We start from the raw sequence: 56,316 nt of genomic DNA on the forward strand, positions 1-56,316 counted from the left end.
TATAATTAATAATATTGTAATATTACTATACAATATAACTAATTCTAAATAGTTAAATATAGTTATTTAGAATTGGTTGATATTTTTAAAAATTCAAAAATGGAGAATGAAAAGATGAAACTAAACTTATCCGTCAAACCGCTGTGTTTGGTGTTGTCCCTTGTTTTTGCAAATGTTTGTGTTGCAGAAGGTATTGCGACAGGAACGATGCACAAAAACGGTTCGGTCGCGTTGGGCAAAGACTCGAAGGCTGGGGAGAATGCGACCGCGTTGGGCGACAAAGCGGCTGCGGCGGGTTATAAGTCTGTTGCTGCCGGCTATGATTCAAACGCTTCAGGTTTGAGTGCGTCGGCGCTTGGCAGTGAGGCTAAGGCGGAAGCATTGCGGGCAGTTGCCGTCGGTTTCAGAGCGAATGCAAAGGGAACCAACGATATTGCCGTCGGCGGCGCATCGAAGGCTTCCGGCGGACAGTCGGTGGCGGTCGGTTTGATGTCGCAGGCAACGGGTTTGCGTTCTATTGCGGTTGGCGAAAGTGCGAAGGCTGCCGATATTGATGCGGTTGCGTTTGGACGCGGCAGTGAAGCCAATGCGCTCAGTTCCACTGCTGTCGGGGATAGGGCAAAAGCCAATGGTACGCAGGCGGTTGCGCTGGCATCTGCTGCCGAGGCAAACGGTTATCAAGCGGTTGCAGTCGGTACGCGCGCGGTTGCCGAGGAAACCAACAGCGTGGCATTGGGCGTAGAATCTTCGTCCACCGCGCTCAACGGTCTTGCCGCCGGTACGCGCGCACGGGTACGGAAATCGGGCGGAACGGCTTTGGGCGCAGGTGCTGCCGCATTTGAAGAAAAATCCGCTGCTTTGGGCTACAAAGCGGAAGCGCGTCAACAAAACTCCGTAGCGCTCGGTACGGACAGCGTTGCCGATACTGCGGCAGGCGTTGCAGGTCATGACTTTGCTACCGGCGCGGCAAGTACGGAAACAGGCAGAACATGGGTATCGACTTTAGGTGCGGTATCTGTCGGCAGCGAACAAAACAGCCGCCAGATTACTAATGTTGCTGCGGGTAAGGAGGATACGGACGCGGTCAACGTTGCCCAAGTGAAGAGCCTTGCCCGCCAAAGCCAAAGCAGCCTTGCCGCAGCCGAGAGCAATCACCAGACACAAATCGCCGCTTTGCGCAACGAGGCCAAAGTCCGTATGGATAAACTTGAAGAGCGTGCTGATTCAGGCTCCGCCGCTGCAATCGCGGTCGGCAGCCTCGGACAGGCATATCAGCCGGGACAAGGCGCGGTTTCCGTCGCAAGCGGTATCTGGCGCGGTAAAAGCGGTTACGCCGTAGGTATTTCCAAAGTATCCGCCAGCGGCAAATGGCTGGTTAAAGGCTCGGCAGTCGGCGCGGCGAAAGGCGGTGCGGGCGGCGGCGCCAGCGTAACCTACCTCTGGTAATCGTCGTTAGACGTATTGTCGAAAGGTCGTCTGAAAACATTCCGTTTCGTCGAAACCGTGTTTTTCAGACGACCTCGTTCTTGATAATTCCATATTTGTCCCAATTTTGTAGGAGTTATTAATTTTCGAAAGAACAAAATGAAACCCAAATATGCTCCGCTTTTCCAATCTTTCACACTCAACAACGGCGTAACCGTCAAAAACCGCCTCGCCGTTGCGCCCATGACCCATTTCGGTTCGCACGCCGATGGTTTAATCAGTGACCAAGAACGCACGTTTCTCGGCAATCGCGCAGGTGATATAGGTCTCTTTATCTCCGCCGCCACTTTGGTTCAAGAAGGCGGCAAAGCCTTTCGTGGACAGCCCGAAGCTACGGGTGAAAACTGCCTCGACAGCCTGAAAGAAACCGCCCAAATCATTCAAAAACAAGGTGCAAAAGCGATTTTGCAAATCCATCACGGCGGCTCCCAAGCGATGGTAGAACTCAACCACCGCGACAAAATCAGTGCGTCCGCCAGCGAAAAGGATGGAGCGCGTGAAGCGAGTGCCGCAGAAGTGGAAGAACTCATCGCCTCCTTCGCCCAAGCTGCCGATTTGGCACTTCGCGCAGGCTTTGACGGTGTGGAAATCCACGGCGCGAACGGCTATTTAATCCAACAGTTTTACTCCGCCCAAAGTAATCGCCGTAACGACCAATGGGGCGGCAGCTTGGAAAACAGAATGCGCTTCCCACTCGCCGTCGTCGATGCCGTTGCCGCAGTTCGTGAAAAACACCAACGCAACGACTTCATTATCGGCTACCGTTTCTCGCCCGAAGAAGCAGGCGAAGACGGGTTGACCATGACCGAAACCGGCGCACTGATTGACGCCTTGGTGCAAAAGCCGCTGCAATATCTGCACGTTTCCTTATGGGAATTCGACAAGAAAATCCGACGCGGCGGCGATACGGCGCAAACCCGTATGCAGTTTATCCACGACCGTATCAACGGCAAGCTGCCTCTTATCGGCGTGGGCAACCTGTTTACCGCTGATCAAATTTTGGCGGCGTTTGAAACCGGCTGGGCGGAATTTATCGCACTAGGCAAAACCGTCATGATCAATCCGCACATCGCCACACAAATCAGCGAAGGCCGCGAAGCCGAAATCGAAACGCAACTCGACCCGACGCGCGCCGACCATTACGGTTTGCCCGACATCCTGTGGGAATTTTCCGCCAGCGGTACCCAATCTTGGCTGCCGCCGGTAATGTTTGTTTGAACAATTCAGCCGCCTACCCATTTTTTGAGCGGGGTAGGGGATGAAATTACCGTTATAGCTAAAGAGGTCGTTTGAAAAACGTTTTCAGACGACCTCTTTCTTGTCCGACAAAACGCTATGTTTTTCAGTTACAATACGCGCTTACTATAATGATCGACAGTTTGAAGAGACGCGATGAAAGAACATAAGGCCCGGAAACGCTTCGGGCAGAATTTTTTGCAGGACACGCGCATTATTGCCGATATTGTCAACGCCGTGCGTCCGCAGGCGGATGATGTGGTGATTGAAATCGGACCGGGCTTAGCGGCGATTACCGAGCCTTTGGCGAAGAAGCTGAACCGTCTGCACGTTATCGAAATCGACCGCGACATCGTACGTCGTCTGAAAACGCTGCCGTTTGCGGATAAGCTCGTGATTCATGAAGGCGATGTATTGCAGTTTGATTTCAACAGCATCGCGGGCAAAAAGAAAATCGTCGGTAATCTGCCGTACAACATTTCCACGCCGCTTTTGTTCAAGCTGGCGGAAGTGGCAGACGATGTCGTCGATATGCACTTTATGCTGCAAAAAGAAGTGGTTGAACGCATGGTCGCCACGCCGAAAAGCAACGACTATGGTCGCTTGGGCGTAATGCTGCAATATTTTTTCGATATGGAGCTGTTGATTGACGTGCCGCCCGAATCGTTTGACCCTGCACCGAAAGTGGATTCGGCAGTGGTGCGCATGATTCCGTTGAAACACCGCATCGGCAAGGCGGACGATTTCGAGCATTTCGCCAAACTGGTGAAACTCGCCTTCCACCAACGCCGCAAAACCATACGCAACAATTTGAAAGAACTTGCCGGCGACGAGGATTTACAGGCAGTCGGCATCAGCCCACAAGACCGCGCCGAACATATCGCGCCGGAGAAATATGTGGAACTGAGCAATTATCTCGTCCGTAAGGTCGTCTGAAAACATCTGGAAACAACATGATTAAATTCAAAAACGTACATAAACATTTCAAAGACCTGCACGTCATCAACGGCGTCAATCTGGAAGTGAAGCAGGGTGAAGTGGTGGTAGTTTGCGGACCTTCGGGCAGCGGCAAATCGACGCTTATCCGTACCGTTAACCAGCTTGAAAGCATTGAGAGTGGCGAGATTTGGGTGGACGGTATCAATGTTGCCGATCCGCAAACGGATTTGAACAAGGTGCGCGAGGAAGTGGGTTTTGTGTTTCAAGGCTTCAATCTGTATCCGCATCTGACCGTATTGGAAAACATCATCCTGTCGCCGATGAAGGTGAAAAAACAAAGCCGCGAACAGGCTGAGGAAAAGGCGATGGAGCTGTTGGAACGCGTGGGTTTGGCGCATAAAAAAGATGCATTCCCCAGCCAGCTTTCCGGCGGGCAGCAGCAGCGCGTGGCGATTGCGCGCGGGCTGGCGATGGAACCGCGCGTGATGTTGTTTGACGAACCGACTTCCGCGCTCGACCCGGAAATGGTCGGTGAAGTGTTGAAAGTGATGCAGGACTTGGCGGAAAGCGGCATGACCATGATGTGTGTCACGCATGAAATGGGCTTTGCGCGCGAAGTGGCAGACCGCATTATTTTCGTGGATAAAGGACAGATTTTGGAAAACGAAACGCCTGAAGAGTTTTTTACCAATCCGAAACACGAACGCGCCAAACAGTTCTTGCAGCAAGTGATGACGCATTAACAGCTTGTCAAAAGGTCGTCTGAAAGACAGATTTGGGTTTTCAGATGACCTTTGGCGAATATAGTGTATTAAATTTAAACCAGTACGGCGTTGTCTCGCCTTGCCGTACTATTTGTACTGTCTGCGGCTTCGTCGCCTTGTCCTGATTTAAATTTAATCCACTATACAACCGATAGATATAGACGGCGAAGAGGCCATTTCCGATTTTGCCGTTTCAAAGGAAAACCATGTATTTTGTTGACCGTACCGCCGTCGTGCTTAAGCCGACCGCCCGCTTTTTGGAATGGCTGAAATCCGCCGATGAAAATATGCCCGACCTGACCATCGAGCAAATCCGTGCCAACTGCTCCGTATTCCTCGTGCCGCAGTTTGACGAGCCGGAAGAAGTGATCTCCTATTTCGACGAACGCTACCAACAGATTTTCGAGGCGGAACTCGCAGGCTGGGACATCGATAAAAGTAAGTGGCCGCAAGACATGAGCCTGAAGGCGTTTTGGGAATTTTTCGATACCGAAATTCACGATATGGTTTTGGACATGGAAGAAGCGGAATTGAGCATTACGCCCGTGTTCGACAATATGATGTAAGGCGATGCGCGCTTTTCAGACGCCCTTGAAGCCGTCGCGTTCTTTAAAAGCCTTGTCCGTCTTGTTGCATTTGTCCGCAGTTGCCGTGTGCCTGATATGGTTTTACGGCTGGATGATGTGGTTCGGGCTGGCGGCGTTGGCGGGCAGTTTTGTCCACGCTTGGCGCGTGGTGAATTTGCGGACGGTGGGTGCGGTAAAGAAAATTGCCATCGACCGCCATGCGCGCGCTTCCGTATTTTGCGGAGACGGAGAAGGGCAGGGCGCGGTGTTGGACGGTGCGACGATGCTGACCCCTTACGCTTTGTTTTTGCAGTGGAACGCCGATGGCAAAACGATACGGCAATGCGTCACGCCCGATATGGCGGATAAGGAATCTTACCGTCGTCTGAAAGTTTGGGCGCGCTGGTGTCAGGCTCAGGATGACGCGAATCCGATTTAATCTCAGCAAGGCGGTTTCTCGTCTTGTCCTATACAAATTAAACCCAATATAAAAATAATCCACGCAAGCAGCAGTAACCGTCTAAATTATTCCGAAACGACGGTTTCAGACGACCTTTTGAAAAACGAAACACACATGAAAACATTACAAGACTGGCTCTCGCATTTGGAAACCGCCCACAGCGGCGGCTTAATCGACATGGGCTTGGAACGCACGGGCGAAGTGAAAAAACGCATGAAGCTCGAGCCGCAATGCCCCGTCGTCGTTGTCGCGGGAACAAACGGTAAAGGTTCGGTCTGCGCCTATCTGACGCAGATTTACAAACAGGCGGGTTTCAAAGTCGGTACGCTGACCAGCCCGCATTTATTGCGTTACAACGAACGCATCGCCGTCAACGCCGAGCCGGTTTCAGACGACCTCATCACCGCTTCCTTCGAGCGCATCGAAGCGGCACGCGGCGAAATATCGCTGACCTATTTTGAATTCAATGCCTTGGCGGCGGTCGATATCTTCATACGCGAACAAGTCGATGTGATGATATTGGAAGTCGGCTTGGGCGGACGTTTGGACGCAGTCAATGTGTTCGACTGCGATTGCGCGGTGGTTACCAGCGTGGATTTGGACCATCAGGCGTTTTTGGGCGATACGGTCGAACAGGTCGGCTTTGAAAAAGCAGGCGTGTTCCGCAGCGGCAAACCCGCAATCTGCGGGCAAAACCCCGCACCCGAATCGTTGGTCGCACACGCCGAAGCCATAGGCGCGAAACTGCTGATGGTGCAGCGCGATTTCGATTTCTCCTCATTGGAAAACATCCAATGGAACTACCGCTTTCATCCGCAGCATTCAGACGACCCCGCGCGCAACCGCAATTCCCTGCCATTCCCCGCATTGCGCGGCGCATACCAGCTTTCCAACGCAGCCTGCGCGTTGACCGTGTTGGAATGTTTGAACGAAAAATTGCCGGTGGACATCGGCGCCATCAAGCGCGGATTGCTGCTGGTTGAAAACCCCGGACGTTTCCAAGTTCTGCCCGGTCGTCCGCTGACCGTTTTGGATGTCGGACACAATCCCCACGCCGCCCGCGCCCTGCGCCGCAGCCTGATTAATTTGGCGTTTGCGCAAAAACGCACCGCCGTATTCAGCATGCTGTCCGACAAAGACATAGACGGCGTGTTGGAAATCGTTAAAGACCAGTTTGACGAATGGTATATCGCGCCTTTGGACGTGCCGCGCGGCATGACGACGGACGCCTTGCAGGCGAAACTGGAAGCACAAAATATCGAAAATATACAAACTTTTACCTCCGTTCGCGAGGCGTACCGCGCCGCTTTGGCTAAGGCGGGCGAAAATGATAGAATCGTTGTTTTCGGCTCATTTCATACCGTTGCCGACGTGATGGCGGCGTTGTAAAAGGAAATCTCCATGTCTGACAATAAGCAAAATGAAGTTCTGACCGGTTACGAACAGCTCAAACGCCGCAACCGCCGCCGCTTGGTTATGGCATCGGGGTTGGTGGCGGCATCGACCGTTTTATTGGGCGTCGCCCTGTCAACCGGACCGGAAAACAAGCAAGAAGAAAACGCCCAAACTACAACCATCCAACAGAATAATGCCAACGCAGAACCTGCCAACTTGGCGGACGCGACCGTGTTGGAACCTTCTACCAAAGAAGATTTGGAAGCAGCGGCAGAAGCGGCTAAAAATGCCGATGCCGAAGTAGCGGAAGCAGCGGACAAGCCTCAGGAAATCGGCACACCGGAGCGAAATGCCCAAGCGCAGCCCGAACCGCAACCTGAAGCGCCGCCTGCTGCGCCCGAAGATTTAGGCCCGCCTTTGGTGCTGATTAACGATACGCTGTCAGACAGCGACATCAAAGGTTTGGAAGAATCCGAGAAAATCCAAAAAGCCGAAGCTGCCAAACGCGAAGCAGCCGCACGCCGCGCGGAAGAGCGTCGCCGTAATCGCGAAGAACAGCGTAAAGCGCAGCAGCTCCAAGCACAAGAAGCAGCGGAACGCGAAGCCAATGCCGCCGCACGCAAACGCGCCCTTCAAGCCGCTAAAGCCGAGAAGGCGGAACGCGCTGCCGCAGCCGAACGCAACAAGCTGGCGCAATTGGAAAAAGCTGAAAAAGCCGTTGCCGAACGTAAGGCGTTAAAAACCAAAGAAGAAGCGGCAGCGAAACACAAAGCGGCAGCGGAAAAAGCCAAAGAAGCCGTTACAGCATCCGCGTCCGAACCTAAAGAAAGAATTCGGGTAGATGCTTCCAAATACGAAAAAATTGAAACGGCTAACAAAAAAGCTTCCGCGGTAAGGGAAGCCGAAGCGAAAGTTGCCAAAGCCAAAACCGAGCCGACAGCAAAAGCAGAGAAAACCGCTGCTGCCGAAAGGTCGTCTGAAAAAGCAAAAACCAAAACCGCCGAAGTCAAATCAGGTAAAAAAGCCGCGATTCAGGCAGGTTATGCTGAAAAAGAACGCGCCTTGAGCCTGCAACGCAAAATGAAAGCGGCAGGTATCGACTCGACTATTACCGAAGTGATGACGGATAAAGGCAAGGTTTACCGCGTCAAATCGGGCGCATACAAAAACGCCTACGACGCCGAACGCGACTTGAACAAATTGCGCGTACACGGCATTGCCGGACAGGTAACCAATGAATGATATTCCGTTAGCCGACATACTCGCCTTCGGCGTGATTGCGGCGTGTATCGTGATGTCGATGATACGCGGCGTCATTGCCGAAGCGGGTTCGCTGTTTGCGTGGGTGATTTCCTTCTTGTTGGCTAAAACGTTTGCCGTGCCGTTTTCAGAAGTGGCGTTCAAATCGATTCAACCGCATGCCTTGGGCGTTGCCATTTCGTTTGTCGTGATTTTCTTTTTGGCGCGTTTTTTACAGCAGTTTTTGCGTACCATACTGACCAACGCAGCGTCATCGATGGGGCTGGGAAGTGTCAACAGGGTATTGGGCGGCGTGTTCGGCGCAGTCAAAGGCGTGTTGCTGGTAACTTTGGCGGTCATGGTCTGCGCTTATACCGATTTGCCGGAAACGGAAGATTGGCAAAGTTCGTACAGTATTCCTTATTTCCAATCATTGTCTGAAGTCATCATGCCTTATCTGCCCGGTCAGAAGGACAAGGCGGAAGATAAGGCGGAATCGTAAATCTACCGGTTTCAGACGACCCCGATTGCATCGAAGGTCGTTTGAAACCGGTTTTTATTGGGATATATTGTTGTATAGAGAGTTAAGTTTAAACACCTGCACAGCTTTACTTTACTCTGGTTTGAAAAGAATAATTTTTTATTGAGTTATCAGGGTAATAAGTGAAATAGTTTTATACATTTTGCTGTCGGCAACCTCATTGCCTTGCTCTGATTTAAGTTTAACCCAATATTTTTTAGATCAAATTTCTGCGAAGATCCGTTATAAGAATTGCAAAATAAAAATCCCCACTGAAAAGTGGGGATTTTGCTTTGCAATTCTTTTGCTTAACCTTTGCGGGCAGGCAATTTTTCTTTAATGCGGGCCGCTTTACCAGTCAGACCACGCAAGTAGTACAGTTTGGCGCGACGAACGTCACCGCGGCGTTTTACTTCGATTTTTTCTACGGTAGGGGAGTAGAGTTGGAAAGTACGCTCAACGCCTTCGCCACTGGAAATTTTGCGAACGATGAAGTTGCTGTTCAAGCCGCGGTTACGACGGGCGATAACAACGCCTTCGTAAGCTTGCAGACGGCTGCGTGAACCCTCTACTACGCGTACGGAAACGACTACGGTGTCGCCCGGTGCGAATTCGGGGATATCTTTGTTCAGGCGAGCAATTTCTTCTTGCTCTAATTGTTGAATCAGGTTCATTGTTTTTCCTAAATTATGATTGGATTTCCTGTTGCTCTTGCAAGATTTCTTTTAAGAGGCGGGATTCCTTTGGGATTAAACTGCGCTTTTCCAGTAGGTCTGGTCTGCGCTCCAGGGTGCGCCGCAGCGATTGTTTCAACCGCCATTCGGCTATCAAGCCATGATTGCCCGAACGCAATACGTCGGGAACAGTCATGCCTTGGAATTCTAAAGGTTTGGTGTAATGAGGGCAGTCTAGTAGGTCGTCTGAAAACGAATCCTGTTCGGCTGACTGTATGTCGCCCAATACGCCGGGTATCAGTCTGAGTACGGCATCCATCAGCATCATGGCGGGCAGCTCTCCGCCGGAAACGACAAAGTCGCCTATGCTGATTTCTTCATCTACGCTGCTTTGCAGCAGGCGTTCGTCAATTCCTTCGTATCGTCCACAAAGCAGTATGAGATGCGGAGATTTTGCAAGTTCTACGGCTTTTTTGTGGGTTAGCGGTTGACCTTGCGGACTAAGGTAGATGACTTTTGCAGGCGCTGAAGATATTTGTTTGGCTTCTTCTATCGCTGCTTGCAGCGGCGGCGCCATCATAATCATTCCTGGACCTCCGCCAAAGGGGCGGTCGTCAATATAGCCGAGTTTGTTGTCGGCGAATTTGCGGGGATTGATGGCTTGGAATTGCCAAAGGTTTTGTTTTTTTGCGCGACCGGTTACGCCGTATTCGGTAATGCTGTCGAACATTTCGGGGAAGATGGTGATGGCTTGTATCAACATCAGTAGTCTAAGCCCCAGTCGGCGGTAATGGTTTTGCCTTCAGTATCGACGGTTTCGATGTAGTTGGATACGAACGGGATCAGGATTTGGCCATGTTCCCCATTAATCATCAAAACATCGTTGGCGCCGGTTTCCATCAGGTTTGTGACTTTGCCGAGCACGATATTGTCTTTGTTGACAACGGTCATGCCGACTAAATCTGCCCAATAATATTCGTCTTCCTCGGTAGGAGCGAATTCTTCTCGGGGAATTTCGATGGTATAGCCACGCAGGGCAAAAGCCTGATCGCGATCATCTATGCCTTCAAATTTAACCTGAAGCTCTCCGCTGACGATTTTGCCGGCTTCGAGTGTAACGTTCAGGGTTTTACCGTCTTTGCTTAACTGCCACTCAGGGTAGTCCAGGAGGCTGTCGGCGTATTCTGTATTGGCGGCTATTTTGAGCCAACCTTTGATGCCGAATACGCCTTTGATGTAGCCCATGGCTACCCGTTGTCGAGTGTCGGTCATAGCAAGATTAGCCGGTGATTAAGCAGCAGCTTTTTGTTCTTTGATCAGTTTTGCAACTGCGTCGCTGACTTGTGCGCCTTGGGCGATCCAGTGGTTCAGGCGGTCGGCTTGGAGGCGTACGCGCTCTTGTTTTTCATTGGCAACAGGGTTGTAGAAGCCAACGCGCTCAATGAAGCGGCCGTCGCGACGGTTGTGGGAGTCGGCAACGACTACGTGGAAGAAGGGACGGTGTTTAGAACCACCGCGAGCCAAACGGATAACTACCATTTTGAGTCCTTTTGAGAAAATCGGATAGATAAGAAACCGCTAATTTTAGGATATTTTGCGTTGTTCATGCAAGTTTTTATTTGTTTTTGTTGCTGTTTTGCGGAGTGGTCAGGCTTAGGCGTGCTTGGCACAAAGTGTTGTCTTCTTCGGAGGGGGTAATGGTAAAGCCTGATTTTTCAGCAAGTTTAAGCATAGGGGTGTTGGATTTGAGTATTTGGGCACTCATGACGCGGTAGCCTTGTTGTGTTGCCGATTGGATAATCAGCTTCATCATTTCCGCTGCCAACCCTTTGCCGCGTACGTTTTCAGCAAGCGTGATGCCGAATTCGCATTCGTTGCGGTTGATACGGCTGAAGCGGCTGACGGCGACGATGAGGTCGTCTGAATTGCGTGCCGTCCATGCGGCTTCGCTGTGGTAGTCGAGTTTGCTGAAGCGCGCGAGGGTGGGGATGGGCAATTCGTTGGTGTGGGTCATGAAGCGGGTGTAGCGCGCTTGCGGAGAAAGGCTGCGGACGAATTGCTGCTTGGCTTCCGCGTCTTCGGGGGTGAAGGGGCGGATGGTTACGGTTTCGCCGTTTTTGAGGGTAAGCGTGGCAAGATGCTCGGTCGGGTAGGGGGCGAGCACGTTTTGGATGGGGGCTTCGCTTTCGGTTTTTGCGCCCAAAAGTTCGGCAGCGGCTTCGCCGGTATTACGGAGGAACTCGGCGGCGGCAGGGTTTTTGCTGCGCAGGTATTCTGCTGCGGTCTGTACTTTGGCGGCGGCTTGTTCGAGCTTGAGGGTGGCTATATTGGTTGATTTGTTTTTCGGGGAGGGGCGTTCGTCAGCCTGCAAGATAAAGTCGCTGCTGTATTGGTCGCCATTAAGGTTGAGCAGGATTTCGCCGATGTATTGTTGCCGTTGGCTGAGTGTGTTTAAGGTGTGCAAGAGTTGGTTGAGGATATGCGTGTTTTCAAGTTGGGCGAAATGGGCGATGTGTTCAATGTCCAGTGTAGAAAACGGCGGGAGCGCGGCAGTGGTTTTGCCTTGATGGTATACGGTCAGGATGTCGCCATAGACGGTATGGCGTTGAAAACGGAATTGCACCGCGTTATGCACGGTGTGCTGATAGGCAGGCAGGCACAGGGCTTCGGCAAGCAAGGGCAGGTCTTTTGAAGCGAGGGCTTTGGTAATGTTTCTTGCTTGCGGGGTTTTCAGACGACCTTTTTTAGGCGTGGCGATGCGTAACTGCTCTTTTTGGAGTTGGTCGGCAATGTTTCGGAACGATACGGCTTGCAGGGCTTGTTCAGGACGGTCGAAATGTAGGAGGTCTTCTGAAAAGCGGCTGCTGACAAGTAAGGGTTTGGCAGTGTGTTTCGCCAGCACGCTCAGGGTGCGGGTCAGATTTTTTTCGTCGGGACTGTCGGTCGGGGCAACGATGGCGAGCAGGGCTTCGGTATGGGTATTTTGAAGGTGTTGGCTGGCGATGCTGTGGTAATGGGCGGGCGTGGGTGTGCTGCCGATGTAGCCTTGGCGGATGTGCGGCTGCTTGGTGGGGAATTGGAGTTTTAGGTTTGGGGGCGCACAGGTTTCCAGCCACTCGGCAGGGGTGTCGGACAGGATGTCGATGCTGTTCAGAGGGGGAAGGTCGGATAAACGCGCGTGCAGGGCGGCTTCGAGTTCGCTGCTGCTGAATGTGGCGAGGAAGTTGCAATGACGCGCAAGGCAGCGTAACACGGCTTTTTCGGTGTTGTCCGAACGGTGGGTAACGTGGAGGATAAGCGGTGTGTGGCGGGTGAAATGGCGGATGGCGCTGAACAGGTTGCGCTGGTTTTCGGCCGGGTTGTGTTCGATAACGGCAACTTTGGTGTGGCGGTTGTGGCCGAAACGGTTGAGCCAGTCGGCAGAGGTGGTGGGGCTGAGCGGATAGTTGAGGCTGATGTGGCGTGAAATGCCCTGTCCCATTTTTTGCAGCATGAGGTTGATTTCGCTGCTGACGGAGGCGTGTCCGGTCAAAAGGGCGGTGTAGCCTGCCGGATGGTCGGGTTGGGAACTGATGTTGATGCTTTGCGATGGAAGCTGCACGCCCGCGGGGCTGCACACGCTGATGTTGAGTTCGTTGCCGTGGTGTTTTTTGATGGCGGCTTCGGCGATGTGCCATTCGTCGTCGGACAGGCTTTCCCAGTCTTGGATGAGGATGATGTGGCCGAACTGTTTTTTGCGGCAGGATTTGAACAGGGCGTCGTAGCTGTCGGGCGGCGTTACGGCGATGACGAGGTCGGCGCTGCCGGGGATTTTGTTGAGGTTGGTGTAGGAGGTGAGTCCGGCAACCGTGCGGTGGCGGAGGTTGACGGGTGTGATTTGACCTTGAAACGGTGCGCTCAGGAGGTTGCTTAGGATGCGTTCGCCCAAGCTGTATGGGCGTTCGCTCGCGCCCACGAGGATGATGTGGTTGGGCATGAAGAAGTAGCCGGACATGGATTGGGCGGACATGGTGCCTCCTTTTCTGTATGTAGATGGTGCGTTTCAGACGACCTTTCGGGCGGTTTGGGTTGAAGGGTTGCCGTGTGTAAATGAACCGGATTCGGTGTTTATTGTTTGTTTTTGTTGTAAATGAAAAGTTTGTTTGTTGCTTGGAATGGCGAACATGCAAACTATAAATGATTTAATTATTTATATGGATTATATATGACAAATGGCATAAAAGGTCGTCTGAAAGGCGGGAACGTAAGGGTTTGTTCTTTTCAGACGACCTTTTATAGGCTTGGGGTGTGGCAATTTGTTTATAGTGGATTAACTTTAAACCAGTACGGCGTTACCTCGCCTTGCCGTACTATCTGTACTGTCTGCGGCTTTGTCGCCTTGTCCTGATTTAAATTTAATCCACTATACAAACCCCGATGGGTAATATTCATGGTCAAGAGTTTTTAGGATGCGGCTTTTCCGTTTTGCCGTTCACTTTCTTTTTGGGTAGGATAAAGTGCATTTTCAAACCATTCGGCTTGATGTTTTCAGCCATGATTTTGCCGTTGTGCTGCTCCATGATGTGTTGGGTCAGGGCAAGGCCTAAGCCGGTACCGGGTTTGCTGGCGCTGGAGTCGGCACGGTAAAAGGCGGTGAAAATGTGCGGCAGTTGCATTTCGTCCACGCCGGGACCGTTGTCGGTAACGTCCACAATCCAATGCTTGCTGTCTTGTCCGATATTGACGCGGATGGTGCTGCCTTCGGGGCTGTAATTGATGGCATTGCGGATAACGTTGTCAAACGCGCGGTACAAATAGCCTTCGTTGGCGCAGACCGTGGCATTTTCGGGGATTCTGGGTTCGACCGAAAGGGTAACGGTTTGTTTGTTCTGCTGGGCGATGCTTTGGTTGTCTTCCACGATGTTTTTCAGGAAGGGGACGAGCTTCAGGCTTTCTTTTTCCAGCGGGATGTTGGACGTTTCCAAACGGGAAAGCGTCAGCAATTCGCCAACCAAGGTATCCATGCGGGTCAATTCGCCTTCCAGCCTTTTCAGATATTGTTCCTGCTTTTGCGGCTGCGCCTGAATCAGTCCGACAATCGCCTGCATACGCGCCAAAGGCGAGCGCATTTCGTGGGAGACGTGGTGCAGCAGGTGGCGTTCTTTGGCAACGAGTTTTTCCAGTTTTTCCGCCATTTTGTCGAACTGGATGGCAAGGTGGGACAATTCGTCGTCGCGGTCGTCCACTTGCTGGGAAATACGGGTTTCAAGTTCGCCGTTTGCCACCCTGTCCATACCGCTGCCCAAAATTTTGATGGGCTTGGTAATGTTGCTGGCGAGGATGTACGCCATCAGCAGACCGACGACGATGATGAAGGACAGGATGATGAATTCGTGCCAAATCGGGGCGAGTGGCAGGCCCGGGATAAAGAGCGGGCTGGGCAGGCGTTGCGCCTGATGGCTGTCCCAACCTTTGATAAAGAAGAGGTATTCTTCGCCGAAACGGTCGTATTCGATGTGCGCCAAATCAGAATTGGGATTATTGATGGCAAACACGCGGGCGCGTTCGATGGTGTGGTTGTCGATGTTGCGGTCGAGGATGTCTTTTTTCTCGTCGCCCAAAATGACGTAAACGGAATTGGAGACGGGGCTGTCTTCCCATTCCGCCAAAATTTCGCGCGCACCGCTGTCCCCGCGCGCCCTAAAGGCGGAGAGGATGCTGTTCATCAAAGTGGTTTCGATGGTGCGGCGTTGGTTGAATTGGTTTTCGGCAAGGGTATTTTGCACCAGCCAAAAAGAAAAACTCGCCACAAAGATTGCGCAGACGATGACTGCGCAAAATGTGGCGAAGATGCGTTGAAACAGTTTCATTGATCTGTTTTATCTTTAGTTTTTAACAAACAGGTAGCCCAAGCCCCGTACGGTCTGAATCAGCGAGGCATCGCCCAGTTTGTGGCGGATGCTGGAGATGTGGACGTCGATGCTGCGGTCGAATTTTGCCAGTTTGCGGTCAAGCGCTTCGATGGACAAAGTTTCTTTGCTGACGACTTGTCCGGCATGGCGCATCAGGACTTCAAGCAGGTTGAACTCGGTGCTGGTCAGTTCGAGCGGAGTGTCTTTGATGGTCGCCTGACGTTTGGCAGGGTAGAGGACGACGTCGCTGACGGAAATGCTGTTTGGCGCGTTGTTCGGCTCGCCGCTTTGTTGCGCACGGCGCAGGATGGCATTGATGCGTGCCAACAGTTCGCGCGGGGTGCAAGGTTTCGGAACATAGTCGTCCGCACCCATTTCCAATCCGATGATGCGGTCGATGTCGTCGCCTTTGGCGGTCAGCATGATGATGGGAACGGTGCTTTGCGAGCGGACGTTTTTCAATACGTCCAAGCCGTTCATTTTCGGCATCATGGAGTCTAATACGACGACATCGTACTGGCCGGTCAGGATTTCGTGTACACCGGCTTCGCCGTCCGGAACGCTGTGGACATTCAATCCTTCGGCAGTAAGGTATTCGGTAAGCAATTCAGTCAGCAAAGCGTCGTCATCTACGAGTAATACGCGACTCATGGGATTTCCTTTTCGTGATTGTATGCGCTGCGCAAACCCGAAATAAACGGGTGCGGCGGATAGTGATGGCTAATCTTAACACGCATTTTGAGTTTTTTGATAGCTTGTTTTCCTATGCTTTTGCGCTTTTTTGCATTGCAGGGACGCTGTCTTTACATTTTCAGACGACCCCTGTACCAAATCCCCAAAATATACGCCGGATACGCGTCAAACGGACGGCAAAATAATGCCGGTAAAGGCTGTGTTCGAGAAAGGACGGAGGGATTCTATAGTGGATTAACTTTAAATCAGGACAAGGCGACGAAGCCGTAGACAGTACAGATAGTACGACAAGGCGAGGCAACGCCGTACTGGTTTAAAGTTAATCCACTATAAAACAGGTCGTCTGAAAACGTATTCAGCTTTCAGACGACCTGTTTGATGTTAGAATAATTGTTTATATTGATGAATGAATCACCAAGAGGCTTGTCGATATGTCCTTATCCATTGACGAACAGCTTTTGCCGCACCGCAATGCCATCGATGAAATCGATGCCGAGATTTTGCGCCTGTTGAACGAGCGCGCAGGCCATGCGCACGCCATCGGCGAATTGAAAGGAACGGGCGCGGTGTATCGTCCCGAGCGCGAAGTGGCAGTATTGAGGCGGATTCAGAGTTTGAACAAAGGCCCGCTGCCTGACGAGTCTATCGCAAGACTGTTTCGTGAAGTGATGAGCGAATGCTTGGCGTTGGAGCGTCCGCTGACGATTGCCTACCTCGGTCCGCAGGGAACGTTTACCCAGCAGGCAGCCATCAAACATTTCGGCCATGCCGCCCATACCGCCGCATTTCAAACCATAGACCAGTGTTTCCGACAAGTTGAAACGCGGCAGGCGGATTATTTGGTTGCGCCGGTTGAAAACTCGACCGAAGGCTCGGTCGGACGCACTTTGGATTTGCTGGCAGTAACCGCATTGAAAGCCTGTGGCGAAGTCATTGTCCGCATCCATCACAACCTCTTGCGTAAAGGCACGCATGAATTAGGCGGCATCACAAAAGTCTTCGCACATGCCCAAGCGCTGGCGCAATGCAACGACTGGCTCGGACGCAACCTGCCCAACGCCGAACGCATCGCCGTTTCCAGTAACGGAGAAGCGGCAAGACTGGTGGCAGAATCAGACGACCCAAGCATCGCCGCCATCGCAGGGCGTACCGCAGCCGATATTTACCATTTGAACTATGTCGCCGAGTGTATCGAAGACGAGCCGAACAACACCACGCGCTTTTTGGTTATGGGTCATCAAGATACAGGCAGCAGCGGCAAAGACAAAACCTCGCTGGCAGTCTCCGCACCCAACCGCGCCGGCGCCGTCGCCGCGCTGTTGCAGCCGTTTACCGAATCAGGCATTTCCATGACCAAGTTCGAAAGCCGCCCGAGCAAATCCGCGCTGTGGGAATACCTGTTCTTCATCGACATCGAAGGACATCAAAACGACGAAAAAGTCCAAAACGCACTGCGGCTCTTGAGCGAACGCGCATCATTTGTCAAAGTCATCGGCTCTTATCCGGCAGCCGTTTTGTAATGTAGCGGGAATGAAGAAGGTCGTCTGAAACTTTCAGACGACCTTCTTTATATCAAACCTGAGTCCATTATTTATCCACGACGATTTTGGCTGCCTGTTCGTCAGGCGAGGGTTCGTATTGTGTGGATTCGTCGCCGTAATACAGCACGCCGAGTTTGATGGGGATGCGGCCTTGCGATTTGCGGTGGGCGTTGGAGTCGCGCAGGGAGTAGGCGCAGCCGCAGTATTCTTGTTGGTAGAAGTGTTCGCGTTTGCTGATTTCGATCATGCGCGCGCTGCCGCCGCCTTTGCGCCAGTTGAAATCCCAATAGACGACATCGTCGTAGGGCGCGGCGGCGCGGTGGCCGCAGTCGTTGATTTGCGCCATGTTTTTCCAGCGGGAAATGCCCAGCGAGCTGGTGAAGACGGGGAAGCCGTTTTCGTGGGCGTATTGGGCGGCTTTTTCGAAACGCATGTCGAAACACATGGTGCAGCGGATGCCGCGTTCGGGTTCGAATTCCATGCCTTTGGCTTTGGCGAACCATTCTTTGCGGTCGTTTTCGTAGTCGTCGTCTTTGTCGATGAAGGGGATGCCGAATTTGTCGGCGAAGCGCATGTTTTCTTCTTTGCGCAACATGTATTCTTTGAGCGGGTGGATGTTGGGGTTGTAGAAGTAGATGGTATAGTCGATGCCGCTGGCGAGCATGGCTTCCATCACTTCGCCGCTGCACGGGGCGCAGCAGGAATGCAAGAGGACTTTTTTATTGCCGCCGGGCGGGACGAGGATGGGGCGGTTGATATCGGTAACGATGGGGCTGGTTTTGTCGTTCATGATTGGGGCGTTCCGTTTCGGTGTTTCAGACGACCTCTTGGGTTTTATGGGTCGTCTGAAAGGGTTGTGGTGTGTTTATTGGATGGGTTTGTTTTGTTTTTTGGCTGCTTTGCCGTCTTTGGGATCGGGTGGCGGCGGCTCGGCGAAGATGGTTTCGGGGTTGGGGTGTGCGGCAAATTCTTGCAGCAGTTTTTGGTAGTCTTGGGACTGTTTCATCAGCTCGGCTGCGGCGGTTCGCAGGTTGTCCACGTCTTCGGGCGGGAGGTAGAAGCTGGTGGGGATGTTCAACACTTTGTCGCGCAACGCGGACGGCGGCAGGTCTTTGAGGTTGAGGCTGACGAAGGAGAAGCTAATTCCGTCTCCGCTTTGTTGGTTGGCTTCGTTGCGTTGATCGACAAAGGCGCGGAAGCGGCGCAGGGATTCTTGGGTGTATTGGTCGATGGGGATGTTGATGATGGAGGTAACGACGTCGCGGAATCCGGGGACGGCGGCGGTTTTGTCCATATTGCTGCTGATTTGGTTTTGGGCGTTGACGCTGATGACGACGATGTGGCGCAGGTTGCGGCTGCGGATTTGTTGTTCCAACACTTTGTCGGGATAGATTTCGGTCATGTCCAAGAGGCTGCGCATGCCGAGGTTGTCGGTCAGTCCGCCGTCTATCAGGTGGATGTAAGGGCGGGTTTTGCTGTCGCTGTATTTGTTGAACCTGTTTTTAAACTCTTGATAAGTGGCGTTTTGCTGCTTTTGCGATTCGAGGCCGGTCATTTGCAGTTGCGGCGGCAGGGTGTAGCCGCAGTTGCCGCCGTTGTTGTTGAGGGTAATCGGGGCAAACACCATCGGCACTGCACTGGAAGCGGCGACGGCACGGGCAAGTCGCAAACCGCCCAAGTCGATACACATGGGATCGAAGTATTCTTGCGTGAAGTTCAGGCGTTCGCCTGCGCCCATGTCGGTGGCGGAAATGATGGCGAACGGGCCTTTGCCGTATTTTTCCAAATCGCGGAAGGTGGTTTTGCCGAAAAGGTGGTTTTCAAACTGCTCCTGTAAGAGGTCGCCGCGTCCGTATTCGGGCGAGGCAAGGCGGGGCAGGTTGGTCATGGAGAAGGCTTGTTTGACGACTTGGCGTTGGAAGTTTTGGTGAAGGAAAAGCTTGTAAAACATGGGGATGGTTTCTTCGCCTTTGAGCGCGAAATAGGCGGCGAGGACGGAGCCGCCGGATACGCCGACCACCAAATCGACATTGGACATCAGCGATTTGCTTTTGCCGCCGATGGTAACTTTTTGCTGCTGAAGCTGTTCCAACACGCCGTAGCCCAACGCCGCCGCGCGCGTGCCGCCGCCGGAGAGCATCAGGATGATGAAGGTGTCGTCTTCTTCGCGCTGAAACTGGCTGGTTTCAAAACGATAGCCTTGGTTCATATCAATTTTATTGATGGTGGCGACAGGCTGATACTTGACCAGCGAGCAGGCAGACAGCGCGGCTAAAGTAAAGGCGGTCAGGACGGTTTTGAACGGGCGTTTCGGCATGGAAGTTTGGCTGTGAAACGAAAGAGCTTGATTATAATGGATTAAATCGGTTTTTGATACCGTGCGGCAGGTTAAGCGATGCCACAGCGTAGATTGGAAGGTTTTCAGACGACCTTTGGTTCATTCCGCAATCGGACAGGTCGTCTGAAAAATAAAATCAGGATTTATCTGCCTTATCTCCGATTTTGCCTTCTTTGCCCTGAAGCAGGTTTTGGATATTGCTTTTATGACGGTACAACACCAGCACGGCGATGACGACGGTCGCCCAAGCCCAAGAAGGGTAGGGCATCAGCCAAAAGGCGACGAGCGGCGCGGCTACGGTGGCAGTCAACGCGGCAAGTGAGGACACTTTAAAGCCGAACGCCATCACCAGCCAAATCGCCGCGCAAACCAAAGCCGTTGCAGGAGAAAGCGCCAGCAGTACGCCCAACGCAGTCGCCACACCCTTGCCGCCTTTGAAGCCGAAAAACAGCGGCCACATATGTCCGACCAATGCGGCGACGGCAACCGCTGCTATGGTGATGTCCGACAGATTCAAAGCATCTTGCAGACAGCGTGCCAAAATCACCGCCACCAAACCTTTGAGCGCGTCGCCCAGCAAAGTCAACGCCGCTGCCTTTTTCTTGCCGCTGCGCAAAACATTGGTCGCTCCGGGGTTGCCCGAGCCGTAAGTGCGCGGATCGTCCATGCCGTAATATTTGGAAACAATGACGGCAAACGACAGCGAACCGATTAAATAAGCCGCGATAACGGCAGATACATTGAACATTTCAGATGCTTTACTTAAAATGGGACGCTCATTTTATCAAAAAAACAGGCAGGCAAATGGACAAAATCTTTTTACGCGGCATGAAGGCGGACACCCTGATCGGCGTGTACGACTGGGAACGCGAACGCCCCCAAACCCTGATTTTGGACTTGGACATCGGCATCCCCGAACAAAGCGGTCAGGACGACCACATCGGCAATACCGTCCACTACGGCGAAGTCTGCGAAGCCGTCAGGGCAAGCCTTGCCGAACAAAGCTTCCTCTTGCTCGAATCATTGGCGGAACACATCGCCAAGCTGATTCTCGAAAATTTCGGCGCGTTGAGTGTACGCGTCAGAATCATCAAGCCCGGCATCCTGCCCGATGTTAAAGAAGTCGGCATTGAAATCGAACGCAGCAGGGTTTAAAACAGCACAAACGTTTTAGCGAAACCCGCTTCGCTCCCTTTCAGACGAGCCTTTTCATGACTCAAGAGGTCGTCTGAAAGCTCGGCTCCAAAGAAGTTAAAACCCATTCCCGATTTTCAGACGACCCCGTATCAAACTTTACAAAGAGAACACGCAAATGGATTTGAAAGAAACCAAACTCAGCAGCGAGCCGATTTATCAAGGCTCATTTGTTACCATCAACCGCGACAAAGTCCGCCTGCCCAACGGCAACGAAAGCCAGCGCATCGTCATACGTCATCCCGGTGCGGCCTGCGTTTTAGCGGTTACCGAAGAGGGCAAAGCCGTACTCGTGCGCCAATGGCGTTACGCCGCAGACGCTGCCACGCTCGAGCTGCCCGCCGGCAAACTCGATGCAGGCGAAGACCCTGCCGAATGCGCCCTGCGCGAGCTGGCGGAAGAAACCCCGTACACCGCCGACCGCGTCAAACTCATCAGCAGCTTCTACACCGCCATCGGCTTCTGCGACGAAAAAATGTACTTCTACCAAGCAGAAGGCGTGCGCCTCGGCAGCACCCTGAGCAACGACGAAGACGAAATCACCGAAACCGTCCTGATGAGCAAGGAAGAAGCCTGCGCCGCTTTGGAACACAATGAAATCAAAGACGGCAAAACCTTAATTGGGTTGCAATATTGGCTGATGCAGGATTGATGTGAAGAGAATGTAAAAAGGTCGTCTGAAAGAATGTTTTCAGACGACCTTTTTGTTTAAAGTACCACTTATTTGGTGAAGTTTTTCAGTATGGCGGAGGCGATGTCGTCCAAGCCGAAACCGTCGGCTTCCTGCGCCGAGCCGTTGGGGGTGGCTTTATCAACGAGGTTGGGCAGGACTTGAGCCAGCAGGTCGCCCGCCTGGTTGGCATCGATGCCGAACTTTTGCGCCACTTGGCTGATGGTGTCGCTGCCCAGCGCGTTTTGCAAATCGCTGCCGGATATGGGCGCGTTGTCTTGTTGGTTGGAAACCCAGCTGTTCAATACGTCGCCCAATCCGCCTTGTTGCAACTGGTTGATCAGACTGCCCACGCCGCCTTGCTGACGTACCAAATCCATCGCCATATCGGTCAGAGAGTTTTGTGCGCCGCTACCGTCTTTACCGCCCAGTGCTTGTGCTGCCGCGTTCAGCAGGCTGTCTATTAATGCCATGATGTTTCCTTTGTGTGAAGTGTAAAATGCCGAGTGTAACAAAATTCCGTCATTTAATTCGCGGTTTAACTCAATTAAACCCGGCTTAGGGAGAATTGACGCGAAAACAAAAAAGGTCGTCTGAAAGCCTGTGTTGCACTTGAAATCCGAATCCAAGGCCCCTTTATTTCAAGCCGAGGCAGGGAGGTTTCCGCTATTCCCCGTCTTGGAAAATCACGTCGTTTTCAAACCGCGCCATATTGTGCAGCCCGTCGGTCAGGGCGATGCCTTTCATTTCGTGGCGGCGAACCAAGTCCAACACGGCTTCCTTGCCGGAAACGGGATGGCAGCCGGCGGGTCCCATATGTTGGAAACGGTCGGTGTAAAAGAGGTATAAATAACCGTCCCGCGCGTAAAACCCGCCGTCTTTGCGGTTTATCCCGACAAAAAGCGGCTGCTCCGCCAATTGGTTCCAAACGATATATTTCACGGATTTCGCCAAATCCGCCGAATATTTTTCCACCAGCCCGATCAGCAACACATTCTCCTGCGGCATGTTGCCGGCAAAAAAGTCCAGCAATTCGTCATCTTCGACATTCGTGAACTGCTTGAACAATTCCTCCGCCCGCGCGGATGTAACCTTATAGGGATTGGAAAAACCGACAATGGCTATCGGATGAAATTGCAGCGGCAGCTTGGCATCGGTGCCGATAGACAAAGCATCCATCTTCTCTCTGGAAGCCGCCATGCTGCCCGCACCGTTGACGCGCATCAACCAAGAAAGCGCGCATTCAAAATGCCCGCCGTCCTGCCCTCTGTATTCCATCAGTTGAATGCCCAACGAGTGCGCGACACGCAGGACATTACTCAAATTATTGAACTGGTCCGCTTTATCCAACGCACCGACCAAGCCGATGCCGTCTAAAGCGCCGTCCTGCCCGTCTGAAAAAGTCCGCGCGGCTTCATAGGTGTCAAACAGATACAAAACCGTCCGTCCGTCTTTCAGACGACCTATGTAAGGGATGCCCGTCCCTTCCGATACATCCGCCTGCATGGCAGACAGCGGCACATACACTTTATCTTTTGCATAAATCGCCCGCGCCGCGCCCTCGCTTTTTTCCTGCGCGGAAAGTTTGCGCGGCTCTTGTGCCGTTTCGTCGGACGGCTTGTTCCCAAAAATTTTCGACAAAATACTCATTCGGTTTTCCTTATGTATTGGTATGCGCCCGCTTGACTGCTTTTCTGCGCAACAGAACGGCGGTAAACCGGGCGCGCAAGATTTTATCACAGCCTTTTTCAGACGACTTGCATTACCCCTAAGATACCGTCCATAATAGCTTTATGCTTTAAGCTAGGAAAAACAATGACTATCCGAACCCCTACCTTATCCCTACTCACCCTGCTTATCCTCTTCCCGACGATGGCTGCAGCGAACGACGAACCGCCCGCCGACGGCGACACTTGGTTGGACCACCGCCACAAAGGAGTTTCCAAACGCTTGGACAAATGGTCCAACCGCATCGACGACTGGTTTGGCGAACCAAATCCCGACCATCCTGCCGACGCTAACCTGCGCCTTATGCTTGATACCGAATGGAACCCTGACGACAAGTTTACCGTGACGCCGCGCGTACGGGGTCGTCTGAAACTGCCGACCTTAGAGGAAAAAGTCCATGTGATTTTCGGTGACGACTCTTTGGACGACGAGTTGAAACACGAAGCCAACGCCTACCGCAACCGTACCAATACCAACGGCAGGATATTCGATGCATCCCAAAGCCGCGACAAAAATGCTTCCATTGCCGTACGCTGGTCTGAAGCATTCGCAAAACAGCACACCGATACCGACTTCGATATCGGTATCCGCTACGGCAGCGACCTGTTCGCCCGCGCCAAAAGCTCGAGCAATTGGCAACTGACCGACAACATCGACACCAGCTTGGAACAAATCTACCGTTACGGCATCAAGAGCAAACACCATGTCCGTACCAACTGGGAAACGCGTTACATCCCCAACGAAAAAAGCTTTATCGCCAATCAGGCACACCTGCAATACGAACACGATAAAACCGAAGACTGGACATGGGGCAACAGCCTCTTCCGCCAACACAACCTCGGCAAACACCGCCACGTCAACTACGGCGTGTACACCGGCGGCAATATCGAAAAACGCAAAGCCGCCCTCAATACCTACGGCCCGTTTACCACCTACCGCCAGCCGATTTGGCGCAACTGGCTGTTTACCCAAACCGAGCTCAACTACTACAACAACCGCAAGGAAAACCAAAAACACCGCGTCGGCGCGCTGTTAAGGATTGAAGCCTTGTTCTGATGCAAAAAGGTCGTCTGAAAGCCTGCTGCCGGATTCAACCCCGTCAATACAGCTTTCAGACGACCTTTTTTCTCAAAATTTTTTCAAACTCTCTCAATCGGATGATTCTTCCGAACCTTCTTCCCTGCCGTTGAAATACTCCGCCGCACCGCCATCGAAAAAGCCCTGCAAAATCGCTTGCGCCGCCACTTGGTCGAGTACCGCCTTTTGCTTGCGCCCGAACACCAGCGCCTCGGCAAGCAGGCTTTCCGCATATAGCGAAGACATACGTTCGTCCACCCAATATATGGGCAGGTTAAAACGCCCGTGCAGGCGGCGGCCGAATTTGCGGCTGAGGCGGGTCAACTCGTGTTCCGTGCCGTCGGCGTGGGTCGGCAGTCCGACGACCAGATGCTTGGGCTGCCATTCCCGTATCAGCTTGGCGATGGCGTTGAATTTCTCGTCATTGCTGTTGCCGGTAACCGTCGCCAAAGGATGCGACAAGCCAAGCTCCGCATCGCCCTGCGCCACACCGATACGCGCCTCGCCGAAATCAAACGCCAAAACCGTCCCTGTCGGCGCTTTATGCATGACCGGCTCCACAGACAAGCGCATCGGGCTGGATGCCCAGCTTGGCGAATGCAGCGGCGTAGCGGTGTTCATAAGGCATATCGAACAAAATATGTTCGTCCGCCTTCACCGTCAGCCAGACATTGTCCGCCAGCTCGCGTTCAAGCTGCCCTTTGCTCCAGCTCGAATAGCCTATGCTGATTAAAATTTTGTCCACCGCGCCTTCACGCGATAAGTTTTCAATCACATCGCGCGAAGAAGTCAGGGCAATGTCGTCTGAAACAATCATACTGTTTTGCCAGTTGCCCACGGGCGTATGCACGACATAGCCGCGGTCGATCTGTACCGGCCCGCCCATCATGACGTGTTCGTGTTGCATCCGTAAAGGAATATTGCGGTCGGACGCCGCAAAAATCATGTCCATCGTAATCGGCGACGGTTTGTTGATGATGATGCCCAACGCGCCCTCTTCGTTGTGTTCGCACACATAAATCACCGAATTTTCAAAAAACGGATCATCCATATCGGGCATGGCAATCAAGAAATGGTCGGTTAGGTTCATATCGCTTGTCTTTTATTTGGTCGGTACAGGCGCATCCACGACGCACGCACCGTAAATCTGTTTGCCTTCCGCACCGGCAATTTGCTGCACATCCGCTTTAGCACCGCTAAAGCAAGACACCGCGCTCAAAGAGTTCTTCGGCGAACCCTGAACGATTTTGTCGCTATAAACTAAATACGCAAACGCCTTACGTTTAGGATCGTAATAACGGATAATCTGCTGGCTCTTAAACGCCAAACTCGCACTGCGTTTAAACACTTCCCGCGGCTTGACGACAGCTTGCTCGTTGTAACGGATGACCTCCGCCGTCTGCACGCACGACACGGAAGCATCGCTCGCATCCTCCTCCAAATTCACCGTCTCTTTCAAACCGCCTTTCTTCGCATAAGAAATATAACAGGCAACCCCTTGCACATCAGGATCGTCAAAACCCTCAACTTCAATACGGTCATTTTTCCCCAGCATATGAAAAACCGTGCTGGCACGTCCGATTTTATCGGTATCGTTACCGCAGGAAGCAAGAAGCAGGGCGCAAAGCGCAGGCAGAATGATTTTATTCATGTAAATAAGAAACCTTTGAGGGTTGAAAATAAAGAAGCTAACACCGTAGCTCCTACTATATAAGACCGCTTGTTCAGATTGCAAGCGCAGAGGAAAGTATTGTCTGAACAAATATGGGCAGATGTTATTTTCAGACGACCCCGCTGACTATATAATTCCGCCTATTGCCTTTATTTTAACGATCCAGAACCAATCATGCGTTACAAACCTCTTTTACTCGCCCTGCTCATCGGTTTCGCTTCTCCCTCTTTTGCCGCCAAAGACGCGCCCAAGGAGAAGGCTGCGCCCGTCAAAAAAAGCGTCAAAGCCAAAAAGGACGCCGAATCTGCTAAAAAAGAAGCTGCCAAAGACAAAGCGAAACCTGCCGCGAAAAAGGAAACTGTCGAAGCGGCGAAAAACGAGCGTGCCAAAGAACGCAGAAACGACAAAGAAACCAAAAAACAAGATAAAGCCGACAAAACCAAAAAAGGCGAAGCCAAAGCGGAAGAGAAGGCAGGCAAAGCCGTTCCCGCAAAAACCGAGCCTGTAAAAGGCAAAGACAAAGCGGCAGACAAACCCGCAGCCAAAAATAATGTAAAGGCAAAAAAAGAAGCCGCCGAGTTGCCTAAAAAAGACGAAGCAGCGGCAAAACAGGACAGAAAAACCGTCGAGAAAAAAACGGACAAAGCCGATAAGAAAACCGCTGCCGCCGATTCAGACGACTTCAAAGCCGCAGTAACCGCCGCCGCCAATGATTTGGAAAGCAAAAAATCGCTGCGCAGCCGCAACGAAGGTTTCATCATCCACGTCAACACCACGTTGAAACAGTTGCAGCAAAGCCGTATCAACCTGTCCGCCATCAACCGCCAGCAGCGCGACGCATGGGACAAGTTCCAAAAGTTCAATGCTGATTTGAACCACCTGAAAACTCAGGTTTCCAACACGCGCGCGCAAATTTCCCGCTTTGTTTCGGGCAATTATAAAAACAGCCAGCCCAACGCCGTTGCCCTGTTCCTGAAAAATGCCGAGCCGGGTCAGAAAACCCGCTTTCTGCGTTACACCCGCTATATCAATACTGCCAACGAGCAAGTCATCAAAGACCTTGAGAAGCAGCAAAAAGAGCTGGCAGCGCAAGAGCAGAAAATCAACAACGAGCTGGCATACCTGAAAAAACTTCAGGTCAACGTCCAATCTTCGCTGCGCCGACACGGCGTAACCAACACCGCCGAACAAGCGGAAAGCCGCCGCCAAAATGCGCAAATGGCAAAAGATGCGCAGAAAAAAATCAACCACAAAGAAAACGAACAACGCCTGAACAACTTGTTGAAAGACTTGGACAAACACAAAGCCGAGCAACGCCGCCAGGAAGCCGAAGCGCGTAAAAAAGCCGCCGAAGCCCGTCTTGCCGCCGCTGAAAAAGCGCGTAAAGACCGCGCTGCCGCCGCGCAAAAAGCCGCCGACGAACGCGTCGCCATGTCCAACCTGACCGCCGAAGACATGAACATCCGCGCGCCTTCCTACGTCAGAATCAGCAATGCCAACAGTTTCAGCCGTATGCAGGGTCGTCTGAAAAAACCGGTCAGCGGCACGCTTGCCGGACTCTTCGGACAAGACCGCGGCGACGGTGAAGTTTGGAAAGGCGTGTTCTACCAAACGACTCCGGCAATCGTCAGCAGCATCGCTGGCGGTACGGTTACCTACGCCGATGAACTGGAAGGTTTCGGCAAAGTCATCGTCATCGATCACGGCGACGGCTATATCAGCATTTATTCAGGCTTGAGCGAAATCGAAGTCGCCAAAGGCTATGCCGTAGCCGCAGGCAACCGCCTAGGCATCAGCGGAACCCTGCCTTCGGGCATGGAAGGCCTGTATTTGGAAGTCCGCTACAACGGACAGGCAATGAACCCGCTCTCCTGGATAAGCTGACCTGCAAACAGGTTTGATATTTTCAGACGACCTTTTGCCGTATCATAGCGTCGTCTGAAATTTAATAACTGAACCCAACGGCCTTATATTCAAAAGCTTTTACACCCGCGCAGATATTTTTTACGCGAATCCGGTTGTTTATCAAGCGTAAATCGCATACAGTCTTGCGGACGTATATTCAGGTCGTCTGAAGCAATATTTCCCTACCCCGTTTCACAGTCATTACGGTCTGAAATGAAATAAGACAAAAAGAAAGCTATTCATAATGTCAACATCCACTTTGAAAAAAGTCGCACTCTACACACTCGGCGCATTCAGCGGTGTCGCCCTCAGCTTGAGCGTTCAAAGCTTTGCCGCCGAAAAAGACAAAAAAGACAACGAAACCCTGCCCGTACAATCCATCCGCAACATGGCGGAAGTTTACGGGCAAATCAAAGCCAATTATTACCAAGACAAATCCGATGCCGATCTCTTTGAAGGAGCGATGAAAGGCATGGTATCCGATCTCGACCCGCATTCCGAGTATTTGGATAAAAAAGGCTTTGCCGATATGAAAGAATCTACCAGCGGCGAATTCGGCGGCTTGGGTATGGAAATCGGGCAGGAAGACGGATTTATCAAAGTCGTTGCCCCGATTGAGGATACGCCCGCCGAGCGCGCAGGCGTGAAAAGCGGCGACTTCATCGTCAAAATCGACAACGTTTCCACACGCGGTCTGACCACCAGTGAAGCCGTGAAAAAAATGCGCGGCAAACCGGGTACTAAAATCACCCTGACCCTTTCGCGCAAAAATGCGGACAAACCCATCGTCGTCAACCTGACCCGCGCCATCATTAAAGTCAAAAGCGTCCGCCATCACCTGCTCGAACCGGGCTATGGCTACATCCGCGTGTCCCAATTCCAAGAGCGCACCGTGGCAGCCATCAATGAATCCGCCAAGGCATTGATTAAAGAAAATAAAGGCGCGCCGCTCAAAGGCCTCGTCCTCGATCTGCGCGATGACCCGGGTGGTCTGCTTGACGGCGCGGTCGGTGTGTCTGCTGCCTTCCTGCCTGCAGATGCAAAAGTCGTCAGCACCAAAGGACGCGACGGCAAAGAAAGCTCGGTATTGAAAGCCCGTCCCGAAGACTATATCCGCGTGAGCGGCAAAGACCCGCTGGCAGATCTGCCCGCCGAGTTGAAGACCATTCCGATGACCGTGTTGATCAACTCAGGCTCTGCCTCCGCTTCTGAAATCGTTGCAGGCGCGCTGCAAGACCATAAACGCGCCGTCGTCGTCGGTACGCAAAGTTTCGGCAAAGGCTCGGTACAAACGCTGATTCCGCTGTCCAACGGCAGCGCGGTTAAGCTGACTACCGCGCTGTACTACACGCCGAACGACCGCTCGATTCAAGCGCAAGGCATCGTTCCTGATGTCGAAGTCAAAGACAAAGACCGCGCTTTTGAAAGCCGCGAAGCCGACCTCGCCGGACACATCGGCAACCCGCTCGGCGGCGAAGACGTCAACAGCAGCAACGAAATCAGTGCGCCTGATTCAAACGAAGCTGCCAAAGCCGATGAAAACGCCAAGTCCAAAAAAGGCAAGGACAAAGAAAAAGACGAAGACATTTCCAGCCGTCGTATTCCTAATCCTGCCAAAGACGACCAACTCCGCAAGGCACTGGATTTAGTCAAAAATCCAGCCGAATGGCAGAAGTCTTTAGGTTTGGCGGCGAAAAAACCGGCTCCGAAAAAAGACAAGAAAGACGGTAAAGACGAAAGCAAATAAGCCCAGTCCGAATCCTTGAAAAAAGGTCGTCTGAAAACGCTATCAGTTTTCAGACGACCTTTTCACACTTCAAAAATCCCATAGGGAAAACATCATGGCAAAAGCCCCTAAAACCATCTACCAATGCACCGAATGCGGCGGCACTTCCCCGAAATGGCAAGGCAAATGCCCGCATTGCGGCGAGTGGAACACGCTTCAGGAAAGCCTTGCCGCTCCCGAACCGAAAAACGCCCGCTTCCAATCTTGGGCGGCGGACACATCGACCGTCCAATCCCTATCTGCTGTGACTGCCACCGAAGTGCCGCGCAATCCGACCGGTATGGGCGAACTTGACCGCGTATTGGGCGGCGGTTTGGTCGATGGCGCGGTCATCCTGCTCGGCGGCGACCCCGGCATCGGCAAATCCACGCTGCTGTTGCAAACCATCGCCAAAATGGCGCAAAGCCGCAAAGTGCTGTACGTTTCCGGCGAGGAATCCGCCCAACAGGTCGCCCTGCGCGCGCAACGTCTGGAACTGCCCACCGAAGGCGTGAACCTGCTTGCCGAAATCCGCATGGAAGCGATTCAAGCGGCGTTGAAACAGCATCAGCCCGAAGTCGTCGTCATCGACTCCATCCAAACCATGTATTCCGACCAAATCACTTCCGCTCCCGGCTCCGTGTCGCAGGTGCGTGAATGTGCCGCCCAACTGACGCGCATGGCGAAACAAATGGGCATCGCCATGATATTGGTCGGACACGTTACCAAAGACGGCGCGATTGCCGGTCCGCGCGTGCTGGAACACATGGTCGATACCGTGCTGTATTTCGAGGGCGACCAACATTCCAACTACCGCATGATACGCGCCATCAAAAACCGCTTCGGCGCAGCAAACGAATTGGGCGTATTCGCCATGACTGAAAACGGTTTGAAAGGCGTGTCCAACCCGTCCGCCATCTTCCTTGCCAGCTACCGCGACGACACGCCCGGTTCGTGCGTTTTGGTCACGCAGGAAGGCAGCCGCCCGCTTCTGGTCGAAATTCAGGCATTGGTTGATGACGCACACGGCTTCACCCCCAAACGCCTCACCGTCGGCCTCGAACAAAACCGCCTCGCCATGCTGCTCGCCGTCCTCAACCGCCACGGCGGTATCGCCTGTTTTGACCAAGACGTGTTCCTCAACGCCGTCGGCGGCGTCAAAATCGGCGAACCCGCCGCCGACCTCGCCGTCATCCTCGCCATGCTCTCCAGCTTCCGCAACCGCCCGCTGCCCGAAAAAATGGTCGCCTTCGGCGAAATCGGCCTAAGCGGCGAAGTCCGCCCCGTCGCACGAGGACAGGAGCGGCTCAAAGAAGCCGAAAAACTCGGCTTCAAACGCGCCATTGTCCCCAAAGCCAATATGCCGCGCAACGAAAAAGAGTTTCCGAATCTAAAAATCTTCGGCGTTTCCAGCCTTCAGGAAGCCATCGAAATCTGCCGCGATGCGGAAAATTGACAGACAGCAATCGGAAAGGTCGTCTGAAAACCTATTTCAAGTTTCAGACGACTTTCACCGAGGAGCGTGTGGTACATTTGATATGCCTCTTACGAAAATCAGTATGAAGCAAAATGCCAACCTATTCTTTTGCCTTTAAGAAGAAGGGAAGGGTGGTAGGCTGGGGATTTTTATTTCACCTTGCCATATTATACGAATGTGAGGTTAGGGTAGGCTGGTGTTTCCGATTTTAATTTGCCGTATAGAGCGGTATATGTTTAAAGATTGAAAAGCGGAAGAGGCTGGAAAATACAGTCGGTTTGAGAAGCAGTTCGCACTACCCCCGCATCCTGTTAAAATACCCGGTCTGAAAAGACAGAAGACAAGAATAGAATTATGAGTATTGCCAATAATAAAAAAGCCTTTCACGACTTCTTTATCGAAGACCAGCTCGAAGCCGGTTTGGTATTGGAGGGTTGGGAAGTCAAAGCCATCCGCGCCGCGCGGGTGCAGTTGAAAGAAAGCTATATCTACTGGAAAAAAGACGCTTTTTATCTGGTCGGCTGCCACATTACCGCGCTGCCGACCGCTTCGACGCATGTCAAACCCGACCCCGTCCGTCCGCGCAAGCTTTTGCTCAAGCAATCCGAAATCAACAAGCTCATCGGTAAAACCGAGCGCGCGGGTTATACCATCGTCCCATTGAACCTGCACTTCACACGCGGCAAAATCAAAATGGAAATCGGCTTGGCGAAGGGTAAAAAACAACACGATAAACGCCAAAGCCTGAAAGAAGCCGACTGGAAACGCGAAAAACAACGTTTGATGAAAAATGTACGCTGAGGCTGATAGCAGCTTGGATTGAACGCCGGACGCCGATGTTGCCGCAAACGTGTGCCAACCGTTTACACATCAAGCCCTATGTTTGCAAAAACATACCCAAGATTGCTTTCTTCAGGCTTTTCAGACGACCCCTGCGCCCCAATAATCAGGGTCGTCTGAAATTTTACGGAGTAACGCCATGTCTCGCTCTTCGCTTTTCCTGCCGCTGTTTTTGATTATCTTCGGTGCCGTTTGGTTTTTGAAAACGACGGACATCCTGCCCGCAACTTCGACCATCGTATCCGCCGGTATGGTGGTGGCGGGGATTGCGGTTTTGGTGATGGACGGTGTCAACAAGCAGTCTATCGTGTCCGGCCCGCTGCTGGTGTATATCGGCGCAGCGGTATATCTGCACAATCAATATTGGCTCGGCTATTCGCCGCTGGTTGCTTTGGGAATGATGGTGCTGGGCTGCCTGCTGCTGCTTTCGCGCAGCGACATGGTGTCTTATAAGCAGCATAAACAGCAAGATAACTAAGCCCCTCTCCCTGCAAAGGTCGTCTGAAAATGGTATAATCCGCCGTTTTCAGACGACCTGTTTTATTATCGGAATCCCGTTTGAAACAGTCAGACCGTTCCCTATCACTCTGCAAAGTTCCCGCCATGACCCAAGACAAAATCCTCATCCTCGACTTCGGTTCGCAAGTTACCCAGCTTATCGCCCGCCGCGTGCGCGAAGCTCATGTTTACTGCGAGCTGCATTCTTTCGACATGCCTTTGGAAGAAATCAAAGCCTTCAATCCGAAAGGCATCATCCTCTCCGGCGGCCCCAATTCCGTTTACGAATCTGACTATCAAGCCGATACCAGCATTTTCGATTTGGGCATTCCGGTTTTGGGCATCTGCTACGGAATGCAGTTTATGGCGCACCACTTGGGCGGCGAAGTTCAGCCCGGCAACCAGCGTGAATTCGGTTACGCGCAAGTCAAAACCATTGATAGCGAACTGACCCGCGATATTTTCGACGACGCGCCGAATACGCTGGACGTATGGATGAGCCACGGCGATAAAGTATCCAAACTGCCCAACGGCTTTGCCGTTATCGGCGATACCCCGTCATGCCCGATTGCCATGATGGAAAACGTCGAAAAACAATTCTACGGCATCCAATTCCACCCCGAAGTGACCCATACCAAACAAGGCCGCGCCCTGTTGAACCGCTTTGTCTTGGACATCTGCGGCGCGCAACCCAGCTGGACGATGCCGAACTACATCGAAGAAGCCGTTGCAAAAATCCGTGAACAAGTCGGCAGCGACGAAGTGATTTTGGGTCTGTCTGGCGGCGTGGATAGCTCCGTAGCCGCCGCGCTGATTCACCGCGCCATCGGCGACCAACTGACTTGCGTGTTCGTCGATCACGGCCTCTTGCGCTTAAACGAAGGCAAAATGGTGATGGATATGTTCGCCCGCAACTTGGGTGTGAAGGTGATTCATGTCGATGCCGAAGAGCAATTCATGGCGAAACTCGCCGGCGTTACCGACCCTGAGAAAAAACGCAAAATCATCGGCGCGGAATTTATCGAAGTATTTGATGCCGAAGAGAAAAAACTCACCAACGCCAAATGGCTGGCGCAAGGCACGATTTACCCCGACGTAATCGAATCCGCAGGCGCAAAAACCAAAAAAGCCCACGCCATCAAATCGCACCACAACGTCGGCGGCCTGCCTGAAAACATGAAACTCAAGCTGCTTGAGCCGTTGCGCGACTTGTTCAAAGACGAAGTGCGCGAACTCGGCGTCGCTTTGGGCTTGCCGCGCGAAATGGTGTACCGCCATCCGTTCCCCGGCCCCGGTTTGGGTGTGCGCATCTTGGGCGAAGTGAAAAAAGAATACGCCGACTTATTGCGTCAAGCGGACGATATTTTCATCCAAGAATTGCGCAACACTACCGACGAAAACGGCACATCTTGGTACGACCTGACCAGCCAAGCCTTCGCCGTGTTCCTGCCCGTCAAATCCGTCGGCGTAATGGGTGACGGACGCACTTACGACTACGTCGTCGCACTGCGCGCAGTCATCACCAGCGACTTCATGACCGCACACTGGGCAGAACTGCCGTACTCGCTGCTCGGCCGCGTGTCCAACCGCATCATCAACGAAGTCAAAGGCATCAACCGCGTGGTGTACGATGTAAGCGGCAAACCGCCCGCCACGATTGAGTGGGAATAAAAGTAGAGAGATAAACGCATGAAAAAGGTCGTCTGAAATGGTTTCAGACGACCTTTTGGTTTTTAAACGACAGTTTCTTTTTCCGTGTAATCAACACGCTGTCCTCGATCGGCTATATGCCGAAACCAATTTGCAAACCCTGAAAACCTTGTCTGGTAGATGCCGAAGGTACATAAACCACTTGACCGATTACATCGGATTACGTAAAGTATGCGGCGTTCTTTTAAATTGGTATTACCAATTTATTTGATAATTACTCTCAGATTAAGGTTCGATATCTCTCTCGCATCCGACATCATTAGAAAAATTGATAAACAACGCCGATTTTAAGGATTCACCATGGCACTATTCCTCAGCATTTTTCCCATCATCCTGCTGATTTGGCTGATGGTTAAGAAAAACAGCATGCCTTCCTACATTGCGCTGCCGATTACCGCCGCGCTGATTTACGCCATCAAGCTGTTTTATTTCAACGACGACGCTATGCTGCTCAACGCAACCGCAGCGTCCGGTCTGGTTTCCACACTGACGCCGATTACCGTGATTTTCGGTGCGATTATGTTCAACCGCATGATGGAAACCACCGGCTGTATCGACATTATTCGCAAATGGCTGGCGACCATCAGCCCGAACCCTGTGGCGCAGTTGATGATTATCGGTTGGGCGTTCGCCTTTATGATTGAGGGTGCATCCGGCTTCGGTACGCCTGCTGCGATTGCTGCCCCGATTCTGATGAGCTTGGGTTTCAATCCGTTGAAAGTGGCGATTTTTACGCTGGTCATGAACTCCGTACCCGTATCATTCGGCGCGGTGGGTACACCGACTTGGTTCGGTTTTGCGCCATTAAACCTGAGTCCCGAAAACATCTTGGCTATCGGCAGACAAACCGGCGTGATGCACTTCTTCGCAGGTTTCGTCATCCCCGTCATCGGCTTGAGCTTCATCGTACCTTGGTCTGAAATCCGTAAAAACTTGGGCTTCATCGGCATCGCCGTCTTCTCTTGTACCATTCCTTATGTTGCCTTGGCGATGGTTAACGAAGAATTCCCATCACTCGTTGCCGGCGCAATCGGCCTGATGGTGTCCGTATTCGCCGCCAACCACGGCTGGGGCTTGAGCAAAGATCATCCGAAAGACCCGAATGCTGAAAAAGTACCTTTCGCCCAAGTTGCCAAAGCACTTGCCCCTCTGGGTATGCTTATCGGTATGCTGGTGGTTACCCGTATCAAACAGCTCGGCATCAAAGGTTTGCTGACCAGCAAAGAAGAATGGTTCAGCTTCCAACTGCCGTTTGATTTGAGCAAAATCACCGTCAGCGACTCTTTGACCATTACCTTCGGTAATATTTTCGGACAAGGCGTTAGTGCGTCTTACCAAACCCTCTACGTTCCTGCATGGATTCCGTTTGTCTTTACCGTTTGGATTTGTATCCTGCTTTATAAAACCAAATTCAAAGACGCTTGGGCTTTCTACGCTGCAACTTTCAACCAAACCAAAAAACCGCTGCTTGCCTTGATGGGCGCGCTGATTATGGTTCAACTGATGATGGTTGGCGGCGACAACTCCATGGTGAAAATCATCGGTAAAGAGTTTGCCGCGATGGCAGGCGAACACTGGGTTTACTTCTCCCCTTACCTTGGTGCTATCGGTGCATTCTTCTCCGGTTCGAACACTGTATCCAACCTGACATTCGGCCCGATTCAGCAACAAATCGCTATTGATACCGGCCTGTCCGTTACCCTCATCCTCGCCCTGCAATCCGTCGGCGGCGCAATGGGCAACATGGTCTGCATCAACAACATCATCGCCGTATGTACCGTACTGGACGTGAAAAACGCCGAAGGTGCGATTATCAAGAAAACCGTTATTCCGATGGCGATTTACGGTGTGATTGCTGTCGCCATAGCAGCTATTTTCTTCATGTAAGAACCTTATAAAGCAAAAGGTCGTCTGAAAAATGTTCAGACGACCTTTTTCTTTTGTCCTTCCGGTACGATGTTTTGTTACAATATTCATAACCATACCGATAAGCACAAGCTGCAAACCAAGGAGAAAACATGAAAACCGCTATTGTCGATTACGGCATGGGCAACCTGCATTCCGTCCTCAAATCAGTACAAGCCGCGCAAGCCTTGTCCGGCAAAGTCGCCGAAATTTACCTGACCGCCCGTCCTGAAGACATCCTTGCTGCCGACAAAATCATTTTCCCCGGTCAGGGCGCGATGCCCGACTGTATGGCTGCATTGCGGCAAAGCGGTTTGGGTGAAGCAGTGGAAGACGGCTTGAAAAACAAACCGTTTTTCGGCATCTGCGTCGGCGCGCAATTATTGTTTGAACACAGCGAAGAAGGCGATACTGACGGACTGGGCTGGTTTAAAGGCAGGGTCAAACGTTTCCCCGCTAATCAGACCGATGCAAATGGAGGTCGTCTGAAAGTGCCGCACATGGGCTGGAACACAGTACGCCAAGCCCGCCCGCACCCGCTGTTTAAAGACATCGGTCAAGAAACGCGCTTTTACTTTGTACACAGCTACTACTTCGCTCCCGAAGACCCCGAAACCGTCCTTGCTACCAGCGAATATCCTAACGAATTTGCCTGTATCGTCGGCAAAGACAATGTGTTCGCCACCCAGTTCCATACTGAAAAAAGCCACGACGCAGGATTGTTGCTGTTACGCAATTTCTTGGACTGGGCAGTTTGAAAAGGCTTACCCTTTGATTTCTAGGAATTAATCAGGTCGTCTGAAAAGAATTTTCAAGCGATTTTGATTAGGATTACGCATTACTGCCAACTTAAATTATTCAAATATGCTAAAACTCGATAATTTGTGTAAAATACACCCCGCATAAGGATAGGACTCCCATGCTGCTGATTCCCGCAATCGATTTAAAAGAAGGCCGCTGCGTGCGCCTGAAACAAGGTTTGATGGAGCAGGCGACGGTGTTTTCCGATTCGCCCGCCGAAACTGCGCTGCATTGGTTCAAGCAAGGCGCGCGCCGTTTGCATTTGGTGGACTTAAACGGCGCATTTGCCGGCGTTCCGCAAAACTTTCCCGCTATCAAGGACATCCTCGCTGCCGTTGCCAAAGACATTCCCGTGCAACTGGGCGGCGGGATACGCGACTTGGAAACCATTGAAAAATATTTAGATTTGGGACTGAACGACGTCATTATCGGTACGGCGGCGGTGAAAAATCCCGACTTCGTGCGCGAGGCGTGCAAATCGTTTCCCGGGCAGATTATCGTCGGACTGGATGCCAAAGACGGCATGGTGGCGATAGACGGCTGGGCGACGGTAACCGAGCATCATGTGATTGATTTGGCAAAACGTTTTGAGGACGATGGCGTCAACAGCATCATCTACACCGACATTGGCCGAGACGGCATGATGAGCGGCGTGAACATCGACGCAACCGTCAAATTGGCGCAAACCGTCGCCATTCCGGTTATCGCGTCGGGCGGGTTGACCAATTTGGATGACATCCGCGCCTTGTGTGCCGTTGAGAAACACGGCGTGGCGGGTGCGATTACCGGTCGCGCGATTTACGAGGGCAGTATTGATTTTGCCCAAGCGCAGCAGTTGGCGGATTCGCTGGCGTAAGTTGGTGTAGCGAAACTCGCTGCGCTCGTTTTGGCGAAATTCTTTACACTCATTTTAGCGAAACTCACTGCGTTCGTTTTCAGACGACCTTATTTAAAACAACCATCAAGGTCGTCTGAAATGACCAAACGTTTTCTTACTCACTTGTCCCGCTGTTTTAAAACAAGATAGCGGGGCGAAGATACAAAATAATCGGTTGAACCCGTTTGCTTTCATTGTTGCCCTATCTGTATAGACTGGGCAAAAGACGGGTTCGTCCATTTTTTCTTCACAATAAAAGGCGGCTGACCGCCGAATATTGCTTGGGACTCACCATCTCACACTTAATTGTTTTATTTACTTTTTTAAGGGGTATTTCATGTTTGAAGCATTTATTTTGGGCTTTTGGATTATCTGGTCGTCCGGTCGCAACGTGCGCGCCGTCAGCGAAGGTTTGGGATTTACCATCATCGCCATCCTCGTACGCCAGCTTTCCGCGTTCGATTTGCCGATGATCGACACCTATTGGATGGTGTTTAACGGCGCATTGTGGGCATTTGCCAGCGCAGTGTTTTATATCGTCGGACGCTTCAGCGGCAACTTTATGACTTCCTGCGTATTCGCCGCCATTGCGGGCGTCGGCTATTTCCAACTGCTCCAACACCTGCCCAAATGGGTTCACAACTGGCTGGCGTAACACCTGCCTTGCCGGTATCAACGATTTAAAAGGTCGTCTGAAACGGATTATCCGTTTGGGTGAAATCCGTTGTATAGGTTTTAGCGAAACCCGCTTCGCTCACTTTCAGACGACCTCATTCCTAGGTTTGGAAAGGCATTCAAAATGGCACTGGCAAAACGCATCATCCCCTGTCTCGACGTTAAAGACGGCCGCGTCGTCAAAGGCGTAAACTTCCTTGGTTTGCGCGATGCGGGCAATCCTGTCGATGTCGCCAAACGCTACAACGACGAAGGTGCAGACGAGCTGACCTTCCTCGACATCACAGCCTCCTCCGACAACCGCGACACCATTTTGCACGTCATCGAAGACGTTGCCTCACAGGTTTTCATTCCGCTGACCGTCGGCGGCGGTGTACGCACTGTAGCCGACATCCGCCGCTTGCTCAATGCCGGTGCGGACAAAGCCAGCATCAATACCGCCGCCGTCACCAATCCCGATTTAGTCAACGAAGCCGCCGGATTTTTCGGCTCGCAAGCCATCGTCGTCGCCGTCGATGCCAAAGCCGTCAATCCCGAAAACACCCGCTGGGAAATCTTCACCCACGGCGGGCGCACACCGACGGGCTTGGACGCAGTCGAATGGGCGGTTGAAATGCAACGTCGCGGCGCGGGCGAAATCCTGCTCACCAGCATGGACAGAGACGGCACGAAACGAGGCTTCAACCTGCCGCTGACCCGCGCCGTCAGCGAAGCGGTCGATATTCCCGTCATCGCTTCCGGCGGCGTCGGCAATGTTCAGCATCTGATTGACGGCATCAAAGAAGGCAAAGCCGATGCCGTGCTTGCCGCCAGTATTTTCCACTTCGGCGAAGTCAGTATCCGTGATGCGAAGCTCGCCATGCGCGAAGCCGGAATCGAAGTGCGTCTGTAAGTTGAACTTGATTGACTCAAGGTCGTCTGAAAACGAGTGGAGCAAGTTTCGCTAAAACGAGTGAAGCGAGTTTCGCCAAAACAAATAAGGATGCCGAATATGGATAACAGCCTGCTCAACGCCGTCAAATTCGATGAAAAAGGCTTGATCTGCGCCATTGCCCAAGATAGGCAGACCCGCCGAGTATTGATGGTCGCATGGATGAACGCCGAGGCGCTGCAAAAAACCGTAGAAACCGGTTTTGCCCACTATTACAGCCGTTCGCGCCAAAAACAATGGATGAAAGGCGAAGAGTCGGGACACACGCAAAAGGTGTACGAATTGCGCCTTGACTGCGACGGCGACGCCATCGTGATGCTGATAGACCAAAACGGCGGCATCGCTTGCCATACGGGACGAGAAAGCTGTTTCTACAAAGTTTGGAAAGACGGCGAATGGCAGACGGTTGATGCCGTGTTGAAAGACGAAGAAGCCATTTATGGGCATACGCATCCTTAGAGGTCGTCTGAAAACGAGCGAAGCGAGTTTCGCTAAAAATCGGGTTGATGATTGTTTGTTGTCAGAACAATCGCCCGAAATCCGGCAAACCTATGCCTTATCCGAATAATCCTTATCCTTCAAAGCCGAAAATCCCATGACCGACACCATCCTCACCCAAATCCAAAATACCATCGACTCCCGCAAAGGCGGTGATCCCGAAGCTTCCTACGTTGCCCAGCTTCTGCACAAAGGCGAAGACAAAATCCTCAAAAAAGTCATCGAAGAAGCGGGCGAAGTCCTGATGGCGTCGAAAGACGGCGGCGGCGAACACCTCGTTTACGAAGTTGCCGACTTATGGTTTCACACCATGGTTCTCTTGGCGCACCACGGTTTGCGTGCCGAAGATGTCGTCAACGAGCTTGCGCGCCGTCAAGGTTTATCGGGCTTGGCGGAAAAAGCCTCTCGCAAAGAGTCTTGAATTTATATTACAATCCGACCTTATTCGTTTTTCTGCCGTCTGTTTGACGAAACGCGCTTCATTCGTTTTAGCGAAACGCGCTGCGCTCGTTTTCAGACGACCTCGGAGCCATTATGGACAACTGTATTTTCTGTAAAATCGCCGCCAAAGACATTCCGGCGCAAACCGTGTACGAAGACGACGAGATGTTGTGCTTCAAAGACATCCGTCCCGCTGCGCCGGTTCATCTGCTGCTGATTCCGAAAGTCCATTTCGACTCGCTGGCACACGTCGCGCCCGAACATCAAACCCTCTTGGGCAAAATGATGTTGAAAGTCCCTCAAATCGCTGAAGCGGCAGGTTTGACTGACGGCTTCAAAACCCTTATCAACACAGGCAAAGGCGGCGGACAGGAAGTGTTCCACCTGCATATCCACATCATGGGTACGCCTGCATAAACCAACATTCCCACCATCCATTTTCAACTATATCAAGGATTTATTATGGGTAGCTTCTCTCTGTGGCACTGGATTATCGTATTAATCATCGTCGTTTTGGTTTTCGGTACCAAAAAACTGCGCAACGTCGGCAAAGACCTCGGCGGTGCCGTGCATGACTTCAAACAAGGTCTGAACGAAGGTACTGACGCCAAAAAAGACGAAGTCATCGAACACAAAAAAGACGAAGACAAAGCATAATCTATGTTTGATTTCGGTTTGGGCGAGCTGCTTTTAGTCGGCATCGTCGCCCTGATTGTACTTGGCCCCGAGCGTCTGCCTGAAGCCGCCCGCACTGCCGGACGGCTCATCGGCAAGCTGCAACGCCTCGTCAGCAGCGTCAAGCAGGAATTCAATACCCAAGTCGAATTGGAAGAGCTGCGCAAAGCCAAACAGGAATTTGAAGCCGCCGCCGCACAAGTACGCGACAGCCTCAAAGAAACCGGTACGGATATGCAGGACAACCTGCACGACATTTCCGACGGACTCAAACCGTGGGAACGCCTGCCGGCGCAACGCACGCCTGCCGATTTCGGTTTGGATGAACACGGCAACCCGCTTCCTTCATTAAGCGCGGAAGTTTCAGACGACCCGTCTATTTCCACGTCGTCTGAAAACGCTACGGAGCAAGCAGGCAATCCGACGAATGCCGTCGAAACCGACACGCCTGCGGAATCCGAACAAGACCGCGCATGGCGCGAATACCTGACCGGCGGCTCCGCTCCGGTATCCAATGCCGTAGAAGTCAGCTATATCGACACTTCCGCAGACGCGCCCGTGCTGCATATCACTTCCCTCAAAAAACAAGCGATGAACCGCAAGCGCGACCTGCGCCCGAAATTTCATGCCAAACCCAAACTTCGCGTCCGTAAAAAGTGAGTAAACCGGTGTCCGAACCTCAAAACGAACAACCCGTCCAACCTCTTATCGAACACCTTATCGAGCTGCGCCGCCGCCTGATGTGGATTGTCATCGGCATCGTCGTCTGCTTTCTCGGCATGATGCCGTTTGCCCAGCAGCTTTACACCTTTGTTGCCGAACCATTGATGGCGAACTTGCCCAAAGACACCAGCATGATTGCCACCGACGTCATCGCGCCGTTTTTCGTGCCGGTGAAAGTGACGCTGATGGCGGCATTCCTCGTTTCCCTGCCGCACACGCTCTACCAAATCTGGGCATTCGTCGCGCCCGCCCTCTACCAAAACGAAAAACGTCTGATTACCCCGCTTGTGCTATCCAGCGTCAGCCTGTTTTTTATCGGCATGGCGTTTGCCTACTACCTCGTTTTCCCCGTCATCTTTAAATTCCTCGCAGGTATCACCCCCGTCGGTGTCAACATGGCGACCGACATCGACAAATATTTGTCTTTTATTTTGGGCATGTTCGTCGCATTCGGCACGACTTTCGAAGTCCCCGTCGTCGTCGTCCTGCTCGCCAAAATCGGCATCGTAACCACCCAACAACTAAAAAACGCACGCCCCTACGTCATTGTCGGCGCATTCGTCGTTGCCGCCATCATTACCCCGCCGGACGTGATTTCCCAAACTCTGCTTGCCGTCCCGCTTATCTTGCTTTACGAAGCAGGTATCTGGTGCAGCCGCTTTATCAAATCCAAATCGGACAAAACCGACGAACACCCGCCCCTTCCGCCCGCAGAAACTTAAATACAGCCTGTAATGGAGAGCGTAAATGTTAAAAGGTCGTCTGAACCGTTTCAGACGACCTTTACTACGTTTAACGAAGTGCTAAATGACTGCTAATTTTGCCGTGTTTAAATACACCCATCAAAACCCCAATGACACATTTCGAAAGGAAGTCGAACATGAAAAAATTATTATTGACCGCCATCGTCGCTTTATCCGCTGCTGTCGCAGGTGCCAACGATTACATCGAACACCAAATTTACAGCGACAGAAATTTTGAACAAAACCGTGCCAAAGCCATCAGAATGCTGGAGCAACGCGGCTATCGCGTTCACGACATCGACGCCGACGACTATCGCGGCAGACCTGTATTGGACGTAGAAGCCTACAAAGGCGGACGCGAATACGACATTAAATTGTCTTACCCCGACTTGAGAATCATCAAAGAGCGTATCGACTACTAAGAAACGATGCGTTCAAGACTGCCGCAAACTGCCCGTTTGGCGGCAGTTTTTGTTGAAGGAATGAGCTCGAATTGCCGACTTCATCATCATAACCATGATTATTCTAAGAAATGTAATGTTCTTATCAATAATGTATGACGTTGTGTAAATTCCCCGAATAAGAGGAACTAAAAAACGCTTTTCCTTTCCATTCAATTGATTCACTCAAACGGAGTATAAACATGGATTTCCACGATAAAAATAAAAAAGGACAAGAGCCGCAGGTTTCCGACTGGGAGAAACCTTTCGAGCGCCCCGACCCCGATGCGCCGCAGCCTGTTTCCGAAGTTTGGGAAGACTCAGAAGAAGCGTTTGATAAAGCTAAAGAAACCTTAAAAACTGAAGAAGCTGTAAACATTGAAGAAGCCGTGAAAGCTGAAGAAACTTTAAAAGTTGAAGAAGCTTCGGAGTCTGAAACGGCAGACCATCAACAAGGCGACAATGCCGAAGAGGCCGTGACGGATAACATCATCTTTGAAGGCGTTGAGACGTCGTCTGAAAAGCCCAAAAAGAAAAAGAAAGACAAAAAAGACAAGGCGAAGAAGAAAAACCAATCCGCTGCTTTGCCGCCTTCCGATCTTTTGGGTACGAACAAAGGCGTGGAAACCATGTTCCGTAATGCCGTGCGTTCGGAGATGGAGCTGCTTGCACTGGCAGCGACCAAGGCGAACATTATGATTTCGCTGAATGGTTTCATCGTGTCTGCGCTGATGATTTCGGGCGCGTTTATTTTCTCATCGTCGCCCGAATTTCTGATTCCGGCGAGTACGTTTATGATTACTGCCGCTGCGTCCATCGTGTTCGCGCTTCTGTCCGCTTCGCCCGAACGTATCGGCAAAATGCAGGCTGCGCGTACTTGGGTTAAGGATTTTTTCCGCGGGCGCGCCAAACTGCGTGATTTGAAAACCCGCCTCAGCAGCACCCAAACGCGCTTTTTCAGCGGCAGCCAGCCCAATATTTTGATTTACGAAGACCGTGTAAAGGTGCAAAAAGAGCAATATTGGGAAATGATGCAAGAGATTATGAGCGACCGCAAACAAGTCTATCAAAAGATGAGCGATCATCTGTACTGGCTGGGCTTGCTGGCGGACAAACAGTTCAAATACATCAACTTGTCTTATGCCGTATTCCGCTGGGGGCTTTTGGCTTCGCTGGCGGCGTTTATCGGCGTGAAGACACTACCTTCCCTTTTGACTAAACCTGCCAGCAATGCGGCCGAACTGCGCGCCTTGGGGATTAATATGTTCAACGGCGTGTACGAGCCTTCCGCCGTACAACAGCTTCCCGACGGCAAACTGCTGATTGCCGAAGACGAACCGAACCACGCTTTCAGTATTGTCAGCATCGATAAAACAGGCAGGTTTATAGAAGACGAAGCGTTGGATACGCGCGTGATTACCGGCTTCAAACGCCGTTTGAGTGATTTGGAGGCCTTGGCGCGCGACGATGAAGGCTTTATCTACGCGCTCACTTCGCACTCGCGCACCCGTAAAGGCAACCGCTCGCCCGACCGCGAACACCTGATGCGCTTTAAAATCCAAGACGGCAATGTGTTGGGCCTGACCAGCTACGACAATCTGACGCAGGTTTTGGAAACCGACCACAAATTGCACGACCTCATCCGCGAACGCACCAAAGCCGAAGTTTCCTTTGAAGAAATCAATATCGAAGGTATGGCGTTTGACCCTGTGAAGAAACGCCTTGTCTTGGGCTTCCGCGATCCTGAGTTCAACAATATGGCACTGGTGGCATTCATCAGCAACCCGAAAGACGTGTTCGAGCGCAACGCCAAGCCTGAGTTTGACGAAGTTGCCATCCTTGACATCGACGGCGGCGGTATCCGTTCTATCAACTACGACCCGGTGTTGAAAAACTACGTCATCGCCAACGAAGTGAAGGATGAAAACGGTCAGAAATTCTCGCAACTGTGGACTTGGAGCGGCAACCCGACCGACGAACCGCAAAAAATCTCCCTGCCCAACCTGCAACACATCACCAACGTCGAAGCCGTCGATTCGATTACGGTCAACGGCAAGCCGCAGATGATTGTGATGGGTGACGAAGGCAACGCTTCGCAGAAAATTACCGCCAAATACATGGTGGTGGATTACAGCCAGTTCGGCAAACAGTAGTTTTAAAGCCGATCAAAGGTCGTCTGAAACTGAGGTTCAAGGTTTCAGACGACCTTTTTATATTTGTGGCTTTGGGATGTTGGCTGGAGGTGGAGTGATTGCCGTTTGTCCTATGCTTTTTAATTATTTTTAGCAAGATGCTTCGTTAATTCATGTCGAAAAATTCGATTTAAGTCAGAAAAATAACCGCATTTTTCTTTTTTGTTGTTTTTGGGTCAATATTAAATTTAAGGTAAAAGTTGAGGAGGAGACAATAATGAGGATTAAAACAAAAATAAATTTCAAACATTTATGCTTATTGAGTTGATATTTGTTGTGATATTTTTGAGAGTGAATTCTACGGAATAGATATATACGGAATAAATTGTTACTAATTGTTAAATATTCCTGGCGATTTGCCGATTATCCTGATATTATACCGTTCATCATAAATATACCGATTATCTTTGATAAGAACCATTTATCGAAGAAACTATTTCCAGATTTATCTGGTTTTTTGTGGAGTCACATCATGACGACTGTTGCTATCGATATTCAACCCCAATTCCGCTTTACCTGCATGGCAGCCAATGCCAACCATTTCCTGCATCAGCCGGAAAATATGGTTAAAGAATTAAACCGTCAGGCAGCTATCGCAGATAAGCGTATTTTGGTCGAGAACGTCAATATCGATCCGGAGAGTATTTGCGCCGCAGTCGTTAAACGCAACGGAATTATGTTTGCGCGGGAAAGTGGCTATTTTAGCCAGTGTGCAGGTGGTTGCCGTGGTGCAAATTTGCTGGATGGTTTGCCGGCATCTGCTGATTATGATCATGTAATCGAATTGGGCGGGGAGAATGGTTTTGGCGCATGCTTCCATGATGATAATGAAGCCCGCAGTACCGGTTTGATTGAATGGCTTTATGCACAAAAAGCCGATACCGTCATTATCGGTGGTTTGGCAACGGAAGAAGCAATCAGCCGTACCGCCGAACAATTACTGTGGTACAACGACAGCCTGCACATTATCGTCAATCTTGCCGCCTGTCACGGTTATGCACCTGAAAGCACCATTCAGACTGTCTATAAAATGCGTAAATCCGGTATCTCTGTTGTCAGCAACGCTGAAGAGATTCCCGAACAAATGCTCCGTTATGCTAACGAAGCTTGGTTTAAAGTGTCGTAACCTCTTGCTATCACTCCCAGCTGCAAGAGTTTTTCAGGTCGCTTTTAGCGGCCTGTTTTTTGGGTTATATGGTATGAATGAGAAAAGGTCGTCTGAAAGTGTAATTTTTGTTTTCAGACGACTTGAGGCAAGGTGCTTATGGATAAAATATACGGTGATATAGTGGATTAAATTTAAACCAGTACGGCGTTGCCTCGCCTTGCCGTACTATTTGTACTGTCTGTGGCTTCGTCGCCTTGTCCTGATTTAAATTTAATCCACTATAAAAGCCAAGCGGTCCTTGTCTCTGTAATATTTTATGATACAATATACCCTTTCTCTTGAGGGTCTGTAGCTCAGGGGTTAGAGCAGGGGACTCATAATCCCTTGGTCGTGGGTTCGAAACCCACCGGACCCACCAAATATCGAAGCCTGGACAAATGTCCAGGCTTTTTCTTTTGTGCTTTTTATCATGGTAGTGTTTGTTTGAAATAAAATATCAAAATTACCTATTTTTTGTATTTATGTTTATTCAAAAAACAAAATCTCAGATTTTTTATTCAATATTGTCTTTTTAAGCGCACCTTATGTGCGAAATTTTGAAGCAGGCCATTATGGCTGTGCTATATGCGGTTACGCTTTGCTACAATGCGGTTTCTTCACATTTCTTAATACAATAATCATGAATCATTCGGTTTCTTGGTCGTCCAAACTTGGTTTTGTGCTAGCTGCGGCAGGTTCGGCAATCGGCTTGGGCGCAATTTGGAAATTTCCGTACACCGCGGGGACAAACGGTGGGGCGGTGTTTTTCCTGCTGTTTTTGCTTTTTACGATTTTGGTGGCATTACCCGTACAGCTTGCCGAGTTTTATATCGGTAGGACGGGCGGTAAAAATGCCATCGATTCTTTCAAAACCTTGCGTCCCGGTTCGCAATGGCCTTGGGTGGGGCGTATGGGGGTAGCAGCCTGCTTTATCTTGCTTTCTTTTTACAGTGTCGTCGGCGGCTGGGTGTTGAACTACGTCGTCCATAGCTTTACCGGAGAAATCCATGCCGGTGCGGATTTTGAGGCATTATTCGGTGCGACCATTTCCAGTGCTGCAGGGTCGTTGTTTTATCAAGGGCTGTTCATGCTGATTACCATTTGGGTAGTTCAGGGCGGTGTATCCGACGGGATTGAAAAAGCAAACCGTTACCTGATGCCGGGCCTGTTTATCCTGTTTATTGTTTTGGCCGTCCGTTCACTGACGCTGCCCGGGGCGATGGAAGGGGTATCCTTCCTGCTGAAGCCCGACTGGTCGCATCTGAAGCCGCAAACCATGCTTACGGCTTTGGGGCAGGCATTTTTTGCGTTAAGTATCGGCGTGTCTGCGATGATCACTTATGCATCTTATTTGGGTAAAGACCAAGATATGTTCCGTTCGGGCAATATCATTATGTGGATGAACCTTTTGGTTTCTCTGCTGGCGGGGCTGGTTATTTTCCCGGCGGTATTTGCTTTCGGTTTTGAACCGAGCCAGGGACCAGGTTTGATTTTCGTTGTTTTGCCTGCCGTATTCATGAAAATGCCGTTGGGACAAGTTTTGTTTGCCGTCTTTATGCTGCTGGTGGTGTTTGCGACGCTGACTTCGGCCTTTTCGATGTTGGAAACCGTGATTGCCGCTACGATTCGTCAGGATGAGCGTAAACGCAGCCGCCATACTTGGTTGATTGGTACGGCAATTTTTATTGTCGGTATTCCCTCCGCCTTGTCTTTCGGCGTTTGGGGTGAGTTTAAAATCTTCGGAAAAACCGTTTTCGATTTGTGGGACTACCTGATTTCGGCAGTCATTATGCCGATTGGCGCATTGAGCGTTGCCGTGTTTACTGCGTGGGTTCAGAATAGGGAATCCGTATTGGCGAATGCCGGAGCAGGCAGCAGCGTTCCCCAAACCATTATCCGTCTTTGGCTGATGGTGTTGCGCTATGTCGCACCTTTGGCGATTGTTGTTGTATTTATCAATTCTCTAGGCTTGATTTAAAAACTGTCCTGAAATGGCAAAGGTCGTCTGAAAATCTTGGTTCGAGGTTTTCAGACGACCTTTTTACTTTTAAGTTTTGTTGTATTCGGGAGAAACTGCTTTTTTGCCAAATACCACGTTCAGGCTAGGGTTTCGATGCGGTTGTCGGGCATGACCAGCCAGACTTTTGCCTGTTTGGCGCGTGCGGCGGTACGGATGGCGGCTTCATCCATGATGGAGAATGCGGTGGAGAAGGCATCGGCAACGGCGGCGGTCGGCGCCATGACGCTGACGCTGCGGTAGCGTGGTGTAGCAGTGCCGGTGCGCGGGTCGAAGAGGTGGGTGAACTTGCCGGCCTCGTCCATTACGGTACCGTAGCCGCCTGAGGTGGCGAAGGCTTGGTTTTGCATAGGGAGGGTCAGGAGGGTGGCTTCTTCGTTTTGGGGATTGCGGATGCCGACGTTCCATGTGCGTTGGTTGTCGGTGTCAAAGCCGCGGATTTCGCCCATATCGACAAGGGCTTGGCGGATGCCGTGTTGTTGCAGCAGGGCGGTGATTTTGTCGGTGATGTAGCCTTGGGCGATGCCGTTGAGGGATAAGCCCATGCCTTTTTGTTCGAAGAGGATGGCTTTTTGGTCGAAGACGACGTGTTTGAAGCCGACGAGTTTGAGGGTGCGCCGGATGTCCGGTTCGGACGGCGGGGTTTCGGCACGCGGATTGCGGCGGAAATGGTCTGCGTAAAGGTTCCACAATACTTGGACGGTGGGGTCGAACGCGCCGTCTGTCAGGGCATGGATGTCGCGGCAGATGCTCAACAGGGCGAGGAAATCGGGCGGCGGGTTGTTCAGACGACCTTCTTTGTTCAGTCGGTTGATCAGGCTGTCTTCGCGGTAGAGGCTGAAGATTTTTTCGAGGCGAGCGACTTCGGCGAGAACTTTGTTGACAAGGATTTCGGCTTCTTTGCGGTCAACGCCGAAGAGGCGGAGCTCGGCGCCGGAACCTAGCGCAATGCCTTTCCAGATAACGGGTTCGCCGGTAGTTGGTAACGGGGTAGGGCGGTTGCGGTTTAGGAGAAAGGGCGCGGTCGCTCCGGCGGCAGTCAGGGCGGCGATGGCGAAAAAGCGGCGGCGGGTGAGCGGGGTGTTCATGGGTTGGGATGGGTCGTCTGAAAAAGGGGCAGTGTTGGAGGAACGGGCGGAAGTCGGCTTATCTGGGTTTGCGTTTGAAGGCGTTGGGAAAGTGTTTTAGAAGCGCCGTCATTTCCGCATAGGATTTTTATGATTATGAAAATGACGGCGGGTGACGGCTGAGGCTTGATTTACGTTTTGGCAGAACTTGTTTTCTTGCCATCAAGCCTGCCTTTATACTCTGAAACCAAGCGTCAACCGTCCCATCAATCGCCCATTGCCGCCAAAAGCTCTGCCTGATGCTCGGCAATCAGGGCGTTGGTGATTTCTTCCAAGTCGCCGTCCATCACAAAATCCAGCTTGTGCAGGGTGAGGTTGATGCGGTGGTCGGTCACGCGGCCTTGCGGGTAGTTGTAGGTGCGGATGCGCTCGCTGCGGTCGCCGCTGCCGATAAGGGATTTGCGTTCGGCGGCTTCTTTGGCTTGGGCTTCGCGTTTTTGCGCGTCGTTCAAGCGGGCGGCGAGGACTTTCATCGCCTGCGCTTTGTTGGCGTGTTGGCTGCGGCCGTCTTGGCATTCGACCACCATGCCGGTGGGCAGGTGGGTGATGCGGACGGCGGAGTCGGTTTTGTTGATGTGCTGACCGCCCGCGCCGGATGCACGGAAGGTGTCGATGCGCAGGTCGGCGGGGTTCAACTCGATGTCTTCCAGTTCATCCGCTTCGGGCATGACGGCGACGGTGCAGGCGGAAGTATGGATACGGCCTTGGCTTTCGGTGGCAGGGACGCGCTGTACGCGGTGGCCGCCCGATTCAAATTTCAGACGACTGTACGCGCCCAAGCCGACGATGCGGGCGATGACTTCTTTATAACCGCCCAACTCGCTTTCGTTGGCGGAGACGATTTCAACCTGCCAGCGGTTGCGCTCGGCGTAACGGCTGTACATACGCAGCAAATCGCCGGCAAACAGCGCGGCTTCGTCGCCGCCCGTTCCGGCGCGCACTTCGATGAAGATGTTTTTGTCGTCGTCGGCATCTTTGGGTAGCAGCAGTTTTTGCAGTTCGGTATCGAGCGTGTCGATTTTAGCTTTTGCCACTTCGATTTCTTCGGCGGCAAAGTCTTTCATTTCGGGGTCGGACAGCATTTCTTCGGCATCCGCCAAGTCGCTTTGAGCCAGCTGATAGTTTTGGAATACTTCGACCACGGGCGTCAATTCGGCGTGTTCGCGCGTGAGCTTGCGGTAGTTGTCCATATCGGACGTGGCTTCGGGCTGTCCGAGAAGGTGGGTGACTTCTTCCAGTCGGTCGCTGAGTTGTTGTAGTTTTTCTAAGATAGACGGCTTCATAATTCTTCCATAACAAATGCCGTCGGGAGTCGTCCGCGACGGCGTGAGGAGGCGTTATTATAATGGGTTTGGTTGGAAATTCAAAAGGATATGACTGAAAAGGTCGTCTGAAAACTTTTCAGACGACCTTTTGATGGTTTAACGTTTGTCCAATTTCCGCGCCAATGCGTTGCCGATGCTTTGAATCAGGATAACGAGCAGCACGAGGATGGCGACGATGAAGATGATGACTTCGGTTTGGTAGCGGTAGTAGCCGTAGCGGATGGCGAGGTCGCCCAAGCCGCCGCCGCCTATCATGCCTGCCGCCGCGCTGTATGAGAGCAGACCGATGGCGAGGACGGTGATGCTGGAAACCATGCCCGCGCGCGCTTCGTTCAAGAGGACTTTACGGACGATGGCAAGCGGCGATGCTCCCATGGCGGTGGCGGCTTCAATCACGCCTTTGGGGACTTCGCGCAGGTTTTGTTCCACCAGTCGGGCGAAGTAAAACAGGCCGGACACGCTCAATACCAGCGAGGCGGCAATCGGACCAATGGTGCTGCCGACAATGGCGCGGGTGGCGGGTATCATGGCAATCATCAGGATGACGAAGGGGAAGGCGCGCATCAGGTTGACCAAGTTGTCAAACAGGAAATTCACCGGCTTGTTGTAATGAAGCTGGCGGTTGGAAGTCACGAAAAGCAAGACACCCAAGAGTGTGCCGAAGATGACGGCAATCGTGGTGGACAACCCGACCATGACGAAGGTTTCACCTAAGGCGCGGACGATTTCGTCTTTCATGCCGACGATGGTGGAAACGGCTTGTTCGAATGTTAAGTCTGCCATATCAGTCCTCCCGAATCAGTTCGCGCCCGATTTCGGATTGGGCGTGGATTTGGTTGCCGCGTACTTCGACGATTTCTACCACTTTTCCTTTATCCAAAAGGGCAGCGCGGTCACACAGGCGGCGGATGACGCTCATTTCGTGGGTTACGATGACGATGGTAACGTTGAAGCGTTTGTTGATGTCTTCCAAACATTCCAAGACGCTGCGCGTGGTGGCGGGGTCGAGGGCGGAAGTGGGTTCGTCGGCGAGGATGACTTGGGGTTTGGGTGCGAGCGCGCGGGCGATGCCGACGCGTTGTTTCTGACCGCCGGAAAGCTGGGCGGGATAGTGGTCGGCGCGTTCGGTCAGGCCGACGATTTCAAGGCATTCTTTAACGCGTTCTTTGATTTTTTCAGACGGCCATCCGGCGATTTCCAAAGGAAAGGCAACATTGTCGGCAACGGTGCGGTTGCTCAAAAGATTGAACTGCTGAAACACCATGCCGATATTCTGCCTCGCCTGACGCAATGTGGCGGCATCAAGCGCGGTCAGCTCTTGTCCGCACACATTGACCTTGCCGCTGTCGGGACGTTCCAACAGGTTAATCAGTCGCAACAGGGTGGATTTGCCCGCGCCGGAATAGCCCATCAGACCGAAGATTTCGCCGTCTTGGATTTCGAGGCTGGTCGGCTCGACGGCGGCAAAACGGGTTTTGTCGCGCGTTTGGTAATGTTTGGAAACGTTGTCCAAAATAATCATAAATACTTCCTGATACTTCCGGAAAAAAAGAAGCCCGATGCTGTACACAACGGGCTTGGATATAAAGAAAGGAATAAAAACAGCAGAAAATGAAAATACGCTTTAGCTGTTTATGCCCGCAAGCTGTGTCAAATCGGCAATGTTAACTCAGATATGACTATAATCAAAATCGGTAACTTTGTCAAGTTTTGATATGATTTGTAATTTTAAAGTAACAGATTGTCAGTTTATTTGCCGAAAAGCTCCGCCACCATGCGTGCTTCTTCCTCGGTATAAGCCGCGCCGTTGAGCTTCGCAGTCAGGATAAATTCGCCGCTTAACCCTTGTTCGGCGCAGGTTTCGCGCCAACCTTGAAGTCGTTCTTCATCGCTGGCTTTTCGTTTCAGACGACCTATGGTTTGAGTCGCCTGTTTGGTTTGTTCGTTCATTAGCGTTTCTTAACAAAGTAAAACAAAGAGCAAAGGTCGTCTGAAAATTTTCAGACGACCTTTACTATTCCTATTTACACCGTTTGCGAATATTGGGCTTTGGTTTCCCTGTGGCGCAGGTGGTAGTCGAACACCATGGCGATATTGCGTATCAGGAAGCGGCCTTTGGGGGTAACGGTCAGTCCGTGCGGTTTCAGGCGGACGAGTCCGAGGGAGGCAAGTTGTTCCAAGTCGGCAAGTTCGTCTTTGAAATAGCGGTCGAACGGGATACCGAACACGCTTTCGTAGATTCGGTAATCCAAGGAGAAACGGCACATCAAATCTTGGATGATATTGCGGCGCAAAAGGTCGTCCTGATTGAGTTGGTAGCCGCGCATGATGGGCAGGTGTCCGGCATCGAGCGCGGCATAGTAGGCGTCGATGTCGCGTTCGTTTTGGGAGTAGGTGCTGCCGATTTTGCCGATGGAGGATACGCCGATGGCAACTAAATCGCAGTCCGCGTAGGTCGAGTAGCCTTGGAAGTTGCGCTGGAGGAAGCCTTCTTTGAGGGCGATGGAAAGTTCGTCATCGGGTTTGGCGAAGTGGTCCATACCGATGAAGACATAGCCGCGTTCGGTCAGGGTTTGAACGCAGTATTGCAGCATATCGAGTTTTTCTTCGCTGCCGGGAACGGCTTCGGTATCGATGCGGCGTTGCGGCTTGAAGATATGCGGCAGATGGGCATAGTGATAAAGGGCAAGGCGGTCAGGATCGAGCGACAAGACAGTGTCGATGGTGGTTTTGATGCTTTCGGCGGTTTGATGCGGCAGGCCGTAAATCAAATCGACGCTGACGGATTTGAATCCGGCTTCACGGGCAGCATCGATGACTTCTTTGGTTTCGTCATAGCTTTGGATGCGGTTGACTGCTGCCTGCACTTTGGGATCAAAGTCCTGAATGCCGACGCTCATGCGGTTGAAGCCGAGCTTACCGAGCATGAGGACAGTTTCGCGGCTGACTTTGCGCGGGTCGATTTCGATGGAGTATTCGCCGCCAGGGATCAGTTGGAAGTGTTTGCGTATCATGCGGAATACGCGTTCGATTTGGTCGTCGCTCAAGAAAGTCGGCGTACCGCCGCCGAAGTGCAGTTGCGCGAGCTGATGCCGTCCGCCCAGATGTGGGGCGAGCAGCTCCATTTCTTTTTCAAGGTATTCGATGTAGGCATCGGCGCGGCTTTTGTCTTTGGTGATGATTTTATTGCAGCCGCAGTAGTAACAAATGGTGTTGCAGAAGGGGATGTGGATATAAAGCGAAAGGGGCTTGTTCAAAGCCCCCATACCGCGCTGATTCAAGGCATTGATATATTCGGCTTCGCGAAATCCGTCATGAAAACGGTCGGCTGTGGGGTAGGAAGTGTAGCGCGGACCGCTGGAAGGAAGGCTGGCGATGAGTTCGCGGTCGAACTCAGGCTTGTCATCGTTTCTATTGTGATTATTTTGTATTGGTATTACTTTCATGGCGTGTGCGTGATTAGAGTAATGAAGTTAGGCAATTTTCGGATAGTTTGGTAGAATGCCACAGTATGATAAACCTGTCTTGATATGTGTCAATAACTTACGTAATCATGACAGGATAAAAACCTTAATTTTAAGGGTGTTTTATGACCACACACAATGCTATGCATCAGATGAAAACCCTGTGTTCTTCCTGTTCGCTGCGTGAACTCTGCCTGCCTGTCGGGCTTTTGCCCAATGAGTTTGCACAATTGGACGCGGTCATCCGACAGAGCCGCCGCTTGAAGAAGGGTGAATATCTGTTCCGCACCGGTGAGCCTTTCGCGTCGCTGTTTGCCATCCGTGCCGGTTTTTTCAAAACCACGGTTGCCAGTCAGGACGGCCGCGATCAGGTTACCGGCTTTTTTATGTCCGGCGAACTCATCGGCATGGACGGCATTTGTTCCCATATCCACAGCTGCGACGCGGTGGCTTTGGAAGACAGCGAAGTGTGTGAGCTGCCCTTCACCCACATCGAAGAGCTGGGGCACAACATCCCCAGCCTGAGAAGCCATTTTTTCCGGTTGATGAGCCGCGAAATAGTGCGCGACCAAGGCGTGATGCTGCTTTTGGGTAATATGCGTGCCGAAGAACGTCTGGCGGCGTTTTTGCTGAACTTGTCCCAACGCCTTTACTCGCGCGGATTTGCTGCCAACGATTTCATCCTGCGGATGTCGCGCGAAGAAATCGGCAGCTATTTGGGATTGAAACTGGAAACCGTCAGTCGCACGCTGTCTAAGTTCCATCACGAAGGCTTGATTTCGGTCGAACACAAACACATCAAAATCCTCGACTCGCAAACCCTCAAAAAAATGGTATCCGGCTGTTCGCACGCCATCTGATTGATACCGAGACTATTTTTAAACAAAACTCAAAGTCGTCTGAAAAAATTTCAGACGACTTTTTCCATGCCTTTAACTTGTAGCATCTTCAGCATAATCAGCCCATTGGGCAGCCCATTCTTTCAATAAACGGTGGCGTTTTTCAAATGTCCGACGCAAAGTTGGTAATCCGATTAGCCGGTCAATCATTTTTCCCAGTCCGAAGGTAAATTCCACCTTATCCGTCTCACAGGTACGCCCTCCGGAAGATTTGAATTTATGTGTATGGCGGAAGGCGCGGTAAATCCCGTTCAACATCAGGTCGGTAAACGATTGGTTCGGTTCAAGCGAAATGATTTCGGCACGATGCCGCAACCAAATCCCGCATACTCTGTATCTGAAATCCAAAATATCTCCACGCGCCCAGTATTCCTTTTCCGACAGCCATTGCACGTCAAACGGAAACTGACAGGCAAATCCGTGTCGGGAAGTGCAGTAGCGGAATATCGGTTCGAGCGGCGCCTCTAGCCAGACGCTGCGGGTAAAAGTCTGCATGATATTGACCGTTGTGGGTAAAGATGGGGATATTGATAAGAGTGGTGCGGTTGGTATCAGTTCATGATTACTTTGAACGGAGTGGTTTGGTATTGATAATGGAATAAAGGTCGTCTGAAAATTTTCAGACGACCTTATAGATAGAGCTGATTAGATTTATGATATTGAATAGATTGCTCTATTGTCTGCAATTTGCAGAAATTCTAACCATGCTTTTTTGTTTTCTTCTATTTGTTTTAACTCAGCATTAATTTCGTTAATTTTTTCTTCATAATATTTTTTTTCATTTTTCAGTTTCTCAAGATACTCTTGTTTCCATGCGTTGAAATTATCGTCCGGTTGGCGGAAGTAATTTTGCCCTTCAGGTAAAATAAGCAGTTCTTTTCTTTCAGAAATATCTAACATTTCATATTCTTCGCATAGCATGGGTTCTAATCTAATAATTTTTCTTTTGATGTTTTTTAATTCATATTGTTTGTTGTGTAATGATTTTGTTTTTACTGTTAGCCAATAATTAAATCTATAGTTAAAAAATTCTTTTGATTTAGCAAGTATGTTGCTATTTCCAAAAGCGGAAGCTATATCTATATGGCTGGTTAGAATAAGAAAATGTATGGCATTATCTTCATTGATAAGAGAAGAAATATCTATTTTTTTGAGATTT

The 56,316-nt window shown here is 51.5% G+C and carries 58 protein-coding genes, 1 tRNA gene and 1 pseudogene (1 of these 60 only partly in view); 37 read left to right on the forward strand and 23 right to left on the reverse strand.

Features of this window, described 5'->3' with window-relative positions:
• Positions 1–114 precede the first annotated feature (114 nt).
• From AC5M9B_RS07165 to AC5M9B_RS07205, 9 genes are all read left to right on the forward strand, one after another.
• A complete protein-coding gene (locus AC5M9B_RS07165) occupies positions 115–1,446 on the forward strand; it encodes a YadA-like family protein (protein ID WP_487648436.1) in 1,332 nt (443 codons plus the stop codon).
• A 138-nt stretch (positions 1,447–1,584) separates the two neighbouring features.
• Positions 1,585–2,703, forward strand: a complete 1,119-nt coding sequence (locus tag AC5M9B_RS07170) for an NADH-dependent flavin oxidoreductase (protein ID WP_003758160.1) — start codon at positions 1,585–1,587, stop codon at positions 2,701–2,703.
• Positions 2,704–2,877: 174 nt separating this feature from the next.
• Complete coding sequence (gene rsmA, locus AC5M9B_RS07175; protein ID WP_487648437.1) at positions 2,878–3,657, forward strand: 16S rRNA (adenine(1518)-N(6)/adenine(1519)-N(6))-dimethyltransferase RsmA; 780 nt, start codon at positions 2,878–2,880, stop codon at positions 3,655–3,657.
• 17 nt (positions 3,658–3,674) lie between these two features.
• Positions 3,675–4,403: an amino acid ABC transporter ATP-binding protein gene (locus AC5M9B_RS07180; RefSeq protein WP_003740819.1), complete on the forward strand. Its 729-nt coding sequence runs from the start codon at positions 3,675–3,677 to the stop codon at positions 4,401–4,403.
• 227 nt (positions 4,404–4,630) lie between these two features.
• Entirely contained in the window at positions 4,631–4,990 is a 360-nt protein-coding gene (locus tag AC5M9B_RS07185) for a hypothetical protein (RefSeq protein WP_487648438.1), read from the forward strand.
• Between the two features lie 4 nt (positions 4,991–4,994).
• Positions 4,995–5,429, forward strand: coding sequence for a protein YgfX (locus AC5M9B_RS07190; protein ID WP_487648439.1), 435 nt, complete (start codon positions 4,995–4,997; stop codon positions 5,427–5,429).
• A gap of 135 nt (positions 5,430–5,564) precedes the next feature.
• On the forward strand, positions 5,565–6,839 hold the full coding sequence (gene folC / locus AC5M9B_RS07195) for a bifunctional tetrahydrofolate synthase/dihydrofolate synthase (RefSeq protein WP_487648440.1): 1,275 nt from the start codon (positions 5,565–5,567) through the stop codon (positions 6,837–6,839).
• Positions 6,840–6,851: 12 nt separating this feature from the next.
• Positions 6,852–8,087 (forward strand): SPOR domain-containing protein, encoded by a 1,236-nt coding sequence (locus AC5M9B_RS07200; RefSeq protein ID WP_019271455.1) that lies wholly within the window; start codon positions 6,852–6,854, stop codon positions 8,085–8,087.
• Entirely contained in the window at positions 8,080–8,586 is a 507-nt protein-coding gene (locus AC5M9B_RS07205; RefSeq protein ID WP_487648441.1) for a CvpA family protein, read from the forward strand. Before AC5M9B_RS07200 ends, AC5M9B_RS07205 begins: the two co-directional genes overlap by 8 nt.
• Positions 8,587–8,912: 326 nt before the next feature.
• Here AC5M9B_RS07205 and rplS read toward each other — a convergent pair whose 3' ends face one another.
• From rplS to misR, 7 genes are all read right to left on the reverse strand, one after another.
• Positions 8,913–9,278, reverse strand: a complete 366-nt coding sequence (gene rplS / locus AC5M9B_RS07210; protein WP_003740828.1) for a 50S ribosomal protein L19 — start codon at positions 9,276–9,278, stop codon at positions 8,913–8,915.
• Between the two features lie 13 nt (positions 9,279–9,291).
• Positions 9,292–10,041: a tRNA (guanosine(37)-N1)-methyltransferase TrmD gene (gene trmD, locus AC5M9B_RS07215; RefSeq protein ID WP_487648442.1), complete on the reverse strand. Its 750-nt coding sequence runs from the start codon at positions 10,039–10,041 to the stop codon at positions 9,292–9,294.
• A complete protein-coding gene (gene rimM, locus AC5M9B_RS07220) occupies positions 10,041–10,550 on the reverse strand; it encodes a ribosome maturation factor RimM (RefSeq protein ID WP_049222878.1) in 510 nt (169 codons plus the stop codon). Before rimM ends, trmD begins: the two co-directional genes overlap by 1 nt.
• Positions 10,551–10,568: 18 nt before the next feature.
• The gene (rpsP, locus tag AC5M9B_RS07225; RefSeq protein WP_003740833.1) at positions 10,569–10,817 is read right to left on the reverse strand and encodes a 30S ribosomal protein S16; all 249 of its coding nucleotides are present in this window, start codon (positions 10,815–10,817) and stop codon (positions 10,569–10,571) included.
• Positions 10,818–10,893: 76 nt separating this feature from the next.
• Positions 10,894–13,287 (reverse strand): bifunctional acetate--CoA ligase family protein/GNAT family N-acetyltransferase, encoded by a 2,394-nt coding sequence (locus tag AC5M9B_RS07230; RefSeq protein ID WP_487648443.1) that lies wholly within the window; start codon positions 13,285–13,287, stop codon positions 10,894–10,896.
• Between the two features lie 424 nt (positions 13,288–13,711).
• Positions 13,712–15,127 carry a HAMP domain-containing sensor histidine kinase gene (locus AC5M9B_RS07235; RefSeq protein WP_003758036.1) on the reverse strand — a complete coding sequence of 472 codons (1,416 nt, stop codon included), beginning with the start codon at positions 15,125–15,127 and terminating at the stop codon, positions 13,712–13,714.
• Between the two features lie 15 nt (positions 15,128–15,142).
• Positions 15,143–15,820, reverse strand: coding sequence for a two-component system response regulator MisR (misR, locus tag AC5M9B_RS07240; protein WP_003740839.1), 678 nt, complete (start codon positions 15,818–15,820; stop codon positions 15,143–15,145).
• Between the two features lie 473 nt (positions 15,821–16,293).
• Here misR and pheA point away from each other — a divergent pair, with 473 nt between their 5' ends.
• A complete protein-coding gene (pheA, locus tag AC5M9B_RS07245; protein ID WP_487648444.1) occupies positions 16,294–17,382 on the forward strand; it encodes a prephenate dehydratase in 1,089 nt (362 codons plus the stop codon).
• A gap of 67 nt (positions 17,383–17,449) precedes the next feature.
• Here pheA and AC5M9B_RS07250 read toward each other — a convergent pair whose 3' ends face one another.
• The 3 genes from AC5M9B_RS07250 to plsY all read right to left on the reverse strand — a co-directional run bounded on the left by AC5M9B_RS07250 (position 17,450) and on the right by plsY (position 20,489).
• On the reverse strand, positions 17,450–18,193 hold the full coding sequence (locus AC5M9B_RS07250; protein WP_209282854.1) for an epoxyqueuosine reductase QueH: 744 nt from the start codon (positions 18,191–18,193) through the stop codon (positions 17,450–17,452).
• Between the two features lie 75 nt (positions 18,194–18,268).
• Positions 18,269–19,720, reverse strand: a complete 1,452-nt coding sequence (locus AC5M9B_RS07255; protein ID WP_487648445.1) for a patatin-like phospholipase family protein — start codon at positions 19,718–19,720, stop codon at positions 18,269–18,271.
• Positions 19,721–19,877: 157 nt separating this feature from the next.
• Positions 19,878–20,489 (reverse strand): glycerol-3-phosphate 1-O-acyltransferase PlsY, encoded by a 612-nt coding sequence (gene plsY, locus AC5M9B_RS07260; protein ID WP_209282852.1) that lies wholly within the window; start codon positions 20,487–20,489, stop codon positions 19,878–19,880.
• A 56-nt stretch (positions 20,490–20,545) separates the two neighbouring features.
• On the opposite strand from plsY, the gene folB reads away from it, so the two are divergent.
• Together folB and AC5M9B_RS07270 are read left to right on the forward strand one after the other, a co-directional pair.
• Positions 20,546–20,896, forward strand: a complete 351-nt coding sequence (folB, locus tag AC5M9B_RS07265; protein WP_209282851.1) for a dihydroneopterin aldolase — start codon at positions 20,546–20,548, stop codon at positions 20,894–20,896.
• 157 nt (positions 20,897–21,053) lie between these two features.
• Positions 21,054–21,587, forward strand: a complete 534-nt coding sequence (locus AC5M9B_RS07270; RefSeq protein ID WP_209282850.1) for an NUDIX hydrolase — start codon at positions 21,054–21,056, stop codon at positions 21,585–21,587.
• A gap of 68 nt (positions 21,588–21,655) precedes the next feature.
• Here the strand turns inward: AC5M9B_RS07270 and AC5M9B_RS07275 are convergent, their stop codons facing one another.
• The gene (locus tag AC5M9B_RS07275; protein ID WP_487648446.1) at positions 21,656–22,078 is read right to left on the reverse strand and encodes a YidB family protein; all 423 of its coding nucleotides are present in this window, start codon (positions 22,076–22,078) and stop codon (positions 21,656–21,658) included.
• Between the two features lie 193 nt (positions 22,079–22,271).
• A complete protein-coding gene (locus AC5M9B_RS07280) occupies positions 22,272–23,255 on the reverse strand; it encodes a hypothetical protein (RefSeq protein WP_487648447.1) in 984 nt (327 codons plus the stop codon).
• A 165-nt stretch (positions 23,256–23,420) separates the two neighbouring features.
• Between AC5M9B_RS07280 and AC5M9B_RS07285 the strand changes: the two genes are divergently transcribed.
• Positions 23,421–24,389 (forward strand): hypothetical protein, encoded by a 969-nt coding sequence (locus AC5M9B_RS07285; RefSeq protein WP_487648448.1) that lies wholly within the window; start codon positions 23,421–23,423, stop codon positions 24,387–24,389.
• A gap of 93 nt (positions 24,390–24,482) precedes the next feature.
• Here the strand turns inward: AC5M9B_RS07285 and ruvX are convergent, their stop codons facing one another.
• The 3 genes from ruvX to AC5M9B_RS07300 are packed head-to-tail and all read right to left on the reverse strand — an operon-like array spanning position 24,483 to position 26,061.
• Positions 24,483–24,959 (reverse strand): Holliday junction resolvase RuvX, encoded by a 477-nt coding sequence (gene ruvX, locus AC5M9B_RS07290; protein WP_049228547.1) that lies wholly within the window; start codon positions 24,957–24,959, stop codon positions 24,483–24,485.
• Complete coding sequence (locus AC5M9B_RS07295; RefSeq protein ID WP_003757292.1) at positions 24,952–25,500, reverse strand: YqgE/AlgH family protein; 549 nt, start codon at positions 25,498–25,500, stop codon at positions 24,952–24,954. Before AC5M9B_RS07295 ends, ruvX begins: the two co-directional genes overlap by 8 nt.
• A gap of 12 nt (positions 25,501–25,512) precedes the next feature.
• Positions 25,513–26,061 (reverse strand): CreA family protein, encoded by a 549-nt coding sequence (locus tag AC5M9B_RS07300; RefSeq protein ID WP_049228546.1) that lies wholly within the window; start codon positions 26,059–26,061, stop codon positions 25,513–25,515.
• Positions 26,062–26,256: 195 nt separating this feature from the next.
• Between AC5M9B_RS07300 and AC5M9B_RS07305 the strand changes: the two genes are divergently transcribed.
• From AC5M9B_RS07305 to AC5M9B_RS07415, 23 genes and pseudogenes are all read left to right on the forward strand, one after another.
• Positions 26,257–27,966: a murein hydrolase activator EnvC family protein gene (locus AC5M9B_RS07305; protein ID WP_487648449.1), complete on the forward strand. Its 1,710-nt coding sequence runs from the start codon at positions 26,257–26,259 to the stop codon at positions 27,964–27,966.
• 265 nt (positions 27,967–28,231) lie between these two features.
• Positions 28,232–29,734 carry a S41 family peptidase gene (locus AC5M9B_RS07310; protein ID WP_487648450.1) on the forward strand — a complete coding sequence of 501 codons (1,503 nt, stop codon included), beginning with the start codon at positions 28,232–28,234 and terminating at the stop codon, positions 29,732–29,734.
• Between the two features lie 94 nt (positions 29,735–29,828).
• Complete coding sequence (gene radA / locus AC5M9B_RS07315; RefSeq protein WP_003740864.1) at positions 29,829–31,208, forward strand: DNA repair protein RadA; 1,380 nt, start codon at positions 29,829–29,831, stop codon at positions 31,206–31,208.
• 363 nt (positions 31,209–31,571) lie between these two features.
• A pseudogene (gene smpB / locus AC5M9B_RS07320) lies at positions 31,572–32,030 on the forward strand (SsrA-binding protein SmpB); the annotation flags it as partial.
• 178 nt (positions 32,031–32,208) lie between these two features.
• The gene (locus AC5M9B_RS07325) at positions 32,209–32,547 is read left to right on the forward strand and encodes a LiaF transmembrane domain-containing protein (protein ID WP_487648451.1); all 339 of its coding nucleotides are present in this window, start codon (positions 32,209–32,211) and stop codon (positions 32,545–32,547) included.
• Positions 32,548–32,672: 125 nt separating this feature from the next.
• On the forward strand, positions 32,673–34,238 hold the full coding sequence (guaA, locus tag AC5M9B_RS07330) for a glutamine-hydrolyzing GMP synthase (RefSeq protein ID WP_070539675.1): 1,566 nt from the start codon (positions 32,673–32,675) through the stop codon (positions 34,236–34,238).
• Positions 34,239–34,577: 339 nt separating this feature from the next.
• Complete coding sequence (locus AC5M9B_RS07335) at positions 34,578–36,164, forward strand: L-lactate permease (RefSeq protein WP_070656744.1); 1,587 nt, start codon at positions 34,578–34,580, stop codon at positions 36,162–36,164.
• Between the two features lie 131 nt (positions 36,165–36,295).
• The gene (hisH, locus tag AC5M9B_RS07340; protein ID WP_204828270.1) at positions 36,296–36,940 is read left to right on the forward strand and encodes an imidazole glycerol phosphate synthase subunit HisH; all 645 of its coding nucleotides are present in this window, start codon (positions 36,296–36,298) and stop codon (positions 36,938–36,940) included.
• 161 nt (positions 36,941–37,101) lie between these two features.
• Positions 37,102–37,839 (forward strand): 1-(5-phosphoribosyl)-5-[(5-phosphoribosylamino)methylideneamino]imidazole-4-carboxamide isomerase, encoded by a 738-nt coding sequence (gene hisA, locus AC5M9B_RS07345; RefSeq protein WP_209282845.1) that lies wholly within the window; start codon positions 37,102–37,104, stop codon positions 37,837–37,839.
• A gap of 358 nt (positions 37,840–38,197) precedes the next feature.
• Positions 38,198–38,515, forward strand: coding sequence for a multidrug transporter MatE (locus AC5M9B_RS07350; RefSeq protein WP_209282844.1), 318 nt, complete (start codon positions 38,198–38,200; stop codon positions 38,513–38,515).
• Between the two features lie 144 nt (positions 38,516–38,659).
• Positions 38,660–39,427: an imidazole glycerol phosphate synthase subunit HisF gene (gene hisF, locus AC5M9B_RS07355; protein WP_070656748.1), complete on the forward strand. Its 768-nt coding sequence runs from the start codon at positions 38,660–38,662 to the stop codon at positions 39,425–39,427.
• A 99-nt stretch (positions 39,428–39,526) separates the two neighbouring features.
• Positions 39,527–39,925: a phosphoribosyl-AMP cyclohydrolase gene (hisI, locus tag AC5M9B_RS07360; RefSeq protein WP_070656749.1), complete on the forward strand. Its 399-nt coding sequence runs from the start codon at positions 39,527–39,529 to the stop codon at positions 39,923–39,925.
• Positions 39,906–40,034: a hypothetical protein gene (locus tag AC5M9B_RS07365; protein ID WP_487648452.1), complete on the forward strand. Its 129-nt coding sequence runs from the start codon at positions 39,906–39,908 to the stop codon at positions 40,032–40,034. The genes hisI and AC5M9B_RS07365 overlap by 20 nt, the downstream gene beginning before the upstream one ends.
• 27 nt (positions 40,035–40,061) lie before the next feature.
• Positions 40,062–40,385 carry a phosphoribosyl-ATP diphosphatase gene (locus tag AC5M9B_RS07370; RefSeq protein WP_060975540.1) on the forward strand — a complete coding sequence of 108 codons (324 nt, stop codon included), beginning with the start codon at positions 40,062–40,064 and terminating at the stop codon, positions 40,383–40,385.
• Positions 40,386–40,498: 113 nt separating this feature from the next.
• A complete protein-coding gene (locus tag AC5M9B_RS07375; protein WP_487648453.1) occupies positions 40,499–40,822 on the forward strand; it encodes a histidine triad nucleotide-binding protein in 324 nt (107 codons plus the stop codon).
• A 45-nt stretch (positions 40,823–40,867) separates the two neighbouring features.
• Positions 40,868–41,062 carry a Sec-independent protein translocase subunit TatA gene (gene tatA, locus AC5M9B_RS07380; protein WP_003740881.1) on the forward strand — a complete coding sequence of 65 codons (195 nt, stop codon included), beginning with the start codon at positions 40,868–40,870 and terminating at the stop codon, positions 41,060–41,062.
• A gap of 3 nt (positions 41,063–41,065) precedes the next feature.
• The gene (gene tatB / locus AC5M9B_RS07385; protein WP_209282842.1) at positions 41,066–41,740 is read left to right on the forward strand and encodes a Sec-independent protein translocase protein TatB; all 675 of its coding nucleotides are present in this window, start codon (positions 41,066–41,068) and stop codon (positions 41,738–41,740) included.
• A gap of 8 nt (positions 41,741–41,748) precedes the next feature.
• A complete protein-coding gene (gene tatC, locus AC5M9B_RS07390; protein WP_146736475.1) occupies positions 41,749–42,525 on the forward strand; it encodes a twin-arginine translocase subunit TatC in 777 nt (258 codons plus the stop codon).
• Positions 42,526–42,683: 158 nt separating this feature from the next.
• Positions 42,684–42,968, forward strand: coding sequence for a PepSY domain-containing protein (locus AC5M9B_RS07395; protein ID WP_019271427.1), 285 nt, complete (start codon positions 42,684–42,686; stop codon positions 42,966–42,968).
• Between the two features lie 221 nt (positions 42,969–43,189).
• Positions 43,190–45,139, forward strand: coding sequence for a Pycsar system effector family protein (locus tag AC5M9B_RS07400; protein WP_455007340.1), 1,950 nt, complete (start codon positions 43,190–43,192; stop codon positions 45,137–45,139).
• 511 nt (positions 45,140–45,650) lie between these two features.
• Entirely contained in the window at positions 45,651–46,304 is a 654-nt protein-coding gene (locus tag AC5M9B_RS07405; protein ID WP_019271425.1) for a cysteine hydrolase family protein, read from the forward strand.
• A 324-nt stretch (positions 46,305–46,628) separates the two neighbouring features.
• Positions 46,629–46,704, forward strand: a tRNA-Ile gene (locus AC5M9B_RS07410).
• Positions 46,705–46,965: 261 nt separating this feature from the next.
• Entirely contained in the window at positions 46,966–48,303 is a 1,338-nt protein-coding gene (locus AC5M9B_RS07415) for a sodium-dependent transporter (protein ID WP_146736490.1), read from the forward strand.
• 119 nt (positions 48,304–48,422) lie between these two features.
• Here the strand turns inward: AC5M9B_RS07415 and AC5M9B_RS07420 are convergent, their stop codons facing one another.
• From AC5M9B_RS07420 to hemN, 6 genes are all read right to left on the reverse strand, one after another.
• Positions 48,423–49,430 (reverse strand): FAD:protein FMN transferase, encoded by a 1,008-nt coding sequence (locus AC5M9B_RS07420; protein ID WP_455007342.1) that lies wholly within the window; start codon positions 49,428–49,430, stop codon positions 48,423–48,425.
• 245 nt (positions 49,431–49,675) lie between these two features.
• The gene (gene prfA / locus AC5M9B_RS07425) at positions 49,676–50,752 is read right to left on the reverse strand and encodes a peptide chain release factor 1 (protein WP_070440566.1); all 1,077 of its coding nucleotides are present in this window, start codon (positions 50,750–50,752) and stop codon (positions 49,676–49,678) included.
• A gap of 138 nt (positions 50,753–50,890) precedes the next feature.
• The gene (locus tag AC5M9B_RS07430) at positions 50,891–51,577 is read right to left on the reverse strand and encodes a methionine ABC transporter permease (RefSeq protein WP_019270510.1); all 687 of its coding nucleotides are present in this window, start codon (positions 51,575–51,577) and stop codon (positions 50,891–50,893) included.
• A gap of 1 nt (position 51,578) precedes the next feature.
• Positions 51,579–52,316, reverse strand: a complete 738-nt coding sequence (locus tag AC5M9B_RS07435) for a methionine ABC transporter ATP-binding protein (RefSeq protein ID WP_487648454.1) — start codon at positions 52,314–52,316, stop codon at positions 51,579–51,581.
• Between the two features lie 227 nt (positions 52,317–52,543).
• Complete coding sequence (locus AC5M9B_RS07440; protein ID WP_016686986.1) at positions 52,544–52,744, reverse strand: hypothetical protein; 201 nt, start codon at positions 52,742–52,744, stop codon at positions 52,544–52,546.
• Between the two features lie 74 nt (positions 52,745–52,818).
• Positions 52,819–54,240 (reverse strand): oxygen-independent coproporphyrinogen III oxidase, encoded by a 1,422-nt coding sequence (gene hemN / locus AC5M9B_RS07445; protein WP_070440562.1) that lies wholly within the window; start codon positions 54,238–54,240, stop codon positions 52,819–52,821.
• A 143-nt stretch (positions 54,241–54,383) separates the two neighbouring features.
• Here hemN and fnr point away from each other — a divergent pair, with 143 nt between their 5' ends.
• The gene (gene fnr / locus AC5M9B_RS07450) at positions 54,384–55,118 is read left to right on the forward strand and encodes a fumarate/nitrate reduction transcriptional regulator Fnr (protein WP_209282834.1); all 735 of its coding nucleotides are present in this window, start codon (positions 54,384–54,386) and stop codon (positions 55,116–55,118) included.
• 72 nt (positions 55,119–55,190) lie between these two features.
• Here the strand turns inward: fnr and AC5M9B_RS07455 are convergent, their stop codons facing one another.
• Together AC5M9B_RS07455 and AC5M9B_RS07460 are read right to left on the reverse strand one after the other, a co-directional pair.
• A complete protein-coding gene (locus AC5M9B_RS07455; protein WP_487648455.1) occupies positions 55,191–55,652 on the reverse strand; it encodes an SRPBCC family protein in 462 nt (153 codons plus the stop codon).
• Between the two features lie 156 nt (positions 55,653–55,808).
• Positions 55,809–56,316 carry the 3' end of a putative phage abortive infection protein gene (locus tag AC5M9B_RS07460; protein ID WP_487648456.1) on the reverse strand. The gene runs 878 nt beyond the window's last position, so the window shows 508 of its 1,386 coding nt (coding positions 879–1,386); its start codon lies off the right edge, out of view; its stop codon occupies positions 55,809–55,811.

The organism is Neisseria flava, from assembly GCF_982712965.1.

Coding starts and splice junctions, on each gene's coding strand:
- AC5M9B_RS07370 (WP_060975540.1), top strand. CDS start 40,062: ATGACCGACACCATCCTCACCCAAATCCAAAATACCATCGACTCCCGC.
- prfA (WP_070440566.1), bottom strand. CDS start 50,752: ATGAAGCCGTCTATCTTAGAAAAACTACAACAACTCAGCGACCGACTG.
- AC5M9B_RS07230 (WP_487648443.1), bottom strand. CDS start 13,287: ATGTCCGCCCAATCCATGTCCGGCTACTTCTTCATGCCCAACCACATC.
- hisA (WP_209282845.1), top strand. CDS start 37,102: ATGCTGCTGATTCCCGCAATCGATTTAAAAGAAGGCCGCTGCGTGCGC.
- hisF (WP_070656748.1), top strand. CDS start 38,660: ATGGCACTGGCAAAACGCATCATCCCCTGTCTCGACGTTAAAGACGGC.
- AC5M9B_RS07200 (WP_019271455.1), top strand. CDS start 6,852: ATGTCTGACAATAAGCAAAATGAAGTTCTGACCGGTTACGAACAGCTC.
- AC5M9B_RS07375 (WP_487648453.1), top strand. CDS start 40,499: ATGGACAACTGTATTTTCTGTAAAATCGCCGCCAAAGACATTCCGGCG.
- rplS (WP_003740828.1), bottom strand. CDS start 9,278: ATGAACCTGATTCAACAATTAGAGCAAGAAGAAATTGCTCGCCTGAAC.
- AC5M9B_RS07190 (WP_487648439.1), top strand. CDS start 4,995: ATGCGCGCTTTTCAGACGCCCTTGAAGCCGTCGCGTTCTTTAAAAGCC.
- rsmA (WP_487648437.1), top strand. CDS start 2,878: ATGAAAGAACATAAGGCCCGGAAACGCTTCGGGCAGAATTTTTTGCAG.
- fnr (WP_209282834.1), top strand. CDS start 54,384: ATGACCACACACAATGCTATGCATCAGATGAAAACCCTGTGTTCTTCC.
- AC5M9B_RS07300 (WP_049228546.1), bottom strand. CDS start 26,061: ATGAATAAAATCATTCTGCCTGCGCTTTGCGCCCTGCTTCTTGCTTCC.
- AC5M9B_RS07350 (WP_209282844.1), top strand. CDS start 38,198: ATGTTTGAAGCATTTATTTTGGGCTTTTGGATTATCTGGTCGTCCGGT.
- pheA (WP_487648444.1), top strand. CDS start 16,294: ATGTCCTTATCCATTGACGAACAGCTTTTGCCGCACCGCAATGCCATC.
- AC5M9B_RS07405 (WP_019271425.1), top strand. CDS start 45,651: ATGACGACTGTTGCTATCGATATTCAACCCCAATTCCGCTTTACCTGC.
- AC5M9B_RS07365 (WP_487648452.1), top strand. CDS start 39,906: ATGGGCATACGCATCCTTAGAGGTCGTCTGAAAACGAGCGAAGCGAGT.
- plsY (WP_209282852.1), bottom strand. CDS start 20,489: ATGTTCAATGTATCTGCCGTTATCGCGGCTTATTTAATCGGTTCGCTG.
- tatA (WP_003740881.1), top strand. CDS start 40,868: ATGGGTAGCTTCTCTCTGTGGCACTGGATTATCGTATTAATCATCGTC.
- trmD (WP_487648442.1), bottom strand. CDS start 10,041: ATGTTGATACAAGCCATCACCATCTTCCCCGAAATGTTCGACAGCATT.
- AC5M9B_RS07440 (WP_016686986.1), bottom strand. CDS start 52,744: ATGAACGAACAAACCAAACAGGCGACTCAAACCATAGGTCGTCTGAAA.
- tatB (WP_209282842.1), top strand. CDS start 41,066: ATGTTTGATTTCGGTTTGGGCGAGCTGCTTTTAGTCGGCATCGTCGCC.
- AC5M9B_RS07275 (WP_487648446.1), bottom strand. CDS start 22,078: ATGGCATTAATAGACAGCCTGCTGAACGCGGCAGCACAAGCACTGGGC.
- rpsP (WP_003740833.1), bottom strand. CDS start 10,817: ATGGTAGTTATCCGTTTGGCTCGCGGTGGTTCTAAACACCGTCCCTTC.
- AC5M9B_RS07430 (WP_019270510.1), bottom strand. CDS start 51,577: ATGGCAGACTTAACATTCGAACAAGCCGTTTCCACCATCGTCGGCATG.
- AC5M9B_RS07285 (WP_487648448.1), top strand. CDS start 23,421: ATGACTATCCGAACCCCTACCTTATCCCTACTCACCCTGCTTATCCTC.
- hisI (WP_070656749.1), top strand. CDS start 39,527: ATGGATAACAGCCTGCTCAACGCCGTCAAATTCGATGAAAAAGGCTTG.
- AC5M9B_RS07400 (WP_455007340.1), top strand. CDS start 43,190: ATGGATTTCCACGATAAAAATAAAAAAGGACAAGAGCCGCAGGTTTCC.
- AC5M9B_RS07170 (WP_003758160.1), top strand. CDS start 1,585: ATGAAACCCAAATATGCTCCGCTTTTCCAATCTTTCACACTCAACAAC.
- AC5M9B_RS07455 (WP_487648455.1), bottom strand. CDS start 55,652: ATGCAGACTTTTACCCGCAGCGTCTGGCTAGAGGCGCCGCTCGAACCG.
- AC5M9B_RS07295 (WP_003757292.1), bottom strand. CDS start 25,500: ATGAACCTAACCGACCATTTCTTGATTGCCATGCCCGATATGGATGAT.
- AC5M9B_RS07185 (WP_487648438.1), top strand. CDS start 4,631: ATGTATTTTGTTGACCGTACCGCCGTCGTGCTTAAGCCGACCGCCCGC.
- AC5M9B_RS07395 (WP_019271427.1), top strand. CDS start 42,684: ATGAAAAAATTATTATTGACCGCCATCGTCGCTTTATCCGCTGCTGTC.
- AC5M9B_RS07325 (WP_487648451.1), top strand. CDS start 32,209: ATGTCTCGCTCTTCGCTTTTCCTGCCGCTGTTTTTGATTATCTTCGGT.
- folC (WP_487648440.1), top strand. CDS start 5,565: ATGAAAACATTACAAGACTGGCTCTCGCATTTGGAAACCGCCCACAGC.
- hemN (WP_070440562.1), bottom strand. CDS start 54,240: ATGAAAGTAATACCAATACAAAATAATCACAATAGAAACGATGACAAG.
- AC5M9B_RS07180 (WP_003740819.1), top strand. CDS start 3,675: ATGATTAAATTCAAAAACGTACATAAACATTTCAAAGACCTGCACGTC.
- AC5M9B_RS07165 (WP_487648436.1), top strand. CDS start 115: ATGAAACTAAACTTATCCGTCAAACCGCTGTGTTTGGTGTTGTCCCTT.
- AC5M9B_RS07420 (WP_455007342.1), bottom strand. CDS start 49,430: ATGAACACCCCGCTCACCCGCCGCCGCTTTTTCGCCATCGCCGCCCTG.
- AC5M9B_RS07250 (WP_209282854.1), bottom strand. CDS start 18,193: ATGAACGACAAAACCAGCCCCATCGTTACCGATATCAACCGCCCCATC.
- AC5M9B_RS07235 (WP_003758036.1), bottom strand. CDS start 15,127: ATGAAACTGTTTCAACGCATCTTCGCCACATTTTGCGCAGTCATCGTC.
- AC5M9B_RS07435 (WP_487648454.1), bottom strand. CDS start 52,316: ATGATTATTTTGGACAACGTTTCCAAACATTACCAAACGCGCGACAAA.
- guaA (WP_070539675.1), top strand. CDS start 32,673: ATGACCCAAGACAAAATCCTCATCCTCGACTTCGGTTCGCAAGTTACC.
- AC5M9B_RS07270 (WP_209282850.1), top strand. CDS start 21,054: ATGGATTTGAAAGAAACCAAACTCAGCAGCGAGCCGATTTATCAAGGC.
- misR (WP_003740839.1), bottom strand. CDS start 15,820: ATGAGTCGCGTATTACTCGTAGATGACGACGCTTTGCTGACTGAATTG.
- folB (WP_209282851.1), top strand. CDS start 20,546: ATGGACAAAATCTTTTTACGCGGCATGAAGGCGGACACCCTGATCGGC.
- AC5M9B_RS07280 (WP_487648447.1), bottom strand. CDS start 23,255: ATGAGTATTTTGTCGAAAATTTTTGGGAACAAGCCGTCCGACGAAACG.
- AC5M9B_RS07335 (WP_070656744.1), top strand. CDS start 34,578: ATGGCACTATTCCTCAGCATTTTTCCCATCATCCTGCTGATTTGGCTG.
- AC5M9B_RS07310 (WP_487648450.1), top strand. CDS start 28,232: ATGTCAACATCCACTTTGAAAAAAGTCGCACTCTACACACTCGGCGCA.
- AC5M9B_RS07415 (WP_146736490.1), top strand. CDS start 46,966: ATGAATCATTCGGTTTCTTGGTCGTCCAAACTTGGTTTTGTGCTAGCT.
- radA (WP_003740864.1), top strand. CDS start 29,829: ATGGCAAAAGCCCCTAAAACCATCTACCAATGCACCGAATGCGGCGGC.
- rimM (WP_049222878.1), bottom strand. CDS start 10,550: ATGACCGACACTCGACAACGGGTAGCCATGGGCTACATCAAAGGCGTA.
- AC5M9B_RS07305 (WP_487648449.1), top strand. CDS start 26,257: ATGCGTTACAAACCTCTTTTACTCGCCCTGCTCATCGGTTTCGCTTCT.
- hisH (WP_204828270.1), top strand. CDS start 36,296: ATGAAAACCGCTATTGTCGATTACGGCATGGGCAACCTGCATTCCGTC.
- AC5M9B_RS07205 (WP_487648441.1), top strand. CDS start 8,080: ATGAATGATATTCCGTTAGCCGACATACTCGCCTTCGGCGTGATTGCG.
- ruvX (WP_049228547.1), bottom strand. CDS start 24,959: ATGCATAAAGCGCCGACAGGGACGGTTTTGGCGTTTGATTTCGGCGAG.
- AC5M9B_RS07255 (WP_487648445.1), bottom strand. CDS start 19,720: ATGCCGAAACGCCCGTTCAAAACCGTCCTGACCGCCTTTACTTTAGCC.